At 72.5% G+C, this 57,671-nt stretch carries 43 protein-coding genes and 4 pseudogenes (2 of these 47 only partly in view); 19 read left to right on the forward strand and 28 right to left on the reverse strand.

Annotated elements, in window-relative coordinates; translation table 11 throughout:
* Both ABZ386_RS14685 and ABZ386_RS14690 read right to left on the reverse strand, forming a co-directional pair.
* Window positions 1-1,350, reverse strand: the 5' portion of a protein-coding gene (locus ABZ386_RS14685) for a polynucleotide kinase-phosphatase (RefSeq protein ID WP_358964849.1). The gene continues 1,215 nt to the left of window position 1, outside the view; only the first 1,350 of its 2,565 coding nucleotides appear in the window; it begins with the start codon at window positions 1,348-1,350; its stop codon lies off the left edge, out of view.
* A complete protein-coding gene (locus ABZ386_RS14690) occupies window positions 1,347-2,810 on the reverse strand; it encodes a 3' terminal RNA ribose 2'-O-methyltransferase Hen1 (protein WP_358964850.1) in 1,464 nt (487 codons plus the stop codon). Before ABZ386_RS14690 ends, ABZ386_RS14685 begins: the two co-directional genes overlap by 4 nt.
* Before the next feature lie 160 nt (window positions 2,811-2,970).
* Between ABZ386_RS14690 and ABZ386_RS14695 the strand changes: the two genes are divergently transcribed.
* Window positions 2,971-3,798 carry an SAM-dependent methyltransferase gene (locus tag ABZ386_RS14695; RefSeq protein ID WP_351334329.1) on the forward strand — a complete coding sequence of 276 codons (828 nt, stop codon included), beginning with the start codon at window positions 2,971-2,973 and terminating at the stop codon, window positions 3,796-3,798.
* 88 nt (window positions 3,799-3,886) lie between these two features.
* On the opposite strand, the gene ABZ386_RS14700 is transcribed toward ABZ386_RS14695, so the two are convergent.
* Window positions 3,887-4,807, reverse strand: a complete 921-nt coding sequence (locus ABZ386_RS14700; RefSeq protein WP_351334326.1) for an LLM class F420-dependent oxidoreductase — start codon at window positions 4,805-4,807, stop codon at window positions 3,887-3,889.
* Window positions 4,808-5,045: 238 nt separating this feature from the next.
* Between ABZ386_RS14700 and ABZ386_RS14705 the strand changes: the two genes are divergently transcribed.
* On the forward strand, window positions 5,046-5,213 hold the full coding sequence (locus ABZ386_RS14705; protein WP_351334324.1) for a hypothetical protein: 168 nt from the start codon (window positions 5,046-5,048) through the stop codon (window positions 5,211-5,213).
* A gap of 57 nt (window positions 5,214-5,270) precedes the next feature.
* Here ABZ386_RS14705 and ABZ386_RS14710 read toward each other — a convergent pair whose 3' ends face one another.
* The 4 genes from ABZ386_RS14710 to ABZ386_RS14725 all read right to left on the reverse strand — a co-directional run bounded on the left by ABZ386_RS14710 (window position 5,271) and on the right by ABZ386_RS14725 (window position 8,002).
* Window positions 5,271-5,741 carry a DUF6099 family protein gene (locus ABZ386_RS14710; RefSeq protein WP_358964851.1) on the reverse strand — a complete coding sequence of 157 codons (471 nt, stop codon included), beginning with the start codon at window positions 5,739-5,741 and terminating at the stop codon, window positions 5,271-5,273.
* Between the two features lie 197 nt (window positions 5,742-5,938).
* The gene (locus ABZ386_RS14715) at window positions 5,939-6,265 is read right to left on the reverse strand and encodes a nucleotide pyrophosphohydrolase (protein ID WP_355724008.1); all 327 of its coding nucleotides are present in this window, start codon (window positions 6,263-6,265) and stop codon (window positions 5,939-5,941) included.
* Window positions 6,258-7,502: an ATP-binding protein gene (locus ABZ386_RS14720; protein WP_351334318.1), complete on the reverse strand. Its 1,245-nt coding sequence runs from the start codon at window positions 7,500-7,502 to the stop codon at window positions 6,258-6,260. Before ABZ386_RS14720 ends, ABZ386_RS14715 begins: the two co-directional genes overlap by 8 nt.
* 104 nt (window positions 7,503-7,606) lie before the next feature.
* Window positions 7,607-8,002 carry a cell division protein SepF gene (locus ABZ386_RS14725; RefSeq protein ID WP_010033798.1) on the reverse strand — a complete coding sequence of 132 codons (396 nt, stop codon included), beginning with the start codon at window positions 8,000-8,002 and terminating at the stop codon, window positions 7,607-7,609.
* Window positions 8,003-8,196: 194 nt separating this feature from the next.
* On the opposite strand from ABZ386_RS14725, the gene ABZ386_RS14730 reads away from it, so the two are divergent.
* Together ABZ386_RS14730 and ABZ386_RS14735 are read left to right on the forward strand one after the other, a co-directional pair.
* On the forward strand, window positions 8,197-12,252 hold the full coding sequence (locus tag ABZ386_RS14730; RefSeq protein ID WP_358964852.1) for a bifunctional nitrate reductase/sulfite reductase flavoprotein subunit alpha: 4,056 nt from the start codon (window positions 8,197-8,199) through the stop codon (window positions 12,250-12,252).
* Window positions 12,253-12,409: 157 nt separating this feature from the next.
* Window positions 12,410-14,089 (forward strand): hypothetical protein, encoded by a 1,680-nt coding sequence (locus ABZ386_RS14735; RefSeq protein WP_358964904.1) that lies wholly within the window; start codon window positions 12,410-12,412, stop codon window positions 14,087-14,089.
* Window positions 14,090-14,094: 5 nt separating this feature from the next.
* Here the strand turns inward: ABZ386_RS14735 and ABZ386_RS14740 are convergent, their stop codons facing one another.
* Window positions 14,095-14,610: a YceI family protein gene (locus ABZ386_RS14740; protein WP_355725751.1), complete on the reverse strand. Its 516-nt coding sequence runs from the start codon at window positions 14,608-14,610 to the stop codon at window positions 14,095-14,097.
* Window positions 14,611-14,733: 123 nt separating this feature from the next.
* Between ABZ386_RS14740 and ABZ386_RS14745 the strand changes: the two genes are divergently transcribed.
* From ABZ386_RS14745 to ABZ386_RS14770, 6 genes are all read left to right on the forward strand, one after another.
* Complete coding sequence (locus tag ABZ386_RS14745) at window positions 14,734-15,234, forward strand: MarR family transcriptional regulator (RefSeq protein WP_351334310.1); 501 nt, start codon at window positions 14,734-14,736, stop codon at window positions 15,232-15,234.
* A gap of 69 nt (window positions 15,235-15,303) precedes the next feature.
* Entirely contained in the window at window positions 15,304-18,423 is a 3,120-nt protein-coding gene (locus ABZ386_RS14750) for an FAD-binding and (Fe-S)-binding domain-containing protein (RefSeq protein ID WP_358964853.1), read from the forward strand.
* Window positions 18,424-18,622: 199 nt separating this feature from the next.
* The gene (locus tag ABZ386_RS14755; protein ID WP_358964854.1) at window positions 18,623-19,963 is read left to right on the forward strand and encodes a hemolysin family protein; all 1,341 of its coding nucleotides are present in this window, start codon (window positions 18,623-18,625) and stop codon (window positions 19,961-19,963) included.
* Window positions 19,960-20,982, forward strand: coding sequence for a hemolysin family protein (locus ABZ386_RS14760; RefSeq protein ID WP_358964855.1), 1,023 nt, complete (start codon window positions 19,960-19,962; stop codon window positions 20,980-20,982). Before ABZ386_RS14755 ends, ABZ386_RS14760 begins: the two co-directional genes overlap by 4 nt.
* 665 nt (window positions 20,983-21,647) lie before the next feature.
* On the forward strand, window positions 21,648-21,875 hold the full coding sequence (locus ABZ386_RS14765) for a hypothetical protein (protein ID WP_351334300.1): 228 nt from the start codon (window positions 21,648-21,650) through the stop codon (window positions 21,873-21,875).
* A 216-nt stretch (window positions 21,876-22,091) separates the two neighbouring features.
* The gene (locus tag ABZ386_RS14770) at window positions 22,092-22,250 is read left to right on the forward strand and encodes a hypothetical protein (protein ID WP_351334297.1); all 159 of its coding nucleotides are present in this window, start codon (window positions 22,092-22,094) and stop codon (window positions 22,248-22,250) included.
* A gap of 19 nt (window positions 22,251-22,269) precedes the next feature.
* On the opposite strand, the gene ABZ386_RS14775 is transcribed toward ABZ386_RS14770, so the two are convergent.
* The 11 genes from ABZ386_RS14775 to ABZ386_RS14825 form a co-directional block, all read right to left on the reverse strand.
* Entirely contained in the window at window positions 22,270-23,361 is a 1,092-nt protein-coding gene (locus ABZ386_RS14775; protein WP_351334294.1) for an acyltransferase family protein, read from the reverse strand.
* A gap of 141 nt (window positions 23,362-23,502) precedes the next feature.
* The gene (locus tag ABZ386_RS14780) at window positions 23,503-25,068 is read right to left on the reverse strand and encodes an ATP-binding cassette domain-containing protein (protein WP_358964856.1); all 1,566 of its coding nucleotides are present in this window, start codon (window positions 25,066-25,068) and stop codon (window positions 23,503-23,505) included.
* On the reverse strand, window positions 25,065-25,871 hold the full coding sequence (locus ABZ386_RS14785; protein ID WP_351334289.1) for an ABC transporter permease subunit: 807 nt from the start codon (window positions 25,869-25,871) through the stop codon (window positions 25,065-25,067). The genes ABZ386_RS14780 and ABZ386_RS14785 overlap by 4 nt, the downstream gene beginning before the upstream one ends.
* On the reverse strand, window positions 25,868-26,812 hold the full coding sequence (locus ABZ386_RS14790) for an ABC transporter permease (protein ID WP_356500164.1): 945 nt from the start codon (window positions 26,810-26,812) through the stop codon (window positions 25,868-25,870). The genes ABZ386_RS14785 and ABZ386_RS14790 overlap by 4 nt, the downstream gene beginning before the upstream one ends.
* A gap of 101 nt (window positions 26,813-26,913) precedes the next feature.
* A complete protein-coding gene (locus tag ABZ386_RS14795) occupies window positions 26,914-28,482 on the reverse strand; it encodes an ABC transporter substrate-binding protein (RefSeq protein WP_351334287.1) in 1,569 nt (522 codons plus the stop codon).
* 15 nt (window positions 28,483-28,497) lie between these two features.
* Complete coding sequence (locus ABZ386_RS14800) at window positions 28,498-29,280, reverse strand: class I SAM-dependent methyltransferase (RefSeq protein ID WP_355723378.1); 783 nt, start codon at window positions 29,278-29,280, stop codon at window positions 28,498-28,500.
* The gene (locus ABZ386_RS14805; protein WP_355723375.1) at window positions 29,277-30,512 is read right to left on the reverse strand and encodes an MFS transporter; all 1,236 of its coding nucleotides are present in this window, start codon (window positions 30,510-30,512) and stop codon (window positions 29,277-29,279) included. Before ABZ386_RS14805 ends, ABZ386_RS14800 begins: the two co-directional genes overlap by 4 nt.
* Complete coding sequence (locus tag ABZ386_RS14810; RefSeq protein WP_351334280.1) at window positions 30,496-31,548, reverse strand: enolase C-terminal domain-like protein; 1,053 nt, start codon at window positions 31,546-31,548, stop codon at window positions 30,496-30,498. The genes ABZ386_RS14805 and ABZ386_RS14810 overlap by 17 nt, the downstream gene beginning before the upstream one ends.
* On the reverse strand, window positions 31,545-32,633 hold the full coding sequence (locus ABZ386_RS14815) for a pyridoxal-phosphate dependent enzyme (RefSeq protein ID WP_351334278.1): 1,089 nt from the start codon (window positions 32,631-32,633) through the stop codon (window positions 31,545-31,547). The genes ABZ386_RS14810 and ABZ386_RS14815 overlap by 4 nt, the downstream gene beginning before the upstream one ends.
* On the reverse strand, window positions 32,630-33,466 hold the full coding sequence (locus tag ABZ386_RS14820; RefSeq protein WP_351334276.1) for a DUF364 domain-containing protein: 837 nt from the start codon (window positions 33,464-33,466) through the stop codon (window positions 32,630-32,632). Before ABZ386_RS14820 ends, ABZ386_RS14815 begins: the two co-directional genes overlap by 4 nt.
* Window positions 33,463-34,719: an ATP-grasp domain-containing protein gene (locus tag ABZ386_RS14825; protein ID WP_358964857.1), complete on the reverse strand. Its 1,257-nt coding sequence runs from the start codon at window positions 34,717-34,719 to the stop codon at window positions 33,463-33,465. The genes ABZ386_RS14820 and ABZ386_RS14825 overlap by 4 nt, the downstream gene beginning before the upstream one ends.
* A 149-nt stretch (window positions 34,720-34,868) precedes the next feature.
* Here ABZ386_RS14825 and ABZ386_RS14830 point away from each other — a divergent pair, with 149 nt between their 5' ends.
* A complete protein-coding gene (locus ABZ386_RS14830) occupies window positions 34,869-36,350 on the forward strand; it encodes an alpha/beta hydrolase (protein WP_358964858.1) in 1,482 nt (493 codons plus the stop codon).
* 10 nt (window positions 36,351-36,360) lie between these two features.
* Here ABZ386_RS14830 and ABZ386_RS14835 read toward each other — a convergent pair whose 3' ends face one another.
* From ABZ386_RS14835 to ABZ386_RS14850, 4 genes and pseudogenes are all read right to left on the reverse strand, one after another.
* The gene (locus tag ABZ386_RS14835) at window positions 36,361-37,422 is read right to left on the reverse strand and encodes an N-acetylmuramoyl-L-alanine amidase (protein WP_351334268.1); all 1,062 of its coding nucleotides are present in this window, start codon (window positions 37,420-37,422) and stop codon (window positions 36,361-36,363) included.
* Window positions 37,423-37,676: 254 nt separating this feature from the next.
* The gene (locus ABZ386_RS14840) at window positions 37,677-38,498 is read right to left on the reverse strand and encodes a lipase family protein (protein WP_358964905.1); all 822 of its coding nucleotides are present in this window, start codon (window positions 38,496-38,498) and stop codon (window positions 37,677-37,679) included.
* Between the two features lie 140 nt (window positions 38,499-38,638).
* Window positions 38,639-39,188: pseudogene (locus ABZ386_RS14845) on the reverse strand (TetR family transcriptional regulator).
* Window positions 39,189-39,198: 10 nt separating this feature from the next.
* Window positions 39,199-39,465 (reverse strand): annotated as a pseudogene (locus ABZ386_RS14850) (DapH/DapD/GlmU-related protein); the annotation flags it as partial.
* A gap of 235 nt (window positions 39,466-39,700) precedes the next feature.
* Between ABZ386_RS14850 and ABZ386_RS14855 the strand changes: the two are divergent.
* A complete protein-coding gene (locus tag ABZ386_RS14855; protein WP_356615494.1) occupies window positions 39,701-40,873 on the forward strand; it encodes a DSD1 family PLP-dependent enzyme in 1,173 nt (390 codons plus the stop codon).
* 60 nt (window positions 40,874-40,933) lie between these two features.
* On the opposite strand, the gene ABZ386_RS14860 is transcribed toward ABZ386_RS14855, so the two are convergent.
* Window positions 40,934-42,358: an FAD-dependent monooxygenase gene (locus tag ABZ386_RS14860; protein WP_358964859.1), complete on the reverse strand. Its 1,425-nt coding sequence runs from the start codon at window positions 42,356-42,358 to the stop codon at window positions 40,934-40,936.
* An 80-nt stretch (window positions 42,359-42,438) separates the two neighbouring features.
* Entirely contained in the window at window positions 42,439-43,317 is an 879-nt protein-coding gene (locus ABZ386_RS14865; RefSeq protein ID WP_356500040.1) for an alpha/beta hydrolase, read from the reverse strand.
* Between the two features lie 146 nt (window positions 43,318-43,463).
* Here ABZ386_RS14865 and ABZ386_RS14870 point away from each other — a divergent pair, with 146 nt between their 5' ends.
* A complete protein-coding gene (locus ABZ386_RS14870) occupies window positions 43,464-45,413 on the forward strand; it encodes an AfsR/SARP family transcriptional regulator (RefSeq protein ID WP_358964906.1) in 1,950 nt (649 codons plus the stop codon).
* Window positions 45,414-45,474: 61 nt separating this feature from the next.
* Here ABZ386_RS14870 and ABZ386_RS14875 read toward each other — a convergent pair whose 3' ends face one another.
* Together ABZ386_RS14875 and ABZ386_RS14880 are read right to left on the reverse strand one after the other, a co-directional pair.
* Window positions 45,475-46,503 carry a MerR family transcriptional regulator gene (locus ABZ386_RS14875; RefSeq protein WP_356500041.1) on the reverse strand — a complete coding sequence of 343 codons (1,029 nt, stop codon included), beginning with the start codon at window positions 46,501-46,503 and terminating at the stop codon, window positions 45,475-45,477.
* Entirely contained in the window at window positions 46,497-47,219 is a 723-nt protein-coding gene (locus ABZ386_RS14880; protein WP_358964860.1) for a HEAT repeat domain-containing protein, read from the reverse strand. Before ABZ386_RS14880 ends, ABZ386_RS14875 begins: the two co-directional genes overlap by 7 nt.
* A 513-nt stretch (window positions 47,220-47,732) precedes the next feature.
* Between ABZ386_RS14880 and ABZ386_RS14885 the strand changes: the two genes are divergently transcribed.
* The 5 genes from ABZ386_RS14885 to ABZ386_RS14905 all read left to right on the forward strand — a co-directional run bounded on the left by ABZ386_RS14885 (window position 47,733) and on the right by ABZ386_RS14905 (window position 54,830).
* Window positions 47,733-48,155, forward strand: a complete 423-nt coding sequence (locus ABZ386_RS14885; RefSeq protein ID WP_351334251.1) for a hypothetical protein — start codon at window positions 47,733-47,735, stop codon at window positions 48,153-48,155.
* A complete protein-coding gene (locus tag ABZ386_RS14890; RefSeq protein WP_358964861.1) occupies window positions 48,145-48,798 on the forward strand; it encodes a hypothetical protein in 654 nt (217 codons plus the stop codon). The genes ABZ386_RS14885 and ABZ386_RS14890 overlap by 11 nt, the downstream gene beginning before the upstream one ends.
* A gap of 2 nt (window positions 48,799-48,800) precedes the next feature.
* Window positions 48,801-53,561 (forward strand): putative T7SS-secreted protein, encoded by a 4,761-nt coding sequence (locus ABZ386_RS14895; protein WP_358964862.1) that lies wholly within the window; start codon window positions 48,801-48,803, stop codon window positions 53,559-53,561.
* Complete coding sequence (locus ABZ386_RS14900; protein WP_351349330.1) at window positions 53,558-53,920, forward strand: hypothetical protein; 363 nt, start codon at window positions 53,558-53,560, stop codon at window positions 53,918-53,920. Before ABZ386_RS14895 ends, ABZ386_RS14900 begins: the two co-directional genes overlap by 4 nt.
* Window positions 53,921-54,365: 445 nt before the next feature.
* On the forward strand, window positions 54,366-54,830 hold the full coding sequence (locus ABZ386_RS14905) for a barstar family protein (RefSeq protein ID WP_355716740.1): 465 nt from the start codon (window positions 54,366-54,368) through the stop codon (window positions 54,828-54,830).
* Between the two features lie 746 nt (window positions 54,831-55,576).
* Here the strand turns inward: ABZ386_RS14905 and ABZ386_RS14910 are convergent.
* Window positions 55,577-55,714: pseudogene (locus ABZ386_RS14910) on the reverse strand (toxin); the annotation flags it as partial.
* Between the two features lie 183 nt (window positions 55,715-55,897).
* Between ABZ386_RS14910 and ABZ386_RS14915 the strand changes: the two are divergent.
* Window positions 55,898-57,671, forward strand: a pseudogene (locus ABZ386_RS14915) (RHS repeat-associated core domain-containing protein) (its annotated part continues 1,024 nt past the right edge of the window); the annotation flags it as partial.

The raw sequence follows: 57,671 nt of genomic DNA on the forward strand, positions 1-57,671 counted from the left end.
GTGCCGGGTCTCCACGACCCGGCGGCCCTGTACGTCGGCCAGGTCCAGCGGGCGGCCGTCCTGCCCGCCGGGTGCCTCGCTGCGCAGCGGCTTCAGCGGCTCGTACCAGACCCGCTCGGCCGGTACGTCGACCAGCTCGCGCTCCGGCCAGCGCAGCGCGGTGAGCTTGCCGCCGAAGACGGCACCGGTGTCCAGGCAGATGGTGTTGTTGAGCCAGGTGGCCTCCGGGACCGGGGTGTGGCCGTAGACGACCGCCGCCCGGCCGCGGTACTCCTCCGCCCACGGGTAGCGCACGGGCAGGCCGAACTCGTCGGTCTCGCCGGTCGTGTCGCCGTAGAGGGCGTGGCTGCGGACGCGGCCGGAGGTGCGGCCGTGGTACTTCTCGGGCAGACCGGCGTGGCAGACGACCAGCCGGCCGCCGTCCAGGACGTAGTGGCTGACGAGCCCGTCGAGGAACTCCCGCACCTCGGCGCGGAACTCCTCGCTCTCGCCCGCCATCTGCTCGATGGTCTCCGCGAGGCCGTGGGTGTGCTGCACCTTGCGGCCGCGCAGGTAGCGGCCGTACTTGTTCTCGTGGTTGCCGGGCACGCACAGGGCGTTGCCGGACTTCACCATGGACATCACGCGGCGCAGCACGCCCGGGCTGTCGGGGCCGCGGTCGACGAGGTCGCCGACGAAGACGGCCGTGCGGCCCTCGGGGTGGACGCCGTCGGTGTAGCCCAGCTTGCCGAGCAGGGCCTCCAGTTCGGCGGCGCAGCCGTGGATGTCGCCGATGATGTCGAACGGGCCGGTGAGGTGGGTCAGGTCGTTGAAGCGCTTCTCGGTGACGACCGTGGCCTGCTCGATCTGCTCGACGCCGCGCAGGACGTGCACCTTGCGGAAGCCCTCGCGCTCCAGGTGCCTCAGGGAGCGGCGCAGTTCGCGGGTGTGGCGCTGGATGACCCGGCGGGGCATGTCGGCGCGGTCGGTGCGGGCCGCGTTGCGCTCGGCGCACACCTCCTCGGGCACGTCGAGCACGATGGCGATGGGCAGCACGTCGTACCGCCGGGCCAGGTCGATCAGCTGGCGGCGGGCCTCGGACTGCACGCTGGTCGCGTCCACGACCGTGCGGCGGCCGGCGGCCAGGCGCTTGCCCGCTATGTAGTGCAGGACGTCGAAGGCGTCCTTGGTGGCGCCCTGGTCGTTCTCGTCGTCCGAGACGAGACCGCGGCAGAAGTCCGACGAGATGATCTCGGTCGGCTTGAAGTGCCGGCGGGCGAAGGTGGACTTGCCGGAGCCGGAGGCGCCGATCAGCACCACCAGGGACAGGTCGGTGACGGGCAGCACGCGCCCCTGCGTCTCGTCGGTCATGCCGCCTTCGCCTCCTTCGGGGTGGTCATCGTGAACACGGCCATCTGGGTGGGCGGTCCCACCTCGGGGTCGTCGGGTCCCACGGGCTCGAACGCGACCGTGTAGCCGTGGCGTTCGGCCACCGCCTGAGCCCAGGTCCGGAATTCGGCGCGGGTCCATTCGAAGCGGTGGTCGCCGTGCCGGACGTGGCCGGCCGGGAGGCTCTCCCAGCGCACGTTGTACTCGACGTTCGGGGTCGTCACGAGGACCGTGCGCGGACGGGCCGAGCCGAACACGGCGTACTCCAGGGCGGGCAGCCGGGGCAGGTCGAGGTGCTCGATGACCTCGCTCAGCACGGCGGCGTCGTAGCCCTTGAGCCGGCCGTCGGTGTACGCGAGCGAGCCCTGGAAGAGCGTGACGCGGGAGGCCTGCCGCTCGCCCATGCGGTCCAGCTTGAGCCGCCGGGAGGCGATGGTGAGCGCGCGCATCGACACGTCGACGCCGACGATCTCGGTGAACGCCGGGTCCTTGAGCAGCGTCTGCACCAACTGGCCCTGGCCGCAGCCGAGGTCGAGCACCCGGGCGGCGCCGGACCGCCGCAGCGAGGTGACGATCGCCTCGCGGCGCCGCACGGCCAGCGGGGTGGGCTTCTCCTCGGTCTCGGTCTCCGCCTCGACCGCGTTGTCGATCTCCTCGACCTCGCTGTCGTCGGCCTCGGCGAGCCGCACCAGCTCCAGGCGTTCCGTCGCCGCGCGGGTCAGCGACCAGCGGCGCGCGAGGTAGCGGCTGGTGATGAGCTTCTGCTCCGGGTGGCCGGGCAGCCAGCCCTCACCGGCGCGCAGCAGCTTGTCGACCTCGTCGGGGGCGACCCAGTAGTGCTTGGCGTCGTCCAGGACCGGCAGGAGGACGTAGAGGTGGCGCAGTGCCTCGGCGAGGGTGAGCGCGCCGGATTCGAGGACGAGGCGCACGTACCGCGAGTCGCCCCACTCGGGGAACTCCGTGTCCAGCGGAACGGGTTCGGCGGTGACCGTCCAGCCGAGCGGCTCGAACAGCTTCCGTACGAGGTCGGGGCCGCCGCGGGCGGGCAGCGCGGGCACCTCGATCCGCAGCGGCCTGGCCTGGCCGGGCAGTTCCGGCCGGGCGTTGCAGACGCCCTTCATCGCGCTGGAGAAGACGTTGCTCAGCGCCACGGCGAGCAAGGAGGAGGCCGCGTACGGTCGGTCGTTGACGTACTGCGCCAGGGCCGCGTCCGGGGCGCCGCCGCGGCCCTTGCCCTTGCCGCGCCGCACCAGCGCCACCGCGTCCACCTCCAGCAGCAGCGCCGCCGTGCAGCGCTCGGCGTCCGCCTCGGGGTAGAGGACGTGGGCCGTGCCGTAGGAGGTGGAGAACGCCTGGGCCTTGTCGGGATGCTTGTGCAGCAGGTAGCCGAGGTCGGTCGCGGGGCGCTCTGGGGTGCCGGTGGTGGTGAGGGTCAGGAACACGGTGGGTCGACCTCGATCAGTGGTCTGAACTGCGGATACGGCCCACCGTACCGAGCGGGCACCGACAGCACCCGGGAATTTTCGCTAGCCTCCCGATCGACCGGGCGTTCGAGGGGGATTCGGATGAGCGCCCACGCGGGCACAGATGCGGAGGCCTCACGTGACAGACGCCGGGACCAGCGCGGGACACATCGACACCGGCAAGCCCCACTCGGCACGCATGTACGACTACTACCTGGGCGGGAAGGACAACTACCCGGTCGACGCGGAGGCGGCCGAGCAAGTGATATCCCTCTTCCCCGCCGCCCGGGAGATGGCGCGGACCAACCGCCTGTTCATGCACCGCGCCTCCCGGCTGCTGGCCGAGCGGGGCGTCCGGCAGTTCCTCGACATCGGCACCGGCATACCGACCGAGCCGAACCTCCACCAGATCGTCCAGTCGGTCGCCCCGCAGGCCCGGGTGGTGTACGCGGACAACGATCCGATCGTCCTCCGGCACGCCCAGGCCCTGCTGCACAGCGCGCCGGAGGGAAAGACCGCCTACGTCCACGGCGACGTGCGGGAGCCCGGGGAGATCATCGCGGCGGCACGGGAGACCCTCGACTTCACCCGGCCGATCGCGCTGTCCCTCGTGGCGCTGCTGCACCTGATCGGGGACGAGGACGAGCCCCGCCGGATCGTCCGCGAGCTTCTCGAAACCCTGCCGTCCGGCAGCTACTTGACGCTGTCCCACGCGACCGGCGACTTCGACCCGGAGACCTGGGAGCGTGTCGTCGAGGTCTACCGCAAGGGCGGGACGGCGGCGCAGGTGCGCAGCCGCGCCGAGTTCACCGAGTTCTTCACGGGGCTCGAACTGGTGGAGCCCGGCGTGGTGCTGGCCGCGCGGTGGCACCCCGAGCTCGGCGAACGGCGGGAGGGCGGGGGCGACGGCCAGGACGGCCAGGACGAGGAGATGCCCCTCTACGTGGCGGTCGGCCGCAAGCCGTGACAGCCGGTCCGGTCCGGCGGATCGGGGCTCCGGGGCCCGATCCGCTGGACCGTCGTGTCACGCGGCTGCGGCCGTCAGGGTCTGGCCGTCACGACAGCTGCGACTGCACCTGGGAGGAGATCAGCTCCAGGTGGTCCAGGTCGTCGAGGTCGAGGACCTGGAGGTAGATGCGGCGGGAGCCGATCTCGGCGTAGCGGCCGATCTTGTCGACGACCTCGGCCGGGGAGCCGGCCAGGCCGTTGAGCTTCAGCTCGTCGACCCGGCGGCCGATCGCGTCGGCCCGGCGGGCGACCTCCGCATCGTCCCGGCCGACGCAGACGACGAGGGCGTTGGAGTACGTCAGCTCGTCGCCGCGGCCCGCCTCCTCGGCGGCGGCGCGCACCCGGCCGAACTGGCGCTCGCTGTCCTCGACGGAGGCGAACGGCATGTTGAACTCGTCGGCGTACCGCGCGGCGAGGCGCGGCGTGCGGGTCGGGCCGTGGCCGCCGACGAGGACGGGGATCTTCGCCTGCGCGGGCTTGGGCAGCGCGGGCGAGTCCGTGAGGTCGTAGTAGGTGCCGTGGAAGTCGAAGGTCTTGCCGGCTTCCGTCGCCCACAGGCCGGTGACGATCTCCAGCTGCTCCTCGAGGCGGGCGAACTTCTCCTTGGGGAAGGGGATGCCGTAGGCCTTGTGCTCCTCCTCGAACCAGCCGGCGCCGAGACCGAGCTCGACGCGGCCGCCGGACATCTGGTCGACCTGGGCGACCTGGATGGCGAGCACGCCGGGCAGCCGGAAGGTGCCGGCGGTCATCAGGGTGCCGAGGCGGATGCGCCTGGTCTCGCGGGCGAGGCCGGCCAGGGTGATCCAGGCGTCGGTGGGGCCGGGCAGGCCGTCCACGTTGCCCATGCGGAGATAGTGGTCAGAGCGGAAAAATGCGTCGAATCCGAGGTCTTCGGTGGCCTTGGCCACGGTGAGCAGGGTGTCGTAGGTGGCGCCCTGCTGGGGCTCGGTGAAGATGCGAAGATCCATGGTTCCATCCTGCACGCCGGGCCCCGGCACGACGAGATCGGTCCCCCGTCCCACCCTGTCTCCGGTCGGGTGAAATTACGTCAATACCGCGCGTCCCGCGTGACCGGGCCAGTGACCGGCCCCGGTGGTGATCGTTGGCTCGGGCGGAGCCGGAGCCCCCGGCTTCCGCACCGGCCGTGACCGCCGGGGCGTCACCCGCGTCGGCCTCCCCGGGGGGCCAGGGGCCGAGGAGGCCGTCATGTCCGAAGAGACCGTGCCGCAGCAGGGCGGGACCGGGCAGCCGAAAGGGCTGTTGCAGCAGATGGAGGAGCTGATGGCGGCGTTGAACGCGGATCTCTCCGACCTTCAGTCGGAAGCGGGTTTCCCTCCCGCGGAATCCAGGGCGGAGCAGCCCGGGCCGGAGTAGCCGCACGCTGACAGGGCGGGCCACGATTCCGCCGTAGCTGGCAAGCGAACGGATCCGTCAACCCGCCTCCCGCTCCGGTAGCGCCTGTTCCCGGTCCGCGAGTCTGCGGAGCATCTCCAGGACGCGGTCGAGGGACTCGTCCGCCGCGTCGATGGCCTCCATGCACTGCCAGTACGTGCCCTCGTCGGCCGCGGCGCAGGCCAGGCCGACGAGGGCGATGCCGACCTCGCCGAGGAGTCCGCCGAGGTACATCAGCGTGTGGCGGGCGTCGCCCAACTCCGTGAGCTGGCCCGCCCGCAGCTCGCCGGGGGCCAGTTCGGGCGGGTCGAGGACACCGCAGCCCCGGCCCGCCAGCTCCGTCAAACCCAGCGCCTCGCCGCGCAGTTCGGGCGGGCCGGCGACCGCGAGGCGACTTCCTATCGCCTGCGCGAGGGCCTGCGCCTGCCACACCTCGGCCATGACCTCCCGCACCTCGCCGCCCGCGGCCAGGGACCGCCTGCTCGTCACGATGAGCCGCACCGCGTCCATGCGCTGCCCCCGTCTTGTCCGACGCGCCCCGCGCGTCCGCCTGCCCGAACTCCCTTGTTCACTACCCAGAGTGAAGGGCCGTGAGACGAAAAGCCAGAGGAAGACGGAAATTAGCGGACAACAATTCGGATTCGGGCCGCGTTTTGGTTACGCAGCGTACAAGTGGACTTTGCTGCTCCCGACGGCCGGACGCCGGGCTAGGGAGCCGGGAATCTCCGCTCGTTCCGGTCGATCTTGGCGTCCAGCGCGGCCAGCGGGTCGATGCCGAGCACCTCGCACAGTTGCAGGAGGTACGCGAGCACGTCGGCGACCTCGTCGGTGACGCGGTGCGCGGTGTCCGGGTCGGACATGACGCGGGCCGACTCCTCGGGCGTCAACCACTGGAAGATCTCGACGAGTTCGGACGCCTCCACGCTGAGGGCCGCGACCAGGTTCTTCGGGGTGTGGTACTGCTGCCAGTTCCGCGCGGCGGCGAAGTCGGCCAGCCGGCGTTGCAGTCTCGCCACGTCCAGGGGATCAGTCACGGTTCAGGTGTACCACCGTGACGCCCTCGGCCCCGGCGGCCCAGGAGGCGTCGCTCACCGCACCGAGGAGCCGGATGTGCCCCCGCTCGCACATCCGGGCCGCGAGGCCCAGCAGTTCCCGCCGCTGGCGTGGATCCAGCGCGCGGTCGAAGCCGTCGGCGAGGACGGTGAGCGTCTGGAGCGCGGCGGGCACCTCGCCCGCCGGGTCGACCTCCAGGACACCGGGGCCGGTGAGCAGGACCAGGGCGAGGGCGAGATAGCGGAGTTCACCGTCACCCAGCCGCCCCAGGTCCGTCCGCACGCCGTCACCGCGGTCGAGCGCCGCCCGGACGGCACCGATGCCGTCCGGCCCGGCGAGCACGTCCGCGAGCGGCCCGGCGGGCACGCCGAGCGGCCGGGCAGCGCCGCCCCGGCCCTGTCCGGCGAGGGCCTGCCCCACCTGCTCCGCCAGCACGTCCGCCACCGGCCCGGCGCAGCCCGCCCGTACCGCCGTCACGAAGAGCGTGTGCCGTCGTCCGCACTCGGCGCGGATGCGCCACAGCACCTCGGCGAGGTTGCCGCAGTCGCCGAGCAGGCGGCCGGGGCCCGCCGGTACGGGGCCGCGCATCCGGGCGGGCTCGGGGTCGCAGGCGAAGACGGAGCGCAGGGCGACGACCATCTGCTCGGCGGCGGCCAGCACCCTGCGCTGCCCGGGCGTCCGGCCGGCCACACGCAGCGGCAGCAGGGGGGTGCCGAGCCGGTCGTCGGGCAGCGGGCCGCGGGTCACCGGGGTGGGTCCGGCCGTGTGCCAGGCGGCCTGCACGGCACGCTTCCCCGGGTCGCGCAGGGCGGTCTCCAGGAGGACCACTCCCCCGGTCGTCAACCGCTCGCCCACGACGCGCAGTTCGGGCTCGGCCTGCACGGCCACGTCGAGCCGGACCGGCCCGGCGGGTCCGTCCGCCGTGCAGCCGATGCGGAAGCCGCGGCGGCGCTGCGCGTCGGGCCGGGCCCGCTCCGGCACGCAGGCGACGGGGTCGGGGAACGCCTCGCCGAGCCGCGCGCCGCCCCCGAGCCGGGCGAGGGCCTCGTACGCCCGCAGTGCGCTGGTCTTGCCGGAGCCGCTGGGACCGGCGAGGAGGGTGAGCCGCCCCAGGGGGAGCACGGCGCGGCGGAGGCCGGCGAACGCGGCCAGGCGCAGTTCCGTGACGCGGGGGCGGTCGGGGTGCGCCAGGGCGGCGGGAGCGGAGGGCTCGGTCATGTCCGGACGGTAGGGCCCGCAAACGGGACGAACCGTTCCGTCTCCACCGCGTTCCTACGATCGAGCGACCGTTCCGGCTCGGGTGCCTGACGTCAGCGCCCCTCTCAGACCCCGGGCACCCCGACCCCCTCCATCAGCCCCGTCACCTCGGTCCCGGCCGGGGTGAGCAGGAACACGTTGCGGTCCACTCGGTGCATGCCGCTCGCCAGGCCGAAGACCACGCCCGTGCTGAAGTCGAGGACCCGCTTGGCGACCTCCGTCTCCGCGCCCGTCAGGTCGAGCAGGACCGGGACGCCCGCCATCAGGGTCTCGGCGACGTCGCGCGCGTCGGCGAAGACGTTCACGCGCAGGACGACGAAGCGGCGCCGTGCCTCCGTCTCGGCCTCGGGTATGGAACGGTGGTCGACGGAGGAGGGCCAGGCGTCCCGGCCCCGCAGCGGCACGACCTGGGCGAGCCCCTCCCACTGTTCGTCGGTGACATCGTGGCTGTTCACCGGCATGCTCCGTCCTGGCTCGCACTGGCTGTCTGCATCGGCCAATTCTTGCGCAGAGTCACCCGTTCGGCCCAACAGCGACACGCTCCGCGACCTCGATGCACCTCACAACGGCCGGAACGTTGCTGTGTGACGGGCGTAACCCCTCAAGATCCGGCGAAGTGACAACGGTGTAACGGGCGGTCCGTACCGTCGAAGGCATGACCACGACCCACGGAACCCGGCAGGAGACGCGGCAGGTGCGCACCGTCTGCTCGTACTGCGGTGTGGGCTGCGGCCTCGTGCTCGACGTCGGAATGGGACCGGACGGGCGGCGCACGGTGCTGAAGGCGTCCGGCGACAAGGCGCACCCGGCGAACGCGGGCCGGCTGTGCACCAAGGGCGCGACCACGGCCCACATGCTCGCCGCGCCCGGTCGGCTGACCTCCGCGCTGGTGCGGGACGACCGGGGCGACGAGGCGGTCCCGGCGCCGGTGGCCGACGCGATCGCCGAGACGGCCGCGCGGCTGCGGTCGATCGTCGACGAGCACGGGCCGGACGCGGTCGCCTTCTACGTGTCCGGGCAGATGAGCCTGGAGGCGCAGTACCTCGCGAACAAGCTGGCCAAGGGGTTCGTGGGGACGAACCAGATCGAGTCGAACTCGCGGCTGTGCATGGCGAGCGCGGGCACCGGCTACAAGCTGTCGCTGGGCGCGGACGGGCCGCCCGGCTCGTACGAGGACTTCGACCGGGCGGATCTCTTCCTCGTCATCGGGTCGAACATGGCCGACTGCCATCCGATCCTCTTCCTGCGGATGATGGAGCGCGTCAAGGCGGGCGCCAAGCTGATCGTCGTCGATCCGCGGCGGACGGCCACCGCCGCCAAGGCCGACCTGTTCCTCCAGGTCAGGCCGGGCACCGACCTCGCGCTGCTGAACGGCCTGCTGCACCTGCTGCACGCGGACGGGCACACCGACGAGGAGTTCGTCGCCGCCCACACCGAGGGCTGGGAGGCCCTGCCCGGCTTCCTCGCCGACTACACCCCGGCGGCGGTCGCCGAGATCACCGGGCTCGCCGAGGACGACCTGCGCGAGGCGGCCCGGCTGATCGGTGCGGCCGGCCGGCGGTGGATGAGCTGCTGGACCATGGGGCTCAACCAGTCCACGCACGGCACCTGGAACACGAACGCCCTGGTCAACCTGCACCTGGCGACGGGGGCGATCTGCCGTCCGGGCGCCGGGCCGTTCTCCCTCACCGGCCAGCCCAACGCCATGGGCGGGCGCGAGATGGGCTACATGGGGCCGGGGCTGCCGGGGCAGCGCTCGGTGCTCGTGGCCGAGGAGCGGGCGTTCGCCGAGGGGGTGTGGGAGCTGCCGCCCGGGACGCTGCGGGCCGACGGTGTCGGCCAGGGCACCGTCGAGATGTTCCGGAAGATGGCCGACGGCGAGATCAAGGCCTGCTGGATCATCTGCACCAACCCGGTCGCCTCGGTCGCCAACCGCCGTACGGTCATCGAGGGGCTGGAGGCCGCCGAGTTCGTGGTCACGCAGGACGTGTTCGCGGACACCGAGACGAACGCGTACGCCGATGTCGTCCTGCCGGGCGCGATGTGGACCGAGGCGGAGGGCGTCTTCGTCAACAGCGAGCGCAACCTCACGCTGACCTCCCCGGCCGCGGACCCGCCCGGGGAGGCGATGGCCGACTGGCGGATCATCGCGGAGATCGCGTGCGCGATGGGGTACGAGAAGGGGTTCTCGTACGACAGTGCCGAGCAGGTCTTCGAGGAGATCCGCCGGTTCCGGAACCCGAAGACCGGGTGGGACCTGAGCGGGGTGTCCTACGAGCGGCTGCGCGAGACGCCCGTGCAGTGGCCGTCCGCGCGGGCGGACGGGCCCGCGCGCAACCCGATCCGGTACGTCGGCGAGGACGGGCTGCGCTTCCCGACGGCCTCCGGGCGGGCGGCCTTCTTCGCGCGCCCGCACCTGCCCGCCGCCGAGCTGCCGGACGACGACTATCCGTTCGTGCTGAACACCGGCCGGGTGCAGCACCAGTGGCACACGCTGACGAAGACCGGGAAGGTCGCCAAGCTCAACAAGCTGAACTCCGGGCCGTTCGTGGAGCTGCATCCCGAGGACGCCTCGGGGCTCGGTGTCGCCGAGGGCGATCTCGTCGAGGTCGCCTCGCGGCGCGGGCGGGCCGTGCTGCCGGCGGTGGTGACGGACCGGGTGCGGCCGGGGTGCTGCTTCGCGCCGTTCCACTGGAACGACCTGTTCGGCGAGTACCTGAGCATCAACGCGGTGACCAGCGACGCGGTGGATCCGCTGTCGTTCCAGCCGGAGTTCAAGGTGTGCGCCGTGTCGCTGGCGAAGGTGGCGACGCCCGTGCGCGACGACCCGGCGGAGGCCGTCCGCGAGAACACGGTGGAGGCGCTGACGCCGACGGCCGTCACGCCCGGTGGCCCCGACCCCTTCGGTCTCGAACCGTCCCCTCCCCCGGTGCTGTCCGCCCAGGAGCGCCAGTACCTCACGGGTTTCCTCGCCGGGCTCGGCTCGGGCGCGCCGGGCGTGCCGGTGCTCCCGCCGGACGCGCCCTTCTCGCCCGAACACGCCCTGTGGGTGAACGGCGTCCTCGCCGGCATGTACTCGCGCTCGGCGCCGCCGGCCGCCCCGGCGCGGGAGCCGTCCGGCCGTGAGGTCGTCGTGCTGTGGGCCTCGCAGACGGGCACCGCCGAGGAGTTCGCCGCCGCCACCGCCGAGCGGCTGGCCGCGACCGGGCACCGTACGACCCTGATCGGCATGGACGAGGCCGATGTCGGGAAGCTCGCCCGCACGGCTGACCTGCTCTTCATCACCAGCACGTTCGGGGACGGCGACGCGCCCGACAACGGCTCGGGCTTCTGGGACGCGCTCTCCGGCGACCGCGCCCCGCGGCTGGACGGGGTGCGGTACGCGGTGCTCGCCTTCGGCGACTCCTCGTACGACGACTTCTGCGGGCACGGGCGGCGGCTGGACGCGCGGCTCGACGAGCTGGGCGCGGTGCGGCTGGCCCCGCGCACGGACTGCGAGCCGGACTACGAGCCGTCCGCCGGGCAGTGGCTCGACCAGGTGCTGTCGGCGCTGGGCGGCACCGCCACCCGGAAGCCGGAGCCGGCGGGCCGGGCCAAACCCCCGGTCGGCACGGCCCGGCTCGTCGGCAACCGGCTGCTCAGCAAGCCGGGCGCGGGCAAGGAGGTGCGGCGGTTCACCCTCGACACCAGCGGCACGGACCTGACGTACGAGGCCGGGGACGCGCTCGGCGTGCGGCCGGTCAACGCGCCCGCGCTGGTGGAGGAGTGGCTCGCGGTGACGGGCCTGGACGCCTCGACGGCCGTGCCGGTGGACGGAGTCGGCGACGTCCCGTTCGGCGAGGCCCTGCACCGGCACCTGGACATCACCCGGATCACCCCCGACCTGCTCCGCTTCGTCGCCGAGCGCGCCCGGGACGACCATGAGCTGCGCAGGCTGCTGCGGCCCGACAACAAGGACGGGCTGGCGCAGTGGAGCTGGGGGCGGCAGGCCGTGGACGTGGTCGCCGAGTACGCGGTGCGGGCGGGCGCGGCCGAGTGGGCCGGGGTGCTCAGGAAGCTCCAGCCGCGGCTGTACTCCATCTCGTCCAGCCCGCTGGTGGACCCGCGGCTGGTGTCCCTGACGGTGTCCGTGGTGCGGTACGAGAACCTGCGCGGCCGGATGCGCGGCGGGGTCTGCTCGCCGTTCCTCGCCGACGCCGAGCCGGACACGGAGGTGCCGGTGTTCGTGCAGCGCTCGCCGCACTTCCGGCCCCCGGCCGACGCCTCCACGCCGATGGTCATGGTCGGGCCCGGCACCGGCGTCGCGCCCTTCGTCGGCTTCCTCCAGGAGCGGCGGGCGCTCGGGCACCGGGCCCCCAACTGGCTGTTCTTCGGCGAGCAGCACCGCGCGACGGACTTCTACTACGAGGAGGAGCTGACCGCCCTGCTCGACGAGGGCACGCTGACCCGGCTGGACACCGCCTTCTCCCGCGACCAGCGCAACAAGGTGTATGTGCAGGACCGGATGCGCGAGCACGGGCCGGAACTGTGGCACTGGCTGCGCGACGGGGCCCGCTTCTACGTCTGCGGTGACGCCTCCCGCATGGCCAAGGACGTGGACCGGGCGCTGCGGGACATCGCGGTGGCGCACGGCGGGATGAGCGAGGCGGAGGCCGCCGCGTACGTGAAGCAACTCGCGGCGGACAAGCGGTACCTGCGGGACGTGTACTGACCACCGGGGCCACCGGGGCCACCGGGGCCTTTTACTGGCCTCACACCGGACTCTTCACCTCCGTCCGGGCCCCGCTCACCGGCGGCGATTAGCGTCCTGCGGCGTGTACTCGGCAGAAACGACGCTGGTGGTGCCCGGCCCGCGCACGCAGTCGGCGGTGTCCGCGGCGCCGCCTCCCCCGGCCCAGTGGCACCGTGTCCTGACCCTGCTCGCCGACATCAGTCTGCTGATCGGTACGCGCTCGGTGTGGACGTCGGCGGCCAGTCACCGGCCGGCCGTGGCCGCGGTGATCTCGGTGTGCTACGCCTCGATCCTGGCCTGCGGGGTGCTGGCCCTGGTCGTCCGCCGGGCCCGGTCGCTGGCCCGGGTGGACCTGTGCGTGCTGGTGACGGGCGTGACGCTCGTCCTGTGCGCGTGGGTGATGCTGCACAACGGCTCCGACGAGGCCCTGCTGACCACCCAGGCGGCACGGGAACTGGCCGCGGGGCGCCCGGTGTACGGGCAGCCCTGGCCCTGGCTCTTCGGCCACGGCGTGGCCCTGACCCCGACGGTGACCGGCGGCTACGACCTCACCTACGGCTATCCGCCGCTGGCGCCGCTGCTGGCCGCGCCGCTGCTGTGGCTGGGCCACGGAGGGACCCCGGCGACGGCGGTGAGCACGGGCGCGCTGATCACCGGGACGGTCGTGCTGTGGCGGATGCTGCCGGCGCCGTGGCGGTCGGCGGCGACCATGGTGTGCCTGGGCTTCGGGATGCTGCCGTCGTACGGGCGGCTCGGCTACCCGGCGATCGTGGCGCTGGCCCTGCTGGTGCCGGTGGTGGTGCGCTGGCCGCGGACGGGTGAGGGAGGCAGGCTCGGGGCGGCGGGTCTGGCCCGGGCCGCGTGCCTGGGGGCGGCGTGCGCGGCGCAGCAGTTGCCCTGGTTCCTGGCGCCGTTCCTGCTGGCCGGGATCTACGCCGTGCGGCGCGGTGAACTGGGCGGGCGGGCGGCGGCGCTGGTGGCGCTGCGGTTCGCCGGTGCCGCGGCGACGGTGTGGCTGCTGATCAACATGTACTTCCTCGTGAGCGAGCCGGGCACCTGGCTGACGGGGATCGCCCTGCCGCTGACGCAGGGCGCGGTGCTGCACGGCCAGGGCGTGGTCGACGTCTCGCTGTACCTGACGAACGGCAGCGACCGGCTCGACTGGTACTCCCACGCGAGCCTGCTGCTGTTCGCCGGTCTGCTCGTGCTGTTCGTGCTGTTCGTGCGGCGGCTGGGCCCGGCCGCGACGGTCCTGCCCTGGTGCGCCTTCTACCTGGCGACCCGGTCGCAGGACGGCTACTACCTGATGATGACGCCGCTGTGGCTGGCGGCGGCGGTGACCGCTCCGGCGTCGGCGTTCGCCCGGGCGTGGCAGCCGCGCCCGCGCCCGCTGTCGGGACCGCGGCGCCGTCCGGCCCGTTTCGCCGCGGCGGCACTGCTGCTGGTGCCCGCCCTGACCTGCGCGGTCGTGGCGGCGACGGGCACACCGCCCCTGCGCATGCAGGTCACGGCGGCCCGGCACCCCACCCCGGGGACGGTCTCCCGGCTCACCCTCCAGGTGACCAACACGGCCGGCACGGCCCTCGCCCCGCACTTCACCCTGACCCTGGGCCAGGGCATGGACCCGTACTGGCGGATCGTCCGGGGTCCGCGCACCCTGCCCGCGCACAGCACCGCCCGGTACGAACTCCGGCCGCCCTCGGGACGGTTCCGGCTGCCCGGGCCGCATGCCCGGATCCGCCTGCGGGCGTTCACGGCCTCGCCGCAGACGCTGTCGAGCGCTGATGTGCAGGGGGAGATCCGCCGGCCGGGCTGAGGGGGTCAGGCCGTCGCCCGGGTGAAGCGGAGGGTGGCGGTGACCGTGGTCCGGCCGCGGATCATGCCCAGCTGGTTCCAGCCCATGCCGAACTGCTCGCGGTCCACGCTGAACTCGGTGTCCAGGGTGAGGCCGGTGGCGTCCGAGTCCGTCAGGCGGGCGTTCAGGGACAGCGGCCGGCTGATGCCGCGCACGGTCAGCTGGCCGACGACGTGCACCTGGTCGCCGTCGCGGAGCTCGGCGCTGCGGGCCGCGAAGGTGATCTGGGGGTGGTGGTCGGCGTCGAAGAAGTCGGCGCCCCTCAGGTGGGTGTCGCGCTTGGCGTTGCCGGTGTCGAGGGAGGCGACGTCGAAGGTCAGGGTGCCGACGGCGGACCCGTCGGGCCGGACCTCGCCGGTGCCGCCGAGGGCGCCGAAGGTGCCTTTCACGGTGACCAGGCCCCACATGGTCTTGTGCTGGATGCCGACGGTCGAGGCGGTCGCGTCGAGCTGCCACAGTCCGGTTTCCACGGCGACGGTCATGGTCTTCTCCCACTCGTGTGTCGTCCAAATTTGGATGACTCTTTCGGATGACTGCACGCTAGCGGCTCGTCCAAATTTGAACAACCCCTTCTCCAAAATTGGACGACAGGTACGCTGGAACACATGGCCGCATCCCAGGAGCACCCAGCCGACCAGCCCGAATGCCCCACGGGAGGCGGCGGGCTGCTGCCGGCCGAGCTGCGCGCCTGGATGCTGCTGCTCGCCGCGACCGGGGCCGTGGAGCAGCGGCTGCGCGCGGTCGTGAAGGAGAAGCTGGACGTCTCGCACGACGAGTTCCTGGTCCTGTGCCTGCTCGCGGAGCAGCCCGAGGGCGGCCTGCGCATGACGCGTGTCGCGGAGCTGCTGGGCCGCCCGAAGACGCGCCTCACCTACCAGATCGCCTGCCTGCAGCACGCCGGCCTGGTCACCCGCCGGTCGGTGTGCGGGGACAAGCGCGGCGTGGAGGTCGCCCTCACGGACAAGGCCCGCCGCCTGCTCACCGAGGCCTCGGGCCCGCTCGCCGAGACGGTCACGCGGGCCCTCCCCTGCTTCATGGGGCCGGACCAGCGCGCGGCCCTGTTCGGACTGGTACCGGACCTGGCGGAGGAGTCCCGCAAGGGCTGAGGCCGCGTTCGCCGGAACGCCGCCGGGGGTACCCGGCGCCTGCTCGTCCCCCCACAGCAGGAGGCCTCCATGGTCGCGTCCGACCTGCCCGACCCCGTCGTACGTCACCCGCTGGGCGGACCGCCCGCCGACCCGGGGGCACTCGCGCAGGCGCTGCGCGAACGGGTCGACGGCGAGGTGCGCTTCGACGCCGGGAGCCGGGCCGCATACGCGACGGACGCCTCCAACTTCCGCCAGACGCCGGTCGGCGTGGTGCTGCCGCGTACGCCCGAGGCCGCGGCCGAAGCGGTGGCCGTGGCACGGGAGCACGGGGCGCCGGTGCTGTCCCGGGGCGGCGGGACGAGCCTGGCCGGGCAGTGCACCAACACGGCCGTGGTGATCGACTGGTCGAAGTACTGCCACCGGCTGGAGTCCGTCGACACCGAACGCCGCACCTGCGTCGTACAGCCCGGCATCGTCCTGGACGAACTCAACCGGCAGCTCACGCCGACCGGGCTGCGCTACGGCCCCGAGCCCGCCACCCACCCCAACTGCACGATCGGCGGCATGATCGGCAACAACTCCTGCGGCGCGACCGCCCAGGCGCACGGCAAGGTCGTCGACAACATCGCCCGCCTGGAGGTGCTGCTCTACGACGGCACCCGCTTCTGGTGCGGCGAGACCAGCGACGAGGAGTACGCCCGGATCGAGCGGCAGGGGGATCTGCGGGCGGCCGTGTACCGGCAGTTGCGGGAGCTGCGGGACACCTACGGCGACGAGATCCGCCGGCGTTTCCCCGGCATCCCGCGCCGGGTCTCCGGCTACAACCTCGACTCCCTGCTGCCGGAGCACCACTTCGACGTGGCCGGGCTGCTGGTGGGCAGCGAGTCGACGCTCGTCACCGTGCTGCGGGCCGAACTGGAACTCGTGCCGGTCGTGCGGGAACGCACCCTGGTGGTGCTGGGGTTCCCGCGGATCGACCGGGCCGCCGAGGCCGTGCCGGACATCCTGCCGCACGAGCCGATCGCCCTGGAGGGCGTCGACCACCGGCTGATCCACGACCAGCAGCTCAAGCACCTCAACCCCGAGGCCCTCGGCGAACTCCCCGACGGGCGGGCCTTCCTGATGGTGCAGTTCGGCGCCGACACCGTCGAGGAGGCGGACGAGCGGGCCCACCGGATGCTGGACGCGCTGCACGAGACCGAGCACGACCCCGAGGTGGCGTTCCTCGACGACCCCGTCCACGAGCAGGAGCTGTGGCAGGTGAGGGAGTCCGGCCTCGGCGCCACCGCGCACGTGCCGCACCGCCCCGACACCTTCGAGGGCTGGGAGGACTCGGCCGTGCCCCCGGAGCGGCTCGGTGAGTACCTGCGCCGGCTACGCGGGCTGTACGAGGAGTTCGGCTACCTCAGCGACACCGGGCCCAGCCTGTACGGCCACTTCGGGCAGGGCTGTGTGCACACCCGGATCCCCTTCGACCTGTACACCGCCGACGGGGTGGCCGCCTACCGGCGGTTCATGGAGCGGGCGGCCGATCTGGTCGCCGAGTTCGGCGGCTCGTTCTCCGGGGAGCACGGCGACGGGCAGAGCCGGGGCGAACTGCTGCCCCGGATGTTCGGCGAGGAACTGGTGACGGCGTTCGGACGGCTGAAGGCCGTCTTCGACCCGCTGAACCGGATGAACCCCGGGAAGGTCGTGGCGCCGTACGGGCTGGACGAGAACCTGCGCCTGGGCGGCGACTGGGCGCCGCGGCGGAACGCGCGCGACACGCACTTCCGCTTCCCCTACGACGGCGGCTCCTTCGCCGAGGCCGCCAACCGCTGCGTCGGCGTCGGCAAGTGCCGACAGCTCACCCACGAGGGCGGCTCGGTGATGTGCCCCTCCTACCAGGTGACACGGGAGGAGGAGCACTCCACGCGCGGACGCGCCCGGCTGCTGTTCGAGATGCTCGACGGGCACGGCGACAGCGCGATCCGCGACGGCTGGCGCTCCGAGGAGGTCAAGGACGCCCTCGACCTGTGCCTGGCGTGCAAGGGCTGCAAGAAGGACTGCCCGGCCGATGTCGACATGGCCACCTACAAGGCGGAGTTCCTGTCCCACCACTACGCGGGCCGGCCCTGGCGCCGGCCCCGCTCCGACCTGTCGATGGGCTGGCTGCCCGCCCTCGCCCAGGCGGTCGGGCGCACCCGGCTCGGACCGGTCGTCAACGCCCTCACCCACACCCCGCCCCTGTCGAAGGCGGCGGTCGCCGTCGCGGGGGTCGCGGACCGGGAAGCGCCCCTGTTCGCCGGGCAGACGCTCCAGCAGTGGTTCCGGCGGCACGAGCCCTCGGGCGACGGGCGGCGCGGGACGGTCCTGCTGTGGCCGGACACCTTCACCAACCACTTCCACCCGCACATCGGCCGGGCCGCCGTCGCCCTGCTGGAGGACGCGGGCTGGCGGGTCGAGCTGCCCGCCGAGCCGCTGTGCTGCGGCCTGACCTGGATCTCCACCGGGCAGCTCGGCACCGCCGAACGCGTCCTCACCCGGACCGTGCGCCGCCTCGCCGGGCACGTCCGGCCAGGCGGTCTCGTGGTCGCGCTGGAACCGAGCTGCACGGCCGTGTTCCGCTCCGACGCGGCCGAGCTGTTCCCGGGCGACCCGGACGTACGGCGGCTGCGCGAGCAGACGGTGACACTCGCCGAACTGCTCACCGAGCACTCCCCCGGCTATGAGCCCCCGCGCGTGCCCGACCGGTCCGCGCGGGCGGTGGCGCAGGTGCACTGCCACCAGTACGCCGTACTGGGCTGGGACGCCGACCGGGAGCTGCTGCGGCGGGCCGGGGTCGACGCGGAGCGGCTGGAGTCGGGCTGCTGCGGGCTGGCCGGCGACTTCGGCTTCCAGCGCGGCCACCTCGACGTCAGCGAGGCGTGCGCGGAACAGGTGCTGCTGCCGCGGCTGCGCGCCGAGGACCCGGAGACGGTCGTCCTCGCCGACGGCTTCAGCTGCCGTACGCAGATCCACCAGCTCGACAGCGGCGGCCACGAGGGCGTGCACCTCGCGGAACTGCTGGCCGCCGCGCTCCCCGGCGCCCCGGGCAGCGCGTACGGCGTCGCGCCGGACGCCCGCCCCGCGTCCCCCGGGCGGCTGGGCAGGGGCCTCGCGCTCGCCGGGGCCGGGGTGGCCGCCGCGGGTGCCGCCGCCGGGCTGGTGCGGGGGCTGCGCCGCTGAGCCGCCACGCGCCGGGCGGCGTTCTCTACACCGTCGTAGAATCCGGGAACACGGGCGCGACGCCGAGCGTTGACCCGGAGACACACCCACGCATAAGGAGCCACTTCTTGTCCGCCAGATCGACGGACCCCCCGGGGCACAGTCCCGGACCACCTCGCCACGGCACCAGTGATCGCGGCACACGGCGGGGTGGTGTCGGATGAGTGCCGCCGAAGCCCTGCTGGGCCTGCTCGCCGTGTTCGTGCTGACCGCCGGCACCGGCTACTTCGTCGCCCAGGAGTTCGCCTACGTCTCCGTGGACCGGCTCACCCTCGCGCGCGAGGCCGAGGCCGGGGACCGCAGGGCCGCCCGTGCCCTCAGGGTGCTGGAGCGGCTGTCGTTCATGCTGTCGGGCGCGCAGCTCGGCATCACCGTCACCGGGCTGGTCGTCGGCTTCATCGCCGAGCCGTCGGTGTCCGCGCTGCTGCGACCCGCCCTGTCCGGGATCGGCCTGCCCGACGCGGCCGTCAGCGGCGTCTCCGTGGTGCTGGCCTTCGTGCTGGCCACGGTCGTGCAGATGGTGCTGGGCGAGCTGGCGCCGAAGAACCTCGCCCTCGCCGTGCCCGAGCGGCTGGCGAAGGCCCTGGCCCCGTCCACGCTGGCGTATCTGAAGGTCGTCGGCCCCGTCGTGCACGTTTTCGACAGCGCGGCGAACAAGCTGCTGCGCAGGGTCGGGATCGAGCCGGTCGAGGAGCTGCACCACGGCGCCACGCTGGAGGAGCTGGGCCATCTGATCGGCGAGTCCCACGAGCAGGGCGCGCTGCCCGAGGACACCGCCGCCCTGCTGGACCACGCGCTGGAGTTCTCCGAGCGCACCCTCGACGAGGTGATGGTGCCGCGCGCCGACGCCGTCTTCGTCCGCAAGGACGCGGACGCCGAGGAGGCGATCGGCCTGATCGCCCGGCACGGCCACTCCAACTACCCCGTCCTCGGCGACCACCCGGACGACATCGCGGGCGTCCTGGGCGTGCGCGAGCTGACGGCGCTGCCCGCCGCGCGGCTCGCCGGCGCCACCGCGGGCGAGGTGGCCCGCCGTCCGCTGCTCCTGCCGGACACCCTCGCGCTGCCCGACGCGGTGACGCGGATGCGGGAGCACGACGACGAGTTCGCGGTCGTCCTCGACGAGCACGGCGGCGTCGCCGGCATCGTCACGTACGAGGACATCGCCGAGGAGCTGGTCGGCGACATCGCCGACGAGTCCGACACGGTCACCGTGCTCGCCGTCGCGGACGGCGACGGCTGGCTGGTGGACGCCGGCCGCCGGCTGGACGAGGTGGCGGAGGCCACCGGGGTCCGGCTGCCGGAGGACGACGACTACGACACCGTGGCCGGACTGGTCGTGGACCGGCTCGGCCGCTTCCCGACGGTCGGCGACCGGGTCACGGTCGGCCTGCCCGAGGGCGGCCGGGCCGTGATCGACGTGCGCACGCTCGACCGGCACGTGGCCGACCGCGTCCGCGTCGCCGTGCTCGCGGACGCCGAAGCCGAGGAGATGGCGTGAGTTTCCCGACGGCGGTCTTCGTGACCGTGCTGCTGCTCATCGGCAGCGGCTTCTTCGTGGCGGCCGAGTTCGCGCTCGTCGCCGCCAAGCGGCACCGCATGGAGAAGGCGGCGGCCGAGGGGCGGCGCGGCGCCGGCACGGCCCTGGCCGGCATGCGCGAGCTGTCGCTGATGCTGGCCGGCGCCCAGCTCGGCATCACCGTGTGCACCCTGGGCCTCGGCTCGGTGTCCAAGCCGGCCATCTCGCACGAACTCGACCCGCTGCTGCACACGCTGGGCCTGCCCGCCGCCGTGTCCTACGGCGTCGCGTTCGCCGTGGCGATGGTCGTGGTGGTGTTCCTGCACATGGTGGTCGGCGAGATGGCCCCCAAGTCCTGGGCCATCGCCCACCCCGAGCGGTCGGCGATGCTGCTCTCACCGCCCTTCCGGGCCGTGGTGCGGGCCGTGCGGCCGCTGATCCGGCTGCTCAACGCCGTGAGCAACGCGCTGGTACGGCTGTGCCGGGTGACCCCGCGCGACGAACTGGCCTCGGTGCACAACCGGGAGCAGCTGACGCACCTGGTGGAGGAGTCGGAGCGGCTGGGCCTGATCAGCGCGACCGACTCGGAGCTGCTGACCCGCTCGCTGACCGAGCCGGAGACACCGGTGGCCGCGCTGCGGATCCCGGCCGGCGAGATCACCTGGGTGGAGGGCGGCTCGGACCTCGAGGCACTGCTGCGGACGGCCGCCGCGCACGACCGCACCCGGCTGCTCGTCCGGGAGGACGGCGTCGTCCTCGGCTCGGTCCACGCCCGGGACGCCCTGGTCGCCCGGGCCCGGGGGCGCGCCGGGACCGCGCGGGAACTGGCCCGCCCCGTACCCGCGCTGACCGACGACACCACAGTCGCCGACGCCATCGAGGTGCTGCGCCGACGCCGGTCCTCCCTGGCCGTCGTCCACGACAGCGCCGGCCGCCTCACCGGCCTGGTCACCCTGGACGACCTACTGGCCCGCCTACTACAGCCGTCCGCGACGGCCTGACCGGGCACGCCTAGGCAACTCCCTGACCGGGCACCCCGACGGGACGGCCCGGCCGGGCATCCCTACGGGGCGGCCCGGCCGGGCATCTGTACGGGGCGGCCGAGCGGGCTGACGCCGCGGCCGGACGGGTCAGCACGCGGCCCGGCAGGCTGGCGGGGCGGCCGAGCGGGTCAACGCGGCAGCCCGGCAGGCTGACGCGGCGACCGAGCGGGCCGGCAGAGCGGCCGAGAAAGTTGACGCGGCGGCCGGACGGGCCGGCGCGGCGCCGGGCGGGGCGGCGCGGCGGCATCCAACATCCAGCACATCTGCACAGCGCGGGTCGGCGGGTGGTGGGCGGAACGGACCCGCCGCCCCGTTCCCCGCGTGGTGCGGGGAGTTGGCGGCGAAGTGCCCGCTTCCGGAAACGGAGCGCAAGAGTCCGGCGTGCGGCCCGGACGACGGGCCGTGTGAAGAAATCGGGGTGGCGCGTGACCCCGTGGTCACAGAAGTGAAGGCATTCCCGGAAAGGCACCGTGCGCCATAGGAACGCGGCTGGCCGTCTTCCCGGGTAAGTGCTTTGATCTTGCGCACGGCGGAGCCGCCGGTGCGGAATCCCGGTTCTGCAATCCGGCGACCCCCCACGCTCGCCGCTCTTGCGAGATATTCACGTGAAGGGAAACACCCCCATGAACCTCACCCCTCGGGTCGACACCGCCGAGCTGTCCGACGCCGACCTGGAGCTCGTCTCCGGCGGCAACGCGGGCGTCGGCGCCTCCGCGAGCCTGGTGGGCGGCCTGTCCGCCGGCCTGGTCGAGCCGCTGACGGCCGAGGCCTGCGCCGACCTCCAGGCGGTTCTGTCGCCGGCGGGCGCGGCGGCGAGCGGGAGCGCGGGCGTTCACACGACCTCCCTCTGACACGTCGTCCCGAAGGGCCCCGGGAATTCCCCGGGGCCCTTCGCGTTGGCCGTTCATCCTCCCCGCGGTCGCAATATGGGGGAATTCGCGAAGCACGTGACGGAATTCTGGACATCACGGGGGCGGGTAACACCACGGCAGGGCATGGCGCAGACTTACACGGGCCCCCCAGACCCCTGCTGTGAAGCGATAGGACCAACCCCTGTGAAACCCGACGTGACCCGGAACGAAGAACTGCCGATCTACGAGAGCCTCATCCGTGAACGCGGTGACGTCGTCGAGGAGGCCCGCGTGGTGGCCGAAGAGACGCAGCATCAGATGACCCAGGCCCTGAACGGGCACGCCGCGCCGCCGAGCGAGCCCGAGGCACACTGACCCCGGCGCTCGCGCCGCCTCACCTCTTTCCCTCCGCGAAGGCCCACGGCATCGCCGGTTCCGTCACGCAGCGGAACACCCGCCGTACGGACGGCGTGCACAGCGCGGTCATCACCCCGGCGGCCACGGCGGTGACGAGGAGCACACCGGCGGGACGGCCGACCCAGGCCGGCTCGTACCAGCCCCAGTGCTTGGCGGCCTGGGCGACGAAGCCGTGCAGCAGATAGCCGTACAGCGTGCCCGCGCCCAGGGCGGTGAACCACGTCCGGCGCCCCGGCACCCAGGCGAGGAAGCAGGCCACCAGGACCGCCGAGCAGCCGAAGGCGGCCAGCGTCATCAGGGGCCCGTACCAGAAGGGGGCGGCCAGCTCCCGGGCGCTGTTCGCGTGGAAGAACCAGGCGTAGTCCATCCGCGGCACGGCCCAGTACGCCACGCCCAGCGCGCAGAGGGCCACCGGCACGGCGAGGATCCGTGCGGTGCGCTGTCTCACCAGCCGGAAGTGCTCGGGCCGCAGCAGCAGGCCGAGCACGAAGTACGGCAGGAACTGCAGGGTGCGCTGCAGGTCGAGGTCGGGGCCGAGGGACGGCGTGAGCGTCGCCAGCGCCGCGATACCGAGGGCGACCGGCAGCGGCCACCGCACGAGCCGCCACACCGGCGTCGTCAGCCGCCAGACGAACAGCGCCGCCAGGAACCAGGTCAGGTACAGCGGGTCCAGCAGGCTGACCGGCCGGTCGGGGTCCTGGCTGGACCACCGGGTGAACAGGGAGTACGCCGTCTCGAACACCACGTACGGGACGACGACGCCGGTGACCAGCCGCCTCAGCCGTGCGGGGCTGCCGTCGAAGGTGCGCGAGAAGTAGCCGGAGATGATGATGAACGCCGGCATGTGGAAGGCGTAGACGAGCATGTAGAGGGCCGTGACGGGCCTGCTGCCCGCTCGCAGCGGCTCCCAGGCGTGCCCGACGGCCACCAGCACGATCGCCAGGTACTTGGCGTTGTCGAAGAACGCGTCCCGCTGCCGGGGCGGGCGGGCCGGTGCGTCCCGCTCCCCGGTCCGCGGCGCCCGGGCCGCTCCGGCCGCCGGGCGGGCCGTGGCCAGCGTGTCACTCACGGGCCCTCCCGGGGATCCTCGAAGCGGCTGTGCCTCGGCTGGTCCGGGGTAAGGGGGTGGCGTCTGCGCAGAACATCGCCCGCACCCTAATCACAGGGCGGCGGCCTGGTTCAACTCGTAAGGGACGGGACCGGCTTCGGTTCATGCCCGGGTATACGTGCCGAGGCGGTCGATCGTCTCCCGGAGGGCGAGCGTGAAGGGGTGCCGCGGCTCGGTCAGGACCTGCCGGGCCGGGCCCTGTTCGACGATTTCGCCGGCGTCCAGGACGGCGATGCGGTGGGCGAGGGCCGCCGTGGCCGGGTCGTGGGTGATGAGGACCAGGGCGAGGTCGCCGCGGTCGCGGACCAGGGCGGCGAGCAGGTCGAGGATGCCGCGGCGGGTGACGGTGTCGAGGCCGGAGGTGATCTCGTCGCAGACCAGGACCCGGGGCTGGGCGAGGAGGGCGCGGGCGAGGGCGGCGCGCTGGAGTTCACCGCCGGAGAGCTCGCCGGGGCGCCGCCGGGCCAGTTCCTCCGGCAGGCCGAGCCGGGCGAGGGTGGCCGACGCCTCGTCCGTCGCCGCCCGCTCCTCGGTGCCCCGCAGCCGTACCGCCGTGCGGGCCACCTGGTGCAGGACGGGCCGGTGCTCGTCGAAGGCGGCGCGGGCGTCCTGGAAGACGTACTGCACGGCGGCCAGTCGGTCCCGGCCGCGGTGGCGCAGGCTGCGCGGCAGGGGCGTGCCGTCGAGGAGGATCTCGCCGTCGTGGTGGCGGTGGAGGCCGGCGAGGCAGCGGCCGAGGGTGGTCTTGCCGCTGCCGGAGCGGCCGACCACGGCCAGGCACTCGCCGGGGTGGAGCGCCAGGTGCGGGACGCGCAGGACGGTGGTCCGGCGGTCGTGCACGGCGGTCAGGTCCCGTACCTCGAGGGTGGGCGGTCCGGCGTCGGCGGGTGCCTCTTCCTGCGGTGCCGGGGGCTGTTCGGCGAGCAGCCGGCGGGTCCACGCGTGGCGGGGGGCCTCCCACAGCCGTGCCACGGGGCCCGACTCGACGACCCGTCCCGAGCGCAGGACGAGGACCTCGTCGGCAAGGTCCCGGACCACGTCGAGGTCGTGGCTGAGCAGCACGACCGCGATGCCGCGGGCCGCGAGCGCCGCGAGCTGGTCGACGATGCCGCTCTTGGTGACCGGGTCCTGGCCGGTGGTGGGTTCGTCGGCGACGACGACCCGGGCGCCGAGGAGGAGGGCCTGCGCCAGGACGACGCGTTGCTGCTGGCCGCCGGAGAGCTGGTGCGGGTAGCGGCGCAGCAGTGGTTCGGCGTCCGGGAGCCGGGCGTCGGACAGGGCCCGCAGGACCAGTTCCCGGGCCGCCGCGCGGCGTTCGGACCGGGGCAGGTGGCGTACCCGGGGACGGGCGAGGTCGTCGAGGAGGGCACTGATGCGGCGGGCCGGGTTGAGGACGGCCGCCGGGTGCTGGGGCACGTAGCCCACCCGGCCGTCGGCGGGCCGGTGCACCTCGCCCGTGACCCGGGCGCCGGGCGGGTACTCCCCCAGCAGCGCGAGGCCGGTGGTGGTCTTGCCGCTGCCGGAGGCGCCGACCAGGGCGGTCACCCTGCCGGGGAGCACGCGCAGGTCCACGCCGTCGACGATCGGCCGGCCGTCGATCTCGACGCGGAGGCCGTGGAGCGCGGCGACCGGCTCCGGCGGGGTGGTCGGGTCCGTCTCGTCGTTCACGGCCGCCGTCCCTTCCTTCTCGGGCTCTTCTCCAGGGCGGCGTCGAAGAGCAGGTTGGTGCCCGTCGTCAGGGCGACGATCAGCAGGGCGGGCACGACCACGGCCCAGGGCTGGACGAAGAGGCCCGTGCGGTTGCGGTCGACCATGACCGCCCAGTCGGCGGCGTCCGGGGCGACCCCCACGCCGAGGAACGCGGCCGTCGACACCAGGTACAGCACGCCGGTCAGGCGGATGCCGGCGTCGGCGGCCAGGGTGCGCAGGGCGGAGCGGCCGACGTAGCCGACGGCGACGCGCCACCACGACTCGCCCTGCATGCGCAGTGCCTCCACGGCGGGCCGGGCCGCCGCCTCGGCCGCCGCGGCCCGGACGATCCGGGCGGCGTCGGGCACGTTCACCAGCGCGACGAGCAGCGCGAGCCCCACGGCCCCCGGCGAGAACACGGACGCCACCAGCAGCACGAGCAGCAGCGACGGTACGGCGAGCAGCACGTCCAGCGGCCGCATCAGCAGCTCCTCCAGCCGCCGTGCGTGGGTGACCGCGCTGACGAGTCCGACCGGGAGGGCCACGAGGTAGGCGAGGGCCGTCGCCGCGAGCGCGGTCAGCACGACCGTGCGGCCGCCGTGCAGCACCTGCCGCCAGACGTCCCGGCCCACGAAGTCGGTGCCGAGCCAGTGGCCGCCGCCGAGGGTGAAGGAGGCGGCGCGCGGGCCGGGTTCACCGGCGAACAGGGGCCCGAGGAGGGCGAGGAGCAGCGGCACGGCGACGACCGCGAGGCCGAGGAGCAGGCGGCGCGGGGCCGTCATGCCGCCACCCCCGCCCGGGGTGTCAGCCGGTACGCCACCACGTCCGCGCCCAGGTTCAGTACGACGGTCAGCACGCCGAACACCACGGCGAGCCCCTGCACCACCGGCACGTCCCGTTCGGCGACGGCGTTGAGGAGGACGGTGCCGAGACCGGGGATCACGAACAGCGCCTCCACGACGATGACGCCGCACAGCAGCCAGTCGATGGTGCGGGCGAGCTGCTGGGCGGCCGGGGCGAGGGCGTTGGGCAGGGCGTGGGCGTAGCGGACGCGGGCGCCGGGGACGCCGTAGCGGCGGGCGTGGGCCGCGTAGGGCGAGGCGAGGGCGTCGACCATGCCGGCCCGGACCAGGCGGGACAGGGAGCACACGGGGCGGGAGAGCAGGACCAGCACGGGCAGGACGAGCACCGCCGGGTGGCCGATGAGGTCGGTGCCGTAGCCCACCGCTGTCGGCGGCAGCCAGGCCAGTTTCAGTGCGAACACCGTCACCAGCAGCACGCCGAGGGCGAACTCGGGTACGGCGTACACGGCGAGCGTCGCGGAGCTGACCAGCCGGTCGATCAGCCGCCCCTCGTGCCGGGCGGCGAGCACGCCGAGGCCGAAGCCGAGCGGGACGAGCAGGGCGAGGGTGAGCGTGGCCAGCAGCAGGCTCGGGCCGAAGCCGTCGGCGATGTACTGGGCCACTGGGCGGCCGGAGGCGAGGGACGTGCCGAAGTCGCCCTGCAGCAGGCCTGCGGCCCAGTCCGCCAGGCGTTCGTACGCGGGCCGGTCGAGGTCCATGGCCTCACGGATCGCGGCGATGCGCGCCGGGTCGGGCTGGTCGCCCGCCAGGGCGACGGCGGCGTCGCCCGGGAGGGCTTCGGTGAGGGCGAAGACGAGCAGCACGACGGCCACGATCTGGACCAGGCCGAGGGTGAGGCGCCGGGCGACGAAGGAACGCAGTCCACTGTGCCCGCCGCTCGAAGTGCCGCGATGGGCCGTCGAGCGGCTGCGGCAGCGTCGTGGCTGGTCGCGCAGTTCCCCGCGCCCCTTGGGGGCGCTATTCACGCCAGCCATACCTTGTCGAAGCGTGCCCAGTCGAGGGTGTTGGCCGGGGCCTTGGTCTCCACTCCCCTCACCTTGCGGGACGTGCCGAGGATCCAGTCGGCGAAGCCCCAGATGAGGAAGCCACCCTCGGTGTAGAGGCGGCGCTGCATCCGCTCGTAGACGGCGGCCCGCTCGGTCTTGTCGCGGGTGGACTGGGCCTGCTGGTAGAGGGCGTCGAAGTCCTTGTGCCGCCACTGGGTGGCGTTGGTGGTGGAGTCGGTGAGGAGGCGCTGGGAGATGTGGGCCTCGATGGGCATGGCGCCGGAGCGGTAGCAGCACAGGGTGCCGCCGTCGAGGATGTCGCTCCAGTAGGAGTCCTTGCTGCCCGTCTTCACGTCGATCGTGACGCCCGCCTTGGCGGCCTGGTCGCGGAAGATGCTCGCGGCCTCGGTGAAGCCGGCGGCGACGGCCGAGGTGTCCAGGGTGACCTTGAGTTTCTCGGCACCGGCCTGCTTGAGCAGGGCGCGGGCGCGGTCGAGGTCCTGCTCGCGCTGGGGCAGTCCGCCGGCGTAGTACTCGTAGCCCTTGCCGAAGAGGTCGTTGCCGACCTCGCCCGCGCCGGACAGGGCGCCGGCGACGAGTTCCTTGCGGTCGGCGATGAGGAAGAACGCCTCGCGGACGCGCTTGTCGTCGAAGGGCGGCCGGTCGGTCTTCATGCAGAACGCCTGCATGGCGCTGTTGCGCAGCCGCACGATCTCGATCTGGCCCCGGCCCTCGTGGGCGCGGGCGGTGGTGGGGTTGAGCTCGTGGGCGTACTCGACCTGGCCCGCGAGGAGGGCGTTGACGCGGGCGGACTCCTCGTTGGCGACGACGAACTCGATCTCGTCGAGGTGCGGGGCGCCGTCCCAGTAGTCCTCGTTGCGGCGGAAGACGGCGGAGCGGCCGGGGGTGAAGGACACGAACCGGAAGGGGCCGGAGCCGATCGGCTTCTTGTCGAAGTCACCGGCGTGCTCGGGGACGATGTACGCGCCGAACGCGGCCAGGATGTTGGGGAATTCGGCCGTGGGGCGCTTGAGGACGAACTCGACGGTCCGGGCGTTCGTGGCGCGGCTGGCGTCGAGGTCGATGGGTTCCAGGGACGCCTTGGCGCGGAACGCCTGCTTCGGGTCGGCGATGCGGCGGTAGCTGTGCAGGACGTCCTGGGCGGTGACCGGCTTGCCGTCGTGGAAGGTGGCCTCGCGCAGGGTGACCTGCCAGCGGTCGAGGGTCTTGTTGGACTGCCACTGCTCGGCGAGGCGGGGCTGGGCGGAGAGGTCGGCGCCGTAGTCGGCGAGTTTGTCGTAGAGGGCCTTGGCGCGGGCGACGTCGGCGAACAGGTTGGCCAGGTGCGGGTCGAGGGTCTCGCTGGCGCCGCCGCCGGCGAAGGCGGCGCGCAGGCGTCCGCCGCGCTTCGGTGTGCCGCCGCTGCCGGTGCCGGCCTTGTCGTCCGTGCCGCCGCCGCAGCCGGCGAGGGCGAGTGCGGCGGCGCCGGTGGTGGCGGCGAGGAAGCCGCGGCGGCGCAGGCCGGGGAAGCGTTCGTCGTACATGTCTGGTCCTTCGGGTCAGTGGGTGAGCGTGCGCGCGACGAGGTGCAGCCGGTCCGCGTCGGTCTTCCGGCCGGGCATCTCGCCCTCGGTCCAGGGGGGTTCGGTGCGGGGGCCGGGCCCGTCGTGGAGTTCCAGCACCTCGAATCCGTGCGCGGCGAGGAGGTGCCGCAGTTCCTGCGGGAAGAGCAGCCGCCAGGCGGAGTGCTGGGTGACGGGAGGCGCTCCGTCGTCGGTGGTCCAGACGCGGGTGCGGCGCAGGAGCTGGGCCGTGCGGTCCACCGTGAGCGTGGTGGTGGACCGGTAGGCCGTGCCCTGCCAGGTGAACTCGTTGACCGCGGGCCGGTCGAGCAGGTCGGTCCGGCCGAGGAAGTAGGCGCCGTTGCGCATCTCCGCGACGAGCAGGCCGCCCGGTGCGAGGGCCTTGCGGCAGGAGGTGAGGAAGCCGTCGAGCTGGTCGTTGGTGTGGCAGTACAGCAGGGAGCTGTCCAGGCAGACGACGGCGTCGAAGGTGCCGAGGTCGAAGCCGTGCAGGTCGGCCCGGACGTACGCGGGGCCGGGATGGCGGGTGCGGGCGTGGGCGAGCATCGCCTCGGAGAGGTCGGCGCCGGTCACCGTGCGGCCGGCCCGGTGCAGCCCGGCGGCGTCGCGGCCGGTGCCGCATCCCATGTCCAGCACGCGCGGCCCGGCGCCGTGGCGGCGCAGGCAGTCCTCCGTCCACCGGGCGGCCAGCCGCTCGGCGTCGGGGAAGCGGGCCTCGTACAGCGCCGGGTTGTCGGTGAGAAGGTTGCCGCTGGTCACGCCTTGCTCCTCTCCCCCGCCGGGGCGGGGACCTCCGGGGCCGGGCTCGCGGGCAGGGCGCCGAGCCGGCGCAGCCAGGCCACGCCGAGCGCGGAGGCGAGACCGAAGCAGGCGCAGCACACCCAGGGCAGCCAGGCGGCGCCCTGCTCACCGGTGTCCATGGCCCAGCCGACGGCGGTGTTGCCGAGGGCCGCGGCGACGCCGGAGACGACGTAGAAGATCCCGAAGTAGGTGCCGGTCAGTTCGGGGCGGCCGAAGCCGGGGATCAGTTCCATCACGAACGGCTGGGCGATCATGACGCCGATGTAGAGGAGCAGGGCGCCGGCCAGGACGGGTACGACGCCCGGCAGGAAGGCCGGCGGCAGGAAGGCCAGCCCCATCACCGTGAGGCCGGCGGCGATCCAGCGCCCCCTGCTGCCCCGTGTTTTGAGGCTTCTGGTGATCCGCAGCTGGAGCGCCAGGTTGGCCACCGTGCCGACGAGGAAGACGATGCCCGCCGCCCCGTCCCAGCCGGTGGCTTCCCTCGCCCCGGCCGGCAGCAGCAGGTACAGCTGGTTCTCCAGGGTGAACATGCCGACCATGGCGAGCGCGAAGGCCAGGAACGCCCGGTTGCCGAGCACCTCCCGCCAGTCCCCGAGGACGCTGCCGCCGCTGGGTTCGGCCCTGCGCGCGGGCAGGACGAGGGCCTGCGCGACGGTGAGCACCGCGAAGATGCCGGCCGCGGTCAGCGCGGACGTGCGGAAGTCGACGAGGAGCAGCACGCTGCCCAGCAGCGGCCCGACGAGTGCGCCGGTCGTGGCGAAGACGTTGAACAGCGCGAAGGCCTCCGCCCTGCGCTCCCCCGCCTCCTGCGCGAGGTAGGCCCGCACGGCCGGGTTGAACAGGGCCCCGGCGACGCCGCTGAGCACGGAGGCGGCGAGCAGCACGGCCAGCCCGTCGCCGAGCGCGAACAGCGCGAAGCCGAGGGTGCGCAGGGCGCAGCCGGCGATGATGACGCCGCGCGCGCCGAGCCGGTCGGAGGCGGAGCCGCCGATGATGAACAGGCCCTGCTGGCTGAGGTTGCGCACGCCGAGGACGACACCGACGACGGCCGCCGACAGGCCGAGGTTCTCGGTGAGGTGGGTGGCGAGGTAGGGGATGAGCAGGTAGAAGCCGGTGTTGACGCCGAGCTGGTTGACCAGCAGCAGCCGTACGGCGAGCGGGAAGCGCTTCATCTCATGCCACGTCTTCACGCGCCGCCACCTCCTCGACACCGAGTCCGGGAAGGCCGCTGGTGCGTACGGTGCCGTCGGTGCCGCCGATCCCGGTCCACGGGTCGTGGGCGAGCAGCAGGTGCCCGTCGAGGTCGGTCCAGCGGGCCCGGTCGGCGAGGTGGACGGCCGGGGCCAGTCCGAGGGTGCTGGCGGTGAGGCAGCCGAGCATCAGCGCGGTGCCGCTGCCCTCGATCGACTCGGCGATGCGCAGGGCCGCGTGCACCCCGCCGCATTTGGCGAGCTTGACGTTGACGCCCTGGACGCGTCCGGCGAGGCGGCGGACGTCCTCCAGGTTCACGGCGTCCTCGTCGGCGACGACGGGCAGCGGTGCGCGCCGCGCGAGGGCGGCCAGGGCCTCCGGGTCGCCGGGGGCGAGGGGCTGCTCGACGGCCTCCACGCCGAGTTCGGCGAAGCGCGGCAGCAGGGCGTCGGCCTGTGCCACGGACCAGGCGCCGTTGGGGTCGAGGAGCAGCCGGGCCCGGGGGGCGGCGTCGCGGATGACGCGGACGCGCTCGATGTCGTCCTCGGGGTCGGGGGCGCCCGCCTTGACCTTGATGACCTCGAAGCCGCGCGCGGCGAGGCCGCGGGCCTGCGCCGCGGCCTGGACCGGGGCCGTGATGCCGATGGTGCGGGCGGTCGCGGCGACGGGCGGCGCGGCGGCGCCGAGGAGGCGGTGCACGGGCAGGCCCGCGCGCTTGCCGGCCAGGTCGAGCAGCGCCGACTCGACAGCGGCGGTGACCGCGGGCGGGGTGTCGACGCCGGGCAGCTCCCCCGCGCGCAGGGCCTCCAGGGCGCTCTCCGGGTCGGTGAAACGGCTCAGGTCCACGGCCGTGAGGAGCCGGACCAGCGTCTCGGTGCCGAGTCCGTAGTACACGCTGGTGACGGCCTCGCCGTGACCGCGCAGTCCGTCGTGCTCGACGGTCAGCCACACGGCGTCGCGTGCGGCCATGGTGGAACGGGAGATGCGCAGCGGCTCGGCGAGGGCGAGGCGTACGGTGCGCAGGCTGGACTTCACGGGCTCTCTTTCCGGAGGGCGGGGGCGGCGAGGGGGTCGCTGACGCGGGTGCAGCGGACCCAGCCGGCGGCCTCCGCCGCGTAGGGGTGCGGGATCTCGACGGGCCGGGTGGCGGCGGTGGCGGGGTCCAGGCCGTGGGCGGTGGTGAAGTCGTCGTCGTAGACCGTGGAGAGGTAGCGGTGCGGGCCGTCGGGGAAGACGGTGGCGACGACCGCCCCGGGGTGGACGCGGGCGGCCCAGGCGGCGACCCGGGCGGCGGCGCCGGTGCTCCAGCCGCCGCTGACGAACGCGCCCCGGGCGAGGCGGCGGCAGCTGTCGACGGCCTCGGCGGGGCCGACCCAGTGCACCTCGTCGAAGGCGTCGTAGGCGACGTTGCGCGGGTGGATGCTGCTGCCGAGGCCGCGCATCAGGCGGGGCCGGGCGGGCTGGCCGAAGATGGTGGAGCCGGTGGCGTCGACGCCGATGAGCCGCAGGGCGGGCCAGTGGCGGCGCAGCGGGCCGATGATGCCGGCGCTGTGGCCGCCGGTGCCCACGCTGCACACCAGGATGTCGAGGTGGTCGAGCTGCACGGCGAGTTCGGCGGCCAGTGAGGCGTAGCCGGCGGTGTTGTCGGGGTTGTTGTACTGGTCGGGCCAGTAGGCGCCGGGCAGTTCGGCGAGCAGGTCGCGCAGCAGGGCGAGGCGGGCGGCCTGCCAGCCGCCCTGCTCGGCCGGGCGGTCGGCGATCTCCAGCCGCACTCCGTGGGAGCGCAGCAACTGCCGCATGGACGGCTCCAGTTCGCGGTCGCCGACCAGCACGATCGGATGGCCGAGGGCCTGTCCGGCGAAGGCGAGTCCGATGCCGAGGGTGCCGGAGGTGGACTCCACGACCGGGGCGCCGGGCCGCAGTTCGCCGCGCTCGCGGGCGCCGAGCAGCATCGACACGGCGGCCCGTGCCTTCATGCCGCCCGCCGCGAGGCCTTCGAGCTTGGCCCAGAAGCCGGGGTGGGGGCCGGGCAGGTCGGCGGTGACGCGGGCCAGCGGGGTGCGGCCGAGCAGGGAGAGCAGTTCCCGGCGGGCCTGCGGCCGGAGTGCGGTGGTGGTCATCGGCCGCCTCCGGGACAGGAGCCGCGGTAGCGGTGGACGACCCCGGGGCCGCCGTCGAGCCAGAAGAACGGGTAGGGCTCCGCGCACACCGCGCTCACCCCCTGGCCGAGGAGGCGGGGCAGTACGGCGCTGCCGGTCTGGGCGAACATCACGAGCTGCTTGCCGTACGCCTGGGCGTGCCGCCGCAGCGGTTCGAAGGTGCCGTTGCCCAGGGTCATGCCGGAGACGAGCAGCGCCTCGCACCCGTCGGCCGCGGCGAGCGCGTCGGTGGCCACCGGCTCGCCCCACTCGGTCGCGCCGCCCTTGAGGTCGCAGGGGACGTAGCGCAGGCCGCGCGAACGCAGCGCTTCCAGCAGGGAGTTGACGACTCCCACCACGAGCACGGTGCCGCCGGGCGGCAGGTCGAGCAACTCGACGACGGCCTCGGCCCGGGCCCGGGACTTCTCCAGCGACGACCCGGCGGGCAGCGGCACGGGCGCGGCCCCCTGGTCCGGGGTGTGCGGCAGGACGTGCATCAGGTAGGCGTCGAGGGCCGCCACGCGCACCGGCGGCAGCGGGTGCTCCAGCAGCGAGGCCACGTCCGCGCCGACGCAGTCCTCGACGGCGCTGTCCGGCAGCGCCCCGGGCTCGACCGCGCAGGAGCCGACGGCTTCGGCGAGGCGCAGGCTGAGGACCTCGTTGCGGTAGCCGGTGCCGCGCCCGGCGTGCCGGACGGCCTGCCGGGTGGTGAAGGCGACGGAGACGCGCAGGGCGGCCGGGTCGGGCCCGAGGGCTCCGTCGCGCACCCGCGCCACGAGGTCGTCGTAGGGCGTGCCGGTGAGGGCGGTGGTCATCGGATCACCAGCCCCGAGCGGAGCCCGTCCAGCAGGGCTTCGACGCGTGCGCGGGCCCCGGGCCCGTCGGCGTCGCCGGCCATGACGTGCCCGAGGTACTCGTTGTTGCTGCCGGCCGCCTTCACCGCCCTGCCGGGCTCGGCGAGTTGGACCTCCAGCACCCCGGGCAGGTCGCGCAGCCCGCTGCCGTCCAGGGCTTCGAGGGTGCCCGAGGTCTCCGGCACCAGGAAGCCGATGGCGGCGCTGCGCAGCCCGGTGTCGGTGTGCCGCAGGTCGGGTGCGCGGCCCAGGGCGACGTCGACGAAGGCGGCGGCCAGGTCGACGCCGGTGACGTGGCGTATGAGCTCGGTGATGCGGTTGCCGGCGGGCCGGGGGTTGACCTCGACCACGCGCGGCCCGGCGGAGGTCAGCTTGATCTCCGTGTGGGCGACGACCCCGTCGGTCAGGCCGAGGGCCTTGAGCGCGGCCAGGGCGGTCTGTTCGGCGGCCTCGGCGTCGGCGGGTGCCAGGGCGGCCGGGAACATGTGGCCGGTCTCGACGAAGGCGGGCGCCCCGCCGACGCTCTTGTCGGTCACGCCCACCACCTGGACGGCGCCCGCGTACGACACCGTCTCGACGCTCACCTCGGGGCCGTCCAGCAGCTCTTCGAGCAGCACCACGGGTGTGCGCCGCTGTCCGCGGGCGTTGACCGGGAAGTCGGCCAGGGCCCGGTAGGCGGCGGCGAGCTGTGCCTCGTCGTCGACCCGGCGCACATACATGCCGGCGCACAGGTCGACGGGCTTGACGACGAGCGGGTAGCCGATCTCCCGCGCCGCTCGCGCGAGGTCCGCCCACTCCTCGCGCACGGCGAAGCGCGGGCCGGGAACTCCGGCGTCGTCGAGGACGCGGCGGGTGGCGTCCTTGCGGCAGGCGTTCTCCACCGCCTCCGGGCCGGGGCCGGGCAGTCCGAGACGGCCCGCGATCCGGGCCACCGCGGGCAGGTAGTAGTCGCAGGACGTGACGACCCCGTCGAAGCCGAGCACCTCGTGCAGCCGCTCGACTTCGGGCAGCAGTGCCTCGATGTCGTTGGTGTCGGCGGTGATGACGTTGCGGGCGCCGAGCAGCGGGTGGGCGGTCCCCTCCGGTGCCGAGCGCAGGTAGTGGTGCAGGTCGCGGGTGAGGAAGGTGAACGTGTGCCCGTTCTCCCGGATCGCCCGCGGCAGCAGTCTGCTCATGGAGCCTACCCAGCTCTCGACCACCAACAGATGAGCCACAACTCCCCCTTTTCCACGATGAGTTCGAGGCGTGCGGGCAGCCCGGCGAACCCTCCGGGGGGAGGGCGCCGGGTGTTGCCGCCGGAGACGTTATCGATAATCATTTTCATTGTCACCTGGTTGGGCGAAGATCTTCTGGAGAGACCCCCTTGACCCGTCCCGCACGCCGCACCGCACTGCTGTCCGCCCTCACGGCCGCCACGACCCTGATCCCGGCCGCCCCCGTCCAGGCGGCGGAGCCACACTCGCCCCTGCGCTTCACCGCCTGCCCGGACTCCGTCCCCCGGCCGGCCGCTCCGGAGCGCGTGGAGTGCGGGCGGCTCACCGTGCCGCTCGACTGGCGGCAGCCCCGGGGGCCACGCATCGAGGTCGCGGTCTCCCGGGTCCGCGCCTCGGGCACGCCCGCCGAACGGCGCGGCATCCTGCTGGTCAACCCGGGCGGCCCGGGCGGCTCCGGACTCCCCTACGCGGTCACCAAGCGGGCGAAACTCCCCGAGAGCGTGCGGCGCGCGTACGACGTGATCGGCTTCGACCCGCGCGGTACCGGACGGAGCACCCCCGTCTCCTGCGGCCCGATGGGCGGCCTCTTCGACAGCCCGGGCGGCGACCCGGTGCCGGTGGGACCAGCGGCGGAGCGGACGTACCTGAGGTCCCTGCGGGCCATGGCGGACGACTGCGCCGCGCACGCGGGCCGTCTGCTGCCGCATCTGTCCACCGAGCAGACGGCCTACGACATGGACGCGATACGCGCGGCCCTCGGCGAACCGAGGACGAACTTCCTCGGCGTCTCCTACGGCACCTACCTGGGCGCCGCCTACACCGCCCGGTTCCCGCACCGCGTGGGCCGGATGGTGCTGGACAGCGTCGTCGGCCCGTGGGACTGGTACGACTTCGACGTCCGGCAGAGCCGGGCGCTGCTGCGCCAGCGCGACACTTTCTTCGCCTGGGCCGCCGGGCACTTCGGACTGGGAGCGACACCGGCCGAGGTGCGTGCCTCGTACCTGCGCGTGCGCCGGGGGCTCGCCGCGCGGCCGGTGGCCGGTTTCGGCGCGGCGGAGTTCGACCGGGCGGTGTACCGCGCCCTGGGCCGCACCGAGCGGTGGGCGGGGCTGGCCGGCGGGCTGCGCGGCTACCTGGCCGACGGCGGCGTCGACGCGCTGCGCCCGGCCGCCGCCTTCGACGGCCCGGAATCCCGCACCTACGAGGCGGCCAACCGCGTCGTCAAGTGTGCCGACGGGCCGGGCCCGAGCCCCCGCGAGATCGTCGCCGACATCCGCCGCATCCGCCGGGCCGACGCGCAGCCGGTGCTGACCGGCATGGAGGCGAGCACCTGCGCCTACTGGCACCACCGGCCCGGACACCGCCCCCCGCTCGGCAGCCCGGCCGCGCCGCCGGTCCTCCTGGTCGCCTCCGCGCACGACCCCGTGACGCCGGTCGAGGGAGCCCGCTCGTTGCAGCGGCTGCTGCCCGGCTCAACGCTGGTCACCCTCGACGACGACTACTCCCACGGTGTGTTCGCGAGCCGCGGCAATGCCTGCGTGGACGGCACCGCGGCGGCCTACCTGGTGGACGGAACGGTGCCCGCGGCGAACGTACGCTGCCCGGGCCCCGGACTTCCGGCCCCGAAGTGACCCCGGGGGCTCACGCCTCCTTCCACACCAGCACGGTCAGCACGGCGCTCGCGACGGTGACCGGGACGGCGGCCTGGTTCAGCAGCCGCACGCGCATGCTGCGCCCCGACGCTATGCGCTTCGTCACGGGCAGGACGGCGAAGGTGCCGCCGCCGGTCCCCACGATCTCGTGGATCGGGTGGTCCGCGCGGTGCTGGTCGCCCTGGTACTCCGACATGCGCGCCTGGACGACCGCACCCGCCGGCAGTCCGTCGAGGTGGAGGCTCACGGTCCCGCTGAACCGGGCCGGTCCCCGGGCGAAGACGCTCCCGCCGGTGGCGTGGTCGCCGGTCTCGTCGCTCCACTCGGTGGCGAACTCCACCGAGTCCCAGGCGCCGGGCGCGAGTCGGTACCGCTCGGCGACACCGAGGTTGACGTACTGGGGCATGGGGTCCTCTCCTTCCCACAGGCCCGCCGGGAGGGCCAGGGCGTCGGCCACGTCACGGCGGAAGCCGGCCATGTCGAATCCGCGCGGATCGACCTTCCAGTCGCTCCATTCCAGGTGGCCGATCGCGCTCTTGTGGCCCCAGCCGTGCGCGCGGCAGACCGCGGCGGTGGCCTTGACCATGGCGAGGTACTGGGCGGGCGGCCAGGGGTCCCTGCCATCGCCCTTGTTCTCGCACTCCCAGCCGTAGAAACGGGCGTTGCCGTCGACCGCGCCGCCCGAGCCGTCGTGCTCGTGCGTCGGGGGCGGGTAGGCGCCGTACGACTCGCCGATGACGGCGTTCAGTACGTCGCCGTCGCCGCCTCCGGCGTGGTTGGCCCGGCCGTTGCCGGTCAGGTGGACGACGCCGTCCTTGGTGATGCAGCCGGTGGCGAGCGGGCCGGGCAGGGCGCTGTGGCCGTGGTAGATGAGCCCGACGACGTCCGTGCCGGGCCCGGTGACGGTGTGGTGGATCATCACGCCGTGGACGGGCCCCCAAGGGCCCTTGTGGTTGCGGTTGTTGGTGCGCCAGCCACTGACCTCGTGAACGGCGCAGCCCTCGGCCTGCAACGCGGCGACGAGCCGGGCGGCGGTGAGTGGTGTGGCCATGCGTCGGTCCTCCGTTTCGGCGCGCACGTGCCGGGGGTGGAGACAGCGGTCGCAACTGCGGAGCCTGCCTGGCGGATCGTTTCGCCCGAATGTGCCGCGTGCACCTCGCCAGGCCCCCACCATTCTCGCGCCGCTCGCCCCGTCGCTCACCTGGCCGTACACCACGTCCGCAAATTCGGCGGGATTACGACGCTGCCGCACCACGGAGGGCGGCGGCCGGCCGTTCCCGTGCCCCCCGAAGGGGGCGCGGCGCCTCAGTCCAGGTTCTTCTCCAGGACCTTCAGATAGCTGTCGATGAAGTGGTCCCGCACGCCGTCACTGGCCGGCGCGAAGAGGTCCGCGGTCAGCCCGCCCACCCGGTCGGCCAGCCCGCCGACCAGCGGCATGGACTCGCGGATCCGGCCGCGGGAGTCGATGTACCGCAGGGCGCTCACATGCGTGTAGAAGGGCTCCGGCGGGAGCTGCGGCACGATGTCGTTGTTGTTGACGAAGCGGTACATGCGGTTCTTGTAGCCCTTGTCGTACGCGGCGGCGAGTTGGGGGTCGCAGGTGCGGGGCTGGCCGAAGGTGTACACGCCGTCCGCCGCCAGCCGCGGCTCCTCCAGGTACATCCGCGCCCCGGCGAGCATCGCCAGCGCTCCGCCGAGGCTGTGCCCGGTGAACCACACGCTCTGCCCGTTGGTCCGCCACTCGTCGAGCGTGGCCAGGACGTCCGGGTAGATCGAGTCCAGGGCCTCGGCGAAACCGTGGTGGACGTGCCCGGTGCCGTCCGGGCCGCGCCGCGGCGGTGCCGTGCCGTCGGTCAGCCAGTCCTTGATCTGGTCGGGTTCCGTGCCGCGGAACGCGGTGATGATCATGTGGTCGCTGGCCAGCGTGTACGCCTGCGTGTCCTGCAGCGGGAACGGCGGCGTGAACCGCGTCTCGTGGTGGCGCACACGGCCGAAGCCCCACTTGTTCGCCTGCTGTTCGATGGTGGCCTGGTCCTTGTACGCCAGCGCGCACGCCTGGGCGAGACAGTAGGCGTGCCGCAGGTCGTAGCCGGAGACGCGGTGGTCGAGGGTGACGGGAGCGGTCACGAGGTCCCTTTCGGCGGTGGAGTCGGACAGGGCCAGCCGCGCAGGGCGGGCACCGGCTCCCGTCGTACCGACCGGCCCCCGGCGCCCCACGGTCCGACACGCCTCGCTGATCGCGCCCCGGACGGAATTCATCCGTACGGTCATGGACGGTCCGTCGCCGTGATGCGGGTGACGGCCTCCAGGGTGAGGGCGCGGTCGTGGGGCGCGGGCGACAGGGCCCGATGCAGGGCCAGTCCCTCGATGGGGACGTCCGGCTGGCGTGCCGTGCCGGGGTCGAAGTGCTTCTCCAGGTGCGCACGGCTGCGCGCCATCCGTTCCCGGGTGAGTTCCCGGTAGGCGGGCCGGCGCGCCGCGAGGGTGTACAGCTCCTGGGTGAGGACGAGGTCGCGCTGACTGCCCTCGGACAGCGCGTGGATGAGGTCGGCCACGGCCGCCCTGGCCTGGTCCCGGTCGGCCGGGGGCGTGAGGTGCGCGTCGAACAGCGCGACGATGTGGTCGGTGAAGCTGCGGAACGCCTCACCGAGCAGCTCGCGATGCCGCTGAAGAGGTAGGTCATCGACCCCAGGGCACCCCGGCCCGGGCGGCGATCTTGCGGTGGGAGACGCCCGCGACGCCGTCCCCGGCGATGAGGTCGAGCGTGGCGGCGACGACGCGCGCACGGCGCTGGGGGTCGGTGAGTCCGGTGGCCATGGCAGCAGGTCTACAGGCTCCGCACCGGGCGGGCCGGATGACCGACCGCGACGACGTCGGCGGGCACGTCCTTGGTCACGACGGCGCCCGCGCCGATGACGGAGTTGTCGCCGATGGTGATCGGCCTGACGGCCTCCAGCTTGTCCCGGCGCGGCCGCGGCTCCAAGGGGTGGGTGGGGGTGAGCAGTTGGACGTTGGGGCCGATCTGGCAGTCCTCGCCGATGGTGATGGCCGCGACGTCGAGCGCGGTGAGGTGGTAGTTGACGAAGGTGCGCGCGGCGGCCGGACGTGCGCCTCGCTCCTTTTCTCGCTGGACAGCCGGGCCGGCCACTACTTAGACTTCCAGTCCAGAAATGGACAGGAGATCCAAAGCGGGCTGATGGACGACGAGGCCGACGGGCATCCACGCCGGATGACCGTCTACGACCACGCCGGACGAAAGGGCCCGCGCCCGCCGGAGCGAAGAGCGGCACCTCTGGCCCGACCCTCCCGAAGAACATGGACGTCTCCCTGTGAACAGTTCCGCGAGCACCGCCACCGCACGGACCTTGGCCGACCCGGACACCCCGTTCGCCGTCGTCGACGTCCACCGGACCCTGCGCAACATCGCCCGCCTGCGGGACAGGGCCGCCCGCCTCGGGGTCGCCCTGCGCCCGCACGTCAAGACCGCCAAGAGCCTCGACGTCGCGGCCCTCCTCCACGAGGGCGCGCCGCCCTGCCCGGTCACCGTCTCCACCCTCGCCGAGGCCGAGGCGTTCGCCGACGGCGGCTACACCGACCTCACGTACGCCGTCGGCATCGCCCCGCACAAACTCCCCCGCGTCATCGCGCTGTTGCGCCGCGGGGTGCGCCTGCGCGTGCTGCTGGACAGCGTCGAGCAGGCGTCGTTCGTCGGTGAGGCGTCCCGCCGGGCCGGCGTCCCCGTCCCCGCCCAGATCGAGATCGACTGCGACGGCCACCGCGGCGGCCTCAGGCCCGACGACGCCGCACTCCCCGAGATCGGCCGCATCCTGCACCACTCGGGCTGTCTGGACGGCGTCCTGACCCACGCGGGCGAGTCCTACTTCGCTTACACCGCAGAGGACCGGCGCCTGGCGGCACGGAACGAACGCGACACCGCCGTCGCCGCGGCCGAACGCCTGCGCGCGGCCGGCCTCCCCGTGCACACCGTCAGCGTCGGCTCGACCCCCACCGCCCACGCCGCCGAGGACCTCACCGGAGTCACCGAACTGCGCGCCGGCAACTACGTCTTCTTCGACCTGGTGATGTCCGGTCTCGGCGTCTGCGACCTCGACGACCTCGCCCTCTCGGTCGTGGTGACCGTCATCGGCCACCGCCCCGAGCACGGGTGGATCCTCACCGACGGCGGCTGGATGGCCATGTCCCGCGACCGCGGCACCGCCGCCCAGGCCCAGGACCAGGGCTACGGCCTGGTCACCGACCTGGACGGCACCCTCCTCCCCGGCCTGGTCATGACGGCCGCCAGCCAGGAGCACGGCACCCTCACCGCCCGCGACGGCGCTCCCCTGCCCGACCTGCCGGTGGGCACCCGCCTGCGCGTCCTGCCCAACCACGCCTGCGCCACCGCGGCCCAGCACCACGGCTACCACGTCATCGACAGCGGCCGGACAGCCGGCCCGGCCCCCGCGATCCAGGCGTACTGGCCCCGGGTCACCGGCTGGTGAGCCGGGTGACCGCCCAGGGGGCGTACGGCGTCCATGACGGTGCAGGCGTCCGCAGCCGTCTCAGGTCCCGTGCACAGCGGTGAGCAGTTCCCCCCGGGAGGGACCGGGCTCGGCGTAGCGCGGTTCACCGGCGGCCAGTTCGACGGCCCTCTCCGCCAGTCCGGGCTTCACCAGGGCCTCCTGCGGGCCGGCGAGGAGACAGCCCACGTCGGCGAGGCCGCGCAGGATCTCGGGGTCCTTCCAGCGAGCGGATCCCAGGGCGATCTGGAGGTTCCAGTCGGCGTCGTCGGTGGTGCGGACGCCGCCCTGGATCTCGGCGTCGATCTCGGCCAGCCGGTTCCGGTCCCAGGCGGCGAAACCCTCCCACACCGGCGTGAGGTTCTCCTCGGCGAACGTGTCGAGCAGCAGGGACTGCCGCAGGGGGGCGGCGCTCCCGGCCAGGCGCAGGACGTCGCGCAGGGCCGCGGCATGCCGCCAGCCCATCGTGATGCCCGTGCCGAACTGCGGGTCGACCGTGCCCCAGGCGTCGCCGATCTGCACGATCCCGGTGACCAGCGGACGGCCGTCCACCACGAGGCGGCGGCGCCGGCTGTCGGTCCCGCCGATGGCGGTCACGCCCGTGACCGGCTCCCCCTCGCCCAGGTGCGCGAACCACGGGTACAGGCTCAGGGCCCGGTGCCACGCGTCGGCGTCCGCCAGGGCGCGCATTTCCTGATCGCGTCCGGACGTCACCAGCGACACGCCCCAGGTGCCGCGATCGCCGGGTACGGAGAGGACGCTGACGCTGTCGTGGTGACACAGCGGCCACGGCGCCTGCCGGGGCAGGGCGCCGTCGGGTGAGCGGAAGTACCGGGTGTAGTAGCGGAAGCCCGTCCCTACGCGGTACTCCTCGGGTTCCGCGCCGATCCCCGCCAGCATCCCGGCCACCGGGGAGTTGCGGCCGCCCGCGTCGACCACGAGGTCCGCCGCCCACCGCTCGCCGTCCTGGGTGAGCACGCCGGTCACGTGCGGGGGTGCCGCCGACCGGGCCTTTCCGGTCAGCAGTCCGGCGACCTGGACGCCGTGCCGCACGGTGACGCCGGGCGTCTGCCGCGCCTGAGCCAGCAGGGCCGCGTCCAGCAGCGGCCGCCGCATGGCGATCGTCTCGAACCGGGCGTCCCCCGGCTGCCTCGGCCCGGTGGCCGCCCTGTCCCACGCCCCGGCGATCATGTTGTGGTGCGGTCGCCCTCCCAGGGCGAGGATGCGGTCCACCGCGCCGGGGAGTTCGGCGGCCAGCAGGCTCGTTCCGCCGGGCAGCACGCAGTGGCTGTGCCGGAACTGGCCGACCCCCGGCCGCCGCCAGTCCCGCCAGGCGGCTTCGCCGTCGCCGTCGGGCGGACCGGGGTCACGGTCGAGCACGGTGACCCGCAGGCCCTCGGCGGCCAGCAGCATCGCGGCCACCAGGCCCGTCGGCCCGGCGCCCAGCACCAGGACATGCTTCGTCATCAACTCTCCTCGGTTTCCTCAGTGTCGGTGGCGCGTGGTCGCCTTCGAGCCCGGGCGGTCATCGCTGCACCAGGTCACGGTCATCGCTTCACCAGGTCGAGGATCAGGGCGGCGATGTCCTCCGGAGCCTCCTCGGCCATGAAGTGGCCCGCCCGGGTGGTGAAGTGCCGGAGGTCACCGGCCCACGGCCGCCAGGTCGCGGCGGCGTCGAAACCCAGCTGCCGCCCCCAGTCCTGCTGGACGACCGTCACCGGCATGGCGAGGCGGTTGCCGGCGTCCAGGTCGGCCTGGTCGTGTGCGAGGTCGACGGTCGCGGTGGCGCGGTAGTCGGCGACGATCGACGGGACGGCGTCCCGGCAGGCGCGCAGGTACTCGGCGCGTACGTCCGGCGGGATCGCCTCGGAGCCGGTGGACCAGACGTCGAGGAAGTGGCCGAAGAACGCGTCGGCGCTGTTCGCGATCAGTTGCTCGGGCAGACCGGGCGGCTGGGCCATCAGGTAGAGGTGGAAGCCCACCGCCGCGCTGACGCCGCGCAGGACGTTCCAGGTGTCCAGGGTGGGGACGATGTCCAGGATGCCCAGGTGGGTGATCCGGTCCGGGTGGTCCAGCCCCGCCCGGAAGGCGACGTGCGCGCCGCGGTCGTGCCCGACCAGTGCGAACCGGTCGAACCCGAGGGCGTCGGCCAGGTGGACGATGTCCGCGGCCATCGTCCGCTTCGCGTAGATGTCCTCGGCGACCGCTTCCGGCTTGCTGCTGGCGCCGTAGCCGCGGAGGTCGGGGCAGACCACGGTGTGGTGCCCGGCCAGGGCCGGGGCGACATGGCGCCACATCAGGTGGGTCTGGGGGAAGCCGTGGAGCAGTACGAGCGGCGGTCCTTCCCCGCCGACGGCCGCGTTCAGCTCGATGCCGTCGGCCACGCCGATCGAGCTGGTGGTGAATCCGGGAATGGTGATGGCCATCGCCGTCGTCTCCTTCTCCGTAAGCCGCAAGCCGCAAGCCGGTGCCGCTCACCCGTGGACGGATGAACGACAGGAGCATCGGGCAGCCGGATCAGCAGCGGATCAGCGACGGCCGTCGGACGCCGGAGCGGGACGACAATGAGCCCATGGAGATCCTCGTCAAGGTGCTCGGACCCATAGAGGTCACGGATGCCGGGGGCCGTCCCGTGGCGGTGGGCAGCCGGCGCCGCCGCGAGGTTCTGGGCCGGCTGGTCGCCGCCGGCGGCCGGGCCGTCCCGCTGGCGACGCTGGTCGCCGATCTCTGGGACGACCCCCCGCCCACGGCCGCCGGGACCGTCCGCACCTTCGTCGCCGAACTGCGCCGCGCCCTCGAACCGGACCGCCTCCCGCGCACCCCCTCGCGTGCCATCGAGACCGTCGGCACCGGCTACGCCCTGCGGGTGCCGCGGGCGCACGTCGACGCCCACCGGTTCGAGGACACGCTCCGGGCCATGCGCGACGCACCCGGCGACCAGGTGGCCGGCGCGCTGGGCGAAGCGCTCTCCTGGTGGCGCGGCGAGCCGTACGCGGACCTCGGCACCTCGCCCTGGCCGGCGGCGGAACGCGCCCGCCTGACCGAACTGCACCGGCAGGCCGTCGAGCTGCGCGCCCGGGCGGTGCTCGACCTCGGACGCGGCGCGCCCCTCGTCCCGGAGCTGGAAGCGTTCGCGGCGACACACCCCTGGCGCGAGCACGCCTGGGTCCTGCTGGCCCGTGCCCTCTACCAGGCCGGCCGCCAGGTCGACGCGCTGGCCGCGCTGCGCGGCGCGCGCACCAGGCTGCTGGACCAGTTCGGACTGGCGTCGGCGGACAGCGTCGACCACCTCGAACGCGACATCCTCCGGCACGCTCCCCACCTCACGCCCACGTCCCGGGACGAGGACCGGCTGCGCCTGCTCACCCGCACCGAAGCGACGGGGACCTCCACCCGGCTGCGCTCGATGAGCACCGTGGCCAGGGCCGCCGCGGTCACGGGGGGCACCAACCTGGTCCTCGCCCAGGAGCAGCGCGCCGCGGCGGCTGCGGAAGCGGAACGGACCGGAGACCCCGACCTGACCGCCCGCGTGATCGCGGCGTACGACGTCCCCACCGTCTGGACGCGCGCCGACGACCCCGCACGGTCCGAGGCCCTGGTCGCGACCACCCGGCGCACCCTGCGCCGACTCGGACCAGAGACTCCGCCCGCCCTGCGAGCACGCCTCCTCGCCACCCTCGGGCTGGAGCATCGCGGAACGCGGGACCGCTGGGCCGCCGAGGCGGCGGCCGAAGCCGAACTCCTGGCCCGGGAACTCCACGACCCGGGCGCCCTGGCACTCGCGCTCAACGCCCGGTTCGTGCAGTCCTTCCAGCAGCCCGGACGCACCGCCGAACGCGACGCGATCGCCCGCGAACTCATCGCTCTGTCCGCGCGGCACGACCTCCCGACGTTCGAGATCCTCGGGCACCTCATCAGGATCCAGGTCCGCGCGGCCCGCGGCGACACCGAAGGCGCCGAGCGTCATGTCGCGGCGGCCGAGCGGCTCGCCGCCGTCCACGAGACCCCGCTCGTCCACACGCTCACCGCCGCCTTCCGGACCATGCGGCTGGCCCAGCGATCGAACGACCCCGCCGAGGTCGCCCACGCCTATCGCACCCTGGCCACCGAGCTGGCGGGCGCCGGTATGCCCGGGGTGGAAGCCGGGGCCCTCCCGCTCGCGCTGCTCTCACTCCGCCTGCGCCACGGACGCCCCGCGCCGACGGACCCCACTCTCGACTGGGGTCCCCACCGCCCCTGGGCCCGCCCCCTCGTCGACCTCGCCCGCGGCAACGTCACGGCGGCCCGCCACGCCGCCGCCACCCTGCCGGAACCCCCCGCCGACCACCTGTACGACGCGCTCTGGGCCGTCACCGCGCACACCGCGATCCAGCTCCAGGACGGCCCACTGGCCGCACGGGCGCACGACGCCCTGTCCCCCTTGCGCGGCGAGGTCGCCGGCGGAACGACCGCCATGATCACCTTCGGCCCGGTCGACGACATCCTGGCGGCCCTGGAGCAGCACGTCGAAGCAGAGAAGTAACAGGTCGGGGGCTCTACTTGGAGGACGCTCCCCGCGCGGCGCGTCACACAAGGCGACCCTCTCAGCCTCCGTCTCCGACAGACCGCCGCCCGTCGACGACCATGAGGAAGGCCGAGGCCACGAGGGCGACAGCGCGGTCGTCGTCGTGGGCGAGCCGGCGCAGGACCTCCCGGACGGTGGGCCCCGGCAGTTCGACCAGCGCCTGGGTCAGACGGATGCGCGTCGCGGAGTCGGCGGTGGGCGCGGCGAGTTCCTCGGCCAGGGCGGTCATGATCCGGTCCGCGCAGCCGGAGTCCTGGGACAACGCTCCCAGGACCTCCGCCGCTTCGACGTCGCGGGAACCGTCGACCACCATGCCGACGAGTACCGGCACGGCCTCCACCACGCCACGCCTGCCCAGGGCCAGAGCGGCAGGCCCGCGCACCTGCCGGTCCGGGTCCCCGAGCGCGTCCGCGAGCACCTCGGCCGCACCCGGGGCCTCGGCCATCTCGGCGATCGCCAGCACCGCGCGCCGCCGGACGTCGACGTCCTCCGCGTGCACACCGGCGGCCAGTGCCGCCACGCCGTCGCCGCCCGACCGGGCGAGCGCCCACCGCAGGGCGCCCGCGACATGGGGATCGGATTCGGCCAGCACCGCCCCGGCCAGCAGCTCGGTGGGGACGGAGGCGCCGTCCGGCCGGGCCAGGACGGCCTGCTGCCTGCGCGCGGCGCTGGCCGAGCCGAGCCCCTGCATGAGTTCGACGATGCGCAGGACGTCCTGCCAGCGGGTGGGCGCCGACGCGTCGACGGCGCGGAGTCGCTCCAGCAGCTCCCGTTCCCGCTCCAAGCGCTCCTCCGTCCACCGGATGAGGTCGCTGACGAGGGCGGACGGCGTGAAGGCCGGGTCCTCCAGCGCGCGCCCGATCTGCTTGAGCGAGAGTCCGAGGGACCGCAGGCTCTCCACGTGGAAGATCCGGCGGATGTCCTCGGTGGAGTACTCGCGGTAGCCGCCGACGGTGCGACCGGTCGGTCGCACCAGCCCGAGGGCGTCGTAGTGCCGGAGCATCCGGGGGCTCACCCCCGAGTGGCGAGCCACCTCGCCGATCAACATTCCGCGGCCTCCGCGCTCTCGGCGCTCTCGGCGGCAGCGGCTCGTTCCGGACCGAGGCTCACGATTCGCTTCGCCTCCTCGACGGCCGCGTCGAAACCGGCCTCCGGGTTCCGCCGGAGCAGCTCGGTGGCACGGGCGTGCGCGGCCACCGCCGGGTCGGGGCTCGCCGCGGCCGTCTCCAGGGCGGGCCCGGTCACCTCGCCGAGGTCGACGAGGGCCCGGCTCAGGCTCAGCTGCACGGTACGGTCGCCGCGGCCGAGCTGCGTGACCAGTTCGTCGGCCAGGTCCTTCTTCTCGTCCTCCGGCACGAGGAGCACGGCCACGCGCCACGCGGTCCGCGCGACCTCGTCGTCGGCGTCACGCAGCATGTCGCGCGTGATCCAGGCCCAGGCGCTCCGGTCACCGATCTTGGAGAGCGTGTGCAACGCCTGGCTGCGGGCCCGACTGCGCTGCGAGCCGAGCTCCTGGCGGATCCGGGGCAGGGTGATCTCCGACGGGAGCCGGGTCAGCGCCCAGGACAGCATGTCCCGCACGAAGAAGTCCGGCTCGACCGCGCATCGCTCGACGAGCGCCTCCAGGAAGCCGGGGTCGGCGCCGGAGCCGGCCGCCAGGGCGGCCTGAAGGCGCACCGACGAGTCCTCGGCACGCAGGGCATCGGCCAGGCGGGCGTTCTGCGGGGTTCCGTTGGTCGGCTTGATCGAAACCACCTCCTGCACCCAGGGGACACCTTGCCACGGTGTCAGGGTCAAGAACGCCCGTCCGCCCGCCATCGGGGTCAGGACCTGCACGCCGCGTGCCGTGTGCATCACGACGGCGGAAAACCGTCTCAGCGCTTCGACGAAGCCGCCGGTTCAAGGACGGCGACGCACTCCACGTGATGCGTCATCGGATGCCGCAACACGAAATTCGTGACTTACCAGCAGGTCAGCTGCCGTTTTCCGGCCCGCCGGAGGAGCCTTCGGGCACTCGGAGCGTCAAACGAGCGTCACAACTGGCCGGGGCGGCTTCCTTACTCAATCGCTTCGACCAGGCGAGCCAACAGGACGTCAGCCGCCAGTTCCTCGACCACGGCGGACAGCCCTCGCGCTGTACGGGAGAAGGTCCCGGCGGCCCCAGCCGCTGGACCTGTTGCAGGACCCCACTCAGGGGGTGCCTTCCGGAGAACCGCCGACATGTTCGCGTGCGTCTTGATCTACCGTTCCCTCAGTCACCTAGGACGGGGAGAGTCCGTGCAGCGAACAAGGACAGCGCTCGCCGAGCGAATAGCCGAGCAGAGAAGGGGAGTCGGTGACCCTCGTGCGCTGGTCGGTGAGATGCGGCGCTCGGTCCTTCTGGTGCCCACGGCCGGTGGGGGCCTGTGGTCAGCGTGGTCGGGCGGGGTGCGGTGGATCTGCGGGTTCACCGACGAGGCCGCACTGGCCCGGTTCGCTCTGCTGCACGGATCCGGTGATCAGCCCATGGACTACGCGGCGCTGTTGGGCGCCCGCATCGTCGACGAGATCGTGCCGTCTTTGGACGAGCCCGCCGGCCTGGCGGTCGACATCGCCACCGAGGACGGATCGATGTTCTTCCCACCGGTCGTCGGCATCGTTGCGGACGACGTCGCCGTCGACTCCGGCGAGGCGAAGGAGGGGCGCGGCCATGGGCGGTGACGGGGCCGATCTGCAGTTCGACAAGGCGTCCGTCGCGAAGTTCACGCAGGGCGTGGGCGCGACCATCGACGGGCTCGGGGATCTGGGCGGCGCCACCGGTTCGGTGCTGGGCAAGGGCTTCTCGGAGCTGGCGATGACCGGGATGGAGGCCGGGCACCACGGCCTCTCGGTCGACTTCGAGGACTTCTGCGAGCGCTGGGAGTGGGGTGTGCGGGCCCTGGTGAGCGACGCCAGCGCGCTCGCGAACCGCCTCGGCCTGGCAGCAGGCACCCAGTGGGAGCACGACCAGTACGTCGAGGGCACGCTGAAGGTGGGTGTCAGTTCCGTGATGGGCGGCAATCCGCACGCCACCGAGGAGGAGATCGCCCTGCAGGGTTGGGGTGACATCGTCACGCCGGACTACCTGAACCCGGACTGGAGCGCGGAGTCGTTCGACAAGGCGGGTGAGGACATCGAGCAGACGTGGAAGGACACCGGCCGCACGGTTCTCACCGAGGGCGAGGGCGGCCGCCGGACGCAGGCCATCATCGACGCCTCGGGTGTATCCGACGATCAGTGGAACCAGGCGCTGGACAACACCTTCGGCCCCTCGCCGGAGGAACGTGCCCGGCAGGCGCAGCAGGGTGAGTCCGGGGGGAACTGACTGTGGGGATAGGCGACTTCCTCAGTGACATCACGCCCGACTCGGTCGAGAACGCGGTCGAGGACGGTGTCGAATGGGCCGGCAACCGGGTCGAGGACGCCGGCAACTGGACCGCCGACCGCCTGCAGGACGTCGGCTGGGAGTCCGGTGCCGACTGGGTGCGCGAGCAGTCCCGTTCGGTCGCCAACCGCATGGGCGCCGAGGTCGACGAGCTGGACCTCGGGCAGACCGAGGACAAGACCAAGCTGATCTACGGCAGCACAAGCAAGATCAACGCCACCGCCGACAAGCTCCGGGCCTTCCGGAGGGCCTTCGACGACGCCGGTGACGGTCTCAAGGGCCTGGACTCCTCCCGGCTCAAGGGCGAGACGGCCGAAGCGCTGCGCACCGCGGTGAGCACCCAGCCGCCCAAGTGGTACGCCGCCGCCGACGCCTGCGCGAAGGCCCTCGCCGCGCTCGACGCGTTCGCCGGCACGATCACCTGGGCGCAGGCACAGGCGCAGACGGCGATCGACAAGTGGAAGGAGGGTGTCAAGGCCTCCGAGGACGCCGCTGACGCCCACCGCAAGAAGGTCGACGACTACAACAGCGCCGTCGATCGCTACAACGCCCAGCCCGCCGACAAGCGCGACCCGTCCTCACTCCCTCCCAGGCCCGCGGCGACGTTCGAGGACCCCGGCAAAAAGCTGATGCAGGAGGCGCAGGACATCCTCGCCGAGGCCCGCAAGCAGCGGAACTCGGCGGCGGAGACCGCGCGCACCGCGGTCCGCGCCGCCCGCGACATGGCCCCGCAGAAACCCTCCTACGCCGAGCAACTGGCAGGCGGGTTCCAGGAGTTCCAGATCATGGGCGACCATGTCGGCGGCGGCATCATCAAGGGCACCGCGGGCATCCTCAACTTCGTCCGCGGGATCAACCCCGTCGACCCGTACAACATCACGCACCCGGCCGAGTACGCCACCTCCCTCAACAGCCTCGCCGCCGGACTGATCATCGCCGCCAACGACCCGGTCGGCACCGGCAAGCAGATGGTCAGCGACTTCATGAAGGACCCGGCCGAGGGCTTCGGCAGACTGATCCCCGACCTCGCGCTGACCGCCGCCACCGGTGGCGGCGGCGCCGCGGTCAAGGGCATCCGCATCGCGGAGGAGGCCGCCGACGCCGCACGGGCGCGCAAGCTGATCGACGACGCCCCCGAGGGCACCCATAACCGCCCCGACGGCGAGCGCACCACCGACGGCACCGACCCCGTCGACCTCGCCTCCGGCCGGATGTTCCTGCCCCAGACCGATCTGGCGATCCCCGGCATCCTGCCGCTGCTCTTCACCCGCCGCACCGAGTCCGGCTGCGCGGTCGGCCGCTTCCTCGGCCCCTCCTGGACGTCCACCGTCGACGAACGACTGGAGATCGATGCGGTCGGCGTCGTCCACGTCACCGCCGACGGGCTCCTGATCCCGTACCCGCACCCGGTCCCCGGCGCGCCCACCACCCCGTCATCTGGCAGAGCCCGCACCCTGCTGGCCCGCGACGCCGACGGCGACTACACCGTCACCGACCCCTACAGCGGCCTGATCTTCCACTTCACCGCCCCGCCCGGCAGCGAACCCGGGGACGACGGCGTCGCATGGCTGTCGGGCATCACCGAGCGCAACGGCCACACCATCACCGTCGACCGTGGCGAGAACGGCGTGCCGCTGGTCCTGGCCCACTCGGCCGGCCACCAGGTGAAGCTGTCCCTCGCCGACGGCCTGGTCACCGCCCTGTCCCTGGCCGGCGCGGGCGAAGGCGGCGCGGACCTGCCCCTGATGAACTACGGCTATCAGGACGGCAACCTCACCACCGTCACCAAACCCTCCGGCGCAACCACCACCTTCATCTACGACGACCGCCGCCGCGTCATCGCCTGGATCGACTCCAACAACAGCCGCTACGACTACATCTACGACGACCGCGACCGCGTCATCGCCGAAGGCGGCGAAGCAGGCCACGTCCAGATCACCCTCACCTACACCGAACCCGACCCGGAGACAGGCCACCGCACCACCACACTCACCACCGCCGACGGGCACGCCACCCGGCACCTCATCGACCACCGCTGCCGGGTGATCGCCACCACCACCCCCCTCGGCCACACCACCCGCTTCACCTACGACACCCGCGGCAACCTGCTCACCCGCACCGACCCACTCGGACGCACCACCGCCTACACCTACGACGAAGAGGGCCAAGTTGTGTCCGCCACTCGGCCCGACGGAAGCGCGCTGCGCACGGTGCGCGGCCCGTTCGGCCTGCCGGTGGAGGTGATCGGTCCGGACGGTCACCGCACGACGTACGCATACGACGAGCGCGGCAACCGCACCTCGGTCACCGAGTCGGCCGGACACACAACGCGCTACGGGTACGACCAGCACGGCCGCCTGATCTTCGTCACCGACGCCCTCGGCGCTACGACACGGAGGGTCTGCGACGCGGCGGGCCTGCCGACGGAGGTCACCGACCCGGCCGGCGGAGCCACCCGACTGGAACGCGACGCCCTCGGCAGAGTTAGACACATCACCGACCCGGTCGGCGGAGTCACTCGCTTCGTCTGGGACGTTGACGGCAATCTCGTTGGCCGAACCGGCCCGGACGGCGCCACCGAGTCATGGACATACGACGGCGAAGGCAACTGCCTCACCCACACCGACCCGGCCGGAGGAGTGACCAGTTTCGAGTACACCCACTTCGATCTTCTCGCTGCCCGCATCCAACCGGATGGCTCCCGCTACGAATTCGAGCACGACGCCGACCTGCGCCTGACTCGGGTAACCAACCCCCAGGGCCTCACCTGGAGCTATGAGTACGATCCGGCGAGCCGCCTTGTATCGGAAACCGACTTCGACGGCAGAACCCTCAGCTACCGTCTCGATGCCGCAGGGCAATTGGTTTCCCGGACCGACGCCCTCGGCGGTGTCCTCGCCCTGGAGCACGACCAGCTCGGCCGCATGATCAGGAAGGACGCCGGAGGCAGGACCACCACCTACGCGTACGACGCGTCAGGACGCCTCTTGCAGGCATCCGGCCCGGACTGCGACCTGATCCGCCAGTACGACCGACGCGGCCTACTCAAGACCGAACTCGTCGACGGCCGCGCCGTCACCTACATGTACGACGCACTCGGCCGCCGGACTCGACGGGTGACCCCGACCGGCCATGTCACCACGTATACCTATGACGTGGCGGGCCGCCTCGACCTGATGGCCGTGAGCGGCCATCAGGTCGGCTTCACCCATGACGCCGCAGACCGTGAGGTGTCCCGTTCCTACGGCGACACAATGACTCTGTCATCCGTCCGGGACGAAGTCGGCAGGCTTTCCGCCCAGCACTTCACGGCCGGTGGACAGACCCTGAACAGCCGTACGTACACCTACCGTGCCGACGGTCACCTCACCTCCGTGACCGATCGGTTGTCCGGCACGCGGTCGTTCGAACTCGACAACGTCGGCCGTGTCACCACCGTCAACGCCCACGGGTGGACCGAACGCTACGCCTACGACGTCGTCGGCAATCAGACCGAAGCCTCCTGGCCCTCAATCCATCCGGGCCACGAGGCAACCGGCCCCCGCACGTACACTGGCACGACGATCACCCGTGCCGGCGACAGCCGCTTCGAGCACGACCGTCTCGGGCGCGTAGTCCGCAAACAGCGGACCCGTCTGTCCCGCAAGCCGCAGACCTGGCGTTACGCATGGGACTCCGAGAGCCGCCTCACCTCGGTCGTCACGCCGGACGGCGCCCTCTGGAAGTACCGTTACGACCCACTTGGCCGCCGCATCGCCAAGCAGCTTCTCGCGGACGACAGTGAGACCGTCCTGGAGGAAACCCGTTTCACCTGGGACGGCATGGTCCTGTGCGAACAGACGACCGTCTCCCATGACGTGCCGGACATCGTCGCACTCACCTGGGACCATCGCGGCTCGATTCCCCTCACCCAGACCGAACGCATCCTCTCCCGCGACGCGGGGCAGCAGGAGATCGACCGCCGCTTCTTCGCAATCGTCACGGACCTCGTCGGCACTCCGACCGAACTGGTCGCCGAGAACGGGGACATCGCCTGGCACACCCGGTCCACCCTTTGGGGCACCACAGCCTGGAACCGGAGCAGCATCGCCTACACCCCCCTCCGCTTTCCCGGCCAGTATCACGACCCCGAAACCGGATTGCACTACAACCTCTTCCGGCACTACGACCCCGCCACGGCCCGCTATCTCACCCCGGATCCGCTCGGACTCGCTCCCGCGCCCAACCCGGCCGCCTACGTCCACAATCCACACACCTGGTCGGACCCACTGGGCCTTTCTCCCTATCAAGATCGGGGAAGAAATACGGAGATCGATCCTCGAAAGCTCGACTACCTGTTCAACAAGGACATCAAGCCAGATTCGCACAACTCACCGAGGGCGCTCCAGAACGAACTGCAACTCCACCGGATCGGCATACCGGACACGCCAGAGATGCGGCAATACGTCACCGATCACCTGGCTCATAGCGCCCAACAGCCGTTCGGGCGCACATTCAACAAGGAGTGGCCCGGCGGAAGCGGTGAATTCGGCGTGACCGAATCGGTCCTCTACGGACCGCACGGAGCACTTGGCGTCGAGAGCACCTGGCAGATCCTGCCGGACGGCGGGCATAGACTCTCCACAGTCATCTTCCGCGGCAGTGGCCCGAATGTAAGCATTCACGGCAGTCTGGACCACTGGCCGCCGTACAGTGGAAAGTGAAGGCGGACGTGTACCGAGAGTTCATCATCCCCGACGACGAAGAGGTCTACGAGGCCATCGGAGAATGGCCGGATTCGGACGAGAGCGGCGCACGGGTTCTCACCGTGCAGGACAATTCGGGGCAATCGCTTATTTTTTCCTACGATGCACTGGCGAGGTCGGTGAGGATCCGCTGGACGAACGAGCAGGGAATCGAGATGCTGGATTTCTTCCGTGAATCCGCAACTCGCCTTTCCTTCACCTCAGGTCATTCAACAAAGCATATTTCCATCGACTTCCACACGGGCGAGTGCACGGGGACCATGGAAATTCAGGTGACACCCCACCTTTCGGTACGCGACCGCCTCCTGTTCCAATAGTAGGTGAAACAGGTCGGTCTCGCCCGGGAACTCAGACATCAGAGAACCAGCTGGCCAGAGGATCTTCCGGCAGACTCAAGGATCGCCACATATCCACATGCCGCGTCACAGGAAAGACATCAACTGGCGCCACAGCAAGCAAGTCGACTGGTGAGCGGCGCGTTTCAGCTCGTTTCGTCCTAGCGCGCCCGCGGCACACTCTAGGCCGAATCCGGTCGTGGTGCCGTCCACCCCCAAGCCATTCGAGAACACCGGGAAGAACGGCACCTACAAACTTCCCGAATTCGATAGCCGGGGGAATAATATCCGCTATACGGATGAGGCATGGTATCGTCGATCGACGACCCGAAAAATGGGGCGGTGAGAGGGTCGTGACCGGGTCGGACGGATCGGACGTACTCACCCCGACCCATTATCAGACGTACATCGTGATGGAGACCGGCCGATGAGCAACGCCACCTGGTGGGGACGGAACGAGGAAGAAGTCTGCGTCGTTCCGACCGACTCCTCGCTCTCCGTTGCGCGCGCCCTGCCTCCCACCGGACTGATCCACTCGGCCCGGATGCGAGGACAGGAAATGCACGACTCCGACGGGGTGTTCACTCAGTTCTACGAGGCACTGCGACTCCCGGACCACTTCGGCTGGAACTGGAACGCACTGCGGGACTGTCTGACCGATCTACACTGGATCAGCGCCAAGCATTTCCTCCTTACCATCGATGGCGCCGACGCCGTGCTTTCCGAGAGTGCCGAAGAGCGCGAAATCCTCTTCCGCGCCCTGAACGACGCCGTTCAGTTCTGGGCGGAACAGCCCGAGCTTCCGGGCCAGGAGAAGGTCACTTTTCAGGCCGTACTGCTGTGCCCGCCCGACGTCCAGGAAGAGATGCTCCGCGAAATCAGGACCTGTTGAGATCTTTGTCATGCCTTTCGTTTCAGACGGTGAGCGTTTTCCAACCTGGCTGCAGGTTGGCCAGTCGGGCTGACTGACAGGTGAAGCCCCTGGCAGATGGATTTTCGACTAGAAATCCGTCTCGACCAGAGGCTTCGCATCATTGTTCAGCGCAGTCGCCGGCCCGAGCGAGCAGCCCTTCCGTCTGCAACCGGCGAAAATCGTCTCGCGGCACGGAGCGCTCAGACTCGACGGCGAACACGGTCCGCCGTTCGTCTCCGTGCCGAAGCAGGGGCCAGTCCATGAGTCGGTCGTTTCGCTGGGCACGCGTCCTCGGTGCGGCAGACGCGTCATCGTCATCAATAGTTTTACGGATCTTGTCGCCTTCTGCGGGACGCACTGCGCTCGGATCCAAAGTTCGGCACCGAGCCCGCCAGGTCCGCATGCTCTACGAAGCCGAAGCTCAGTGCGCACAGAGGGCCGCGCGAGAGGCACGGACGGCGCATTCCGTGACCGCTGGGAAAAGGGGGGCGGATGTTCGTCGGGAAGAAACCGCCGGAGCCCCTTGACCTCCGCCTCAGGCGGGAAGGCGGCGAGCGGACCCTCTGCCCCGCCTCTCGAAAGTCCTAGAGATGCTTGCCGCCATCCGCATCAACCTGCGCAAGGGACGCTCCCGAGGACGGGGCCAGCACGCCCGGGCGGAATGCCAGGAGCCAGCACCGCTCAGGGAACCCCACTCGCCGTCCCGTACCTCACGACGCCGAACGTCAGGAAACGGGGAACCAGGCCGACAGGCGCTTGGCGATGGCCGGTACATCGATGTTGTCCTGCGCGACTTCCTCGACGAACGGGCCGGCAGTGGAGACGGGTGGCGGGGCGGTACTGGCGCTGACGCCGTTGAACCGTCCTGACGACCTGCGGCCCTTCCTCCGCCACTGGAGTCCGCACGGCCTCAACTCCTACTGACTCGGCAAGCTTTCGGCAAAGCCCTCGGCCAGATCCCAGCCCTCTTGGGCTCCCGACCTGCGGCCAAGACACCTGACGACACGTCAGCACGTGCGTCAAACACCCGCCGCATGCGTCAAACCTTCACCCGCCGCACCGAGTCCGGCTGCGCGGTCGGCCGCTTCCTCGGCCCCTCCTGGACGTCCACCGTCGACGAACATCTGCGCATCGACGCCATCGGAGTCGTCCACGTCACCGCCGACGGGCTCCTCATCCCGTACCCGCACCCGGTCCCCGGCGCGCCCACCACCCCGTCATCTGGCAGAGCCCGCACCCTGCTGGCCCGCGACGCCGACGGCGACTACACCGTCACCGACCCCTACAGCGGCCTGACCTTCCACTTCACCGCCCCGCCCGGCAGCGAACCGGGGGACGACGGCATCGCATGGCTGTCCGGCATCACCGAACGCAACGGCCACACCATCACCCTCGACCGCACCGAGGACGGCCTCCCGCTGGCCCTGGTCCACTCGGCGGGCCACCAGGTGAAGCTGTCCCTCGCCGACGGCCGGATCACCGCCCTGTCCCTGGCCGGCGCGGGCGAAGGCGGCGCGGACCTGCCCCTGATGCACTACGGCTACCAGGCCGGCAACCTCACCACCGTCACCAAACCCTCCGGCGCAACCACCACCTTCGTCTACGACGACCGCCGCCGCGTCATCGCCTGGATCGACTCCAACAACAGCCGCTACGACTACGTCTACGACGACCGCGACCGCGTCATCGCCGAAGGCGGCGAAGCGGGCCACGTCCAGATCACCCTCACCTACACCGAACCCGACCCCGAGACGGGCCACCGCACCACCACACTCACCACCGCCGGCGGACACAGCACCCGCCACCTCATCGACCACCGCTGCCGGGTGATCGCCACCACCGACCCCCTCGGCCACACCACCCGCTTCACCTACGACACCCGCGGCAACCTGCTCACCCGCACCGACCCACTCGGACGCACCACCGCCTACACCTACGACGCCAACGACCGACTCTCAGCGGTCACCCGGCCCGACGGCAGTCAAGTCCGCGTCACTTACGGTCCGCTCGGGCTGCCCGTGGAGATCAGCGAGCCGGACGGTGCCCGCCGTACGCAGGAGTTCGACGAGCGCGGCAACCGGATCGCGGTCACCGATCCGGTGGGACATACCACCCGCTACACCTGTGACGACGCCGGCGGTATGACCTCCGTCACCGATGTCCTCGGTGCAACCACCATGGTCCGCTGCGATGCCGCCGGTCGCCCGGTGGAGGTCATCGATCCGGCCGGCGGCACCACCCGCCTGGAACGTGACGCCCTCGGCAGAGTCGTGCGGACCACCGACCCGGCCGGCGGAGTCACCCGCTTCGTGTGGGACGCTGACGGCAGTCTCGCCCAACGTGTCGATCCAGGCGGTGCCACTGCGTCGTGGACGTACGACGGCGAGGGCAACTGCCTTAACCACACCGACTCGGTCGGCGGGGTGACCAGCTTCGAATACACGCACTTCGACCTGCTCAGTGCCCGTACCTACCCGGACGGCGCCCGCTATGAGTTCGAGCACGACGCCGCCCTGCGTCTCACCAAGGTCACTGCCCCCCACGGACTCCACTGGAGCTACACCTACGACGCAGCGGGACGCCTGACCGCCGAGACCGACTTCGACGGCCGCACCCTCCTCTACCGTCGCGACCCGGCGGGACAGTTGACGGCACGTGTGGACACTCTCGGCGACGTCATCTCCCTCACCTACGATTCCTTGGGCCGATTGGTCCGCAAGGACGCCGGAGGCCAGGTCACCGAGTACGCCTACGACATGGCGGGTCGGCTCGTTCACGCATCCGCTCCGGACACTGAACTGATACGTCGCTACGACCGCT

This window comes from Streptomyces sp. NPDC006140 (assembly GCF_040628815.1).
GTDB lineage: Bacteria > Actinomycetota > Actinomycetes > Streptomycetales > Streptomycetaceae > Streptomyces.

Coding starts and splice junctions, on each gene's coding strand:
- ABZ386_RS14700 (WP_351334326.1), bottom strand. CDS start 4,807: ATGGATCTTCGCATCTTCACCGAGCCCCAGCAGGGCGCCACCTACGAC.
- ABZ386_RS14705 (WP_351334324.1), top strand. CDS start 5,046: ATGTCCGAAGAGACCGTGCCGCAGCAGGGCGGGACCGGGCAGCCGAAA.
- ABZ386_RS14710 (WP_358964851.1), bottom strand. CDS start 5,741: ATGGACGCGGTGCGGCTCATCGTGACGAGCAGGCGGTCCCTGGCCGCG.
- ABZ386_RS14720 (WP_351334318.1), bottom strand. CDS start 7,502: ATGACCGAGCCCTCCGCTCCCGCCGCCCTGGCGCACCCCGACCGCCCC.
- ABZ386_RS14725 (WP_010033798.1), bottom strand. CDS start 8,002: ATGCCGGTGAACAGCCACGATGTCACCGACGAACAGTGGGAGGGGCTC.
- ABZ386_RS14730 (WP_358964852.1), top strand. CDS start 8,197: ATGACCACGACCCACGGAACCCGGCAGGAGACGCGGCAGGTGCGCACC.
- ABZ386_RS14740 (WP_355725751.1), bottom strand. CDS start 14,610: ATGACCGTCGCCGTGGAAACCGGACTGTGGCAGCTCGACGCGACCGCC.
- ABZ386_RS14745 (WP_351334310.1), top strand. CDS start 14,734: ATGGCCGCATCCCAGGAGCACCCAGCCGACCAGCCCGAATGCCCCACG.
- ABZ386_RS14750 (WP_358964853.1), top strand. CDS start 15,304: ATGGTCGCGTCCGACCTGCCCGACCCCGTCGTACGTCACCCGCTGGGC.
- ABZ386_RS14755 (WP_358964854.1), top strand. CDS start 18,623: ATGAGTGCCGCCGAAGCCCTGCTGGGCCTGCTCGCCGTGTTCGTGCTG.
- ABZ386_RS14765 (WP_351334300.1), top strand. CDS start 21,648: ATGAACCTCACCCCTCGGGTCGACACCGCCGAGCTGTCCGACGCCGAC.
- ABZ386_RS14785 (WP_351334289.1), bottom strand. CDS start 25,871: ATGACGGCCCCGCGCCGCCTGCTCCTCGGCCTCGCGGTCGTCGCCGTG.
- ABZ386_RS14795 (WP_351334287.1), bottom strand. CDS start 28,482: ATGTACGACGAACGCTTCCCCGGCCTGCGCCGCCGCGGCTTCCTCGCC.
- ABZ386_RS14815 (WP_351334278.1), bottom strand. CDS start 32,633: ATGACCACCACCGCACTCCGGCCGCAGGCCCGCCGGGAACTGCTCTCC.
- ABZ386_RS14820 (WP_351334276.1), bottom strand. CDS start 33,466: ATGACCACCGCCCTCACCGGCACGCCCTACGACGACCTCGTGGCGCGG.
- ABZ386_RS14835 (WP_351334268.1), bottom strand. CDS start 37,422: ATGGCCACACCACTCACCGCCGCCCGGCTCGTCGCCGCGTTGCAGGCC.
- ABZ386_RS14860 (WP_358964859.1), bottom strand. CDS start 42,358: ATGACGAAGCATGTCCTGGTGCTGGGCGCCGGGCCGACGGGCCTGGTG.
- ABZ386_RS14865 (WP_356500040.1), bottom strand. CDS start 43,317: ATGGCCATCACCATTCCCGGATTCACCACCAGCTCGATCGGCGTGGCC.
- ABZ386_RS14870 (WP_358964906.1), top strand. CDS start 43,464: ATGGAGATCCTCGTCAAGGTGCTCGGACCCATAGAGGTCACGGATGCC.
- ABZ386_RS14875 (WP_356500041.1), bottom strand. CDS start 46,503: ATGTTGATCGGCGAGGTGGCTCGCCACTCGGGGGTGAGCCCCCGGATG.
- ABZ386_RS14890 (WP_358964861.1), top strand. CDS start 48,145: ATGGGCGGTGACGGGGCCGATCTGCAGTTCGACAAGGCGTCCGTCGCG.
- ABZ386_RS14905 (WP_355716740.1), top strand. CDS start 54,366: ATGAGCAACGCCACCTGGTGGGGACGGAACGAGGAAGAAGTCTGCGTC.